General features: G+C 42.0%; 49 protein-coding genes and 3 pseudogenes (1 of these 52 running past the window's edge). 12 read left to right on the forward strand and 40 right to left on the reverse strand.

Features of this window, described 5'->3' with window-relative positions; all coding sequences use genetic code 11:
• Window positions 1-247: 247 nt before the first annotated feature.
• The 4 genes from AB4Z30_RS02155 to AB4Z30_RS02170 form a co-directional block, all read right to left on the reverse strand.
• A complete protein-coding gene (locus tag AB4Z30_RS02155; RefSeq protein WP_441922863.1) occupies window positions 248-1,336 on the reverse strand; it encodes a UDP-N-acetylmuramoyl-tripeptide--D-alanyl-D-alanine ligase in 1,089 nt (362 codons plus the stop codon).
• 606 nt (window positions 1,337-1,942) lie between these two features.
• The gene (locus AB4Z30_RS02160; protein WP_441922865.1) at window positions 1,943-2,902 is read right to left on the reverse strand and encodes an L-threonine 3-dehydrogenase; all 960 of its coding nucleotides are present in this window, start codon (window positions 2,900-2,902) and stop codon (window positions 1,943-1,945) included.
• Between the two features lie 37 nt (window positions 2,903-2,939).
• Window positions 2,940-4,130 (reverse strand): glycine C-acetyltransferase, encoded by a 1,191-nt coding sequence (locus tag AB4Z30_RS02165; protein ID WP_441922867.1) that lies wholly within the window; start codon window positions 4,128-4,130, stop codon window positions 2,940-2,942.
• Between the two features lie 284 nt (window positions 4,131-4,414).
• The gene (locus AB4Z30_RS02170) at window positions 4,415-4,741 is read right to left on the reverse strand and encodes a hypothetical protein (RefSeq protein ID WP_441922869.1); all 327 of its coding nucleotides are present in this window, start codon (window positions 4,739-4,741) and stop codon (window positions 4,415-4,417) included.
• 383 nt (window positions 4,742-5,124) lie between these two features.
• On the opposite strand from AB4Z30_RS02170, the gene AB4Z30_RS02175 reads away from it, so the two are divergent.
• On the forward strand, window positions 5,125-5,910 hold the full coding sequence (locus tag AB4Z30_RS02175; RefSeq protein ID WP_441922871.1) for a leucine-rich repeat domain-containing protein: 786 nt from the start codon (window positions 5,125-5,127) through the stop codon (window positions 5,908-5,910).
• 169 nt (window positions 5,911-6,079) lie between these two features.
• Here the strand turns inward: AB4Z30_RS02175 and AB4Z30_RS02180 are convergent, their stop codons facing one another.
• On the reverse strand, window positions 6,080-7,051 hold the full coding sequence (locus AB4Z30_RS02180) for an aldo/keto reductase family protein (protein WP_441922873.1): 972 nt from the start codon (window positions 7,049-7,051) through the stop codon (window positions 6,080-6,082).
• Window positions 7,052-7,184: 133 nt separating this feature from the next.
• Here AB4Z30_RS02180 and AB4Z30_RS02185 point away from each other — a divergent pair, with 133 nt between their 5' ends.
• Both AB4Z30_RS02185 and AB4Z30_RS02190 read left to right on the forward strand, forming a co-directional pair.
• Window positions 7,185-7,562 (forward strand): MerR family transcriptional regulator, encoded by a 378-nt coding sequence (locus AB4Z30_RS02185; RefSeq protein WP_441922875.1) that lies wholly within the window; start codon window positions 7,185-7,187, stop codon window positions 7,560-7,562.
• Window positions 7,563-7,666: 104 nt separating this feature from the next.
• Window positions 7,667-8,239 carry a flavin reductase family protein gene (locus tag AB4Z30_RS02190; RefSeq protein ID WP_441922877.1) on the forward strand — a complete coding sequence of 191 codons (573 nt, stop codon included), beginning with the start codon at window positions 7,667-7,669 and terminating at the stop codon, window positions 8,237-8,239.
• Window positions 8,240-8,400: 161 nt separating this feature from the next.
• On the opposite strand, the gene AB4Z30_RS02195 is transcribed toward AB4Z30_RS02190, so the two are convergent.
• Window positions 8,401-8,646, reverse strand: coding sequence for a CPCC family cysteine-rich protein (locus AB4Z30_RS02195; RefSeq protein ID WP_441922879.1), 246 nt, complete (start codon window positions 8,644-8,646; stop codon window positions 8,401-8,403).
• 335 nt (window positions 8,647-8,981) lie between these two features.
• Between AB4Z30_RS02195 and AB4Z30_RS02200 the strand changes: the two genes are divergently transcribed.
• Window positions 8,982-10,748, forward strand: coding sequence for a methyl-accepting chemotaxis protein (locus tag AB4Z30_RS02200; protein WP_441922881.1), 1,767 nt, complete (start codon window positions 8,982-8,984; stop codon window positions 10,746-10,748).
• 294 nt (window positions 10,749-11,042) lie between these two features.
• Here AB4Z30_RS02200 and AB4Z30_RS02205 read toward each other — a convergent pair whose 3' ends face one another.
• Genes AB4Z30_RS02205 through AB4Z30_RS02215 form a run of 3 tightly spaced genes read right to left on the reverse strand, consistent with a single transcriptional unit; the run spans window position 11,043 to window position 13,111 of the window.
• A complete protein-coding gene (locus AB4Z30_RS02205; RefSeq protein ID WP_441922883.1) occupies window positions 11,043-11,402 on the reverse strand; it encodes a HesB/IscA family protein in 360 nt (119 codons plus the stop codon).
• Window positions 11,399-11,740, reverse strand: a complete 342-nt coding sequence (locus tag AB4Z30_RS02210) for a winged helix-turn-helix transcriptional regulator (RefSeq protein WP_441922885.1) — start codon at window positions 11,738-11,740, stop codon at window positions 11,399-11,401. The genes AB4Z30_RS02205 and AB4Z30_RS02210 overlap by 4 nt, the downstream gene beginning before the upstream one ends.
• 12 nt (window positions 11,741-11,752) lie before the next feature.
• Window positions 11,753-13,111, reverse strand: coding sequence for an MFS transporter (locus AB4Z30_RS02215; protein WP_441922887.1), 1,359 nt, complete (start codon window positions 13,109-13,111; stop codon window positions 11,753-11,755).
• A 164-nt stretch (window positions 13,112-13,275) separates the two neighbouring features.
• Between AB4Z30_RS02215 and AB4Z30_RS02220 the strand changes: the two genes are divergently transcribed.
• Window positions 13,276-13,935 (forward strand): helix-turn-helix transcriptional regulator, encoded by a 660-nt coding sequence (locus AB4Z30_RS02220; protein WP_441922889.1) that lies wholly within the window; start codon window positions 13,276-13,278, stop codon window positions 13,933-13,935.
• Between the two features lie 66 nt (window positions 13,936-14,001).
• Here AB4Z30_RS02220 and AB4Z30_RS02225 read toward each other — a convergent pair whose 3' ends face one another.
• From AB4Z30_RS02225 to AB4Z30_RS02245, 5 genes are all read right to left on the reverse strand, one after another.
• Window positions 14,002-14,943: an alpha/beta fold hydrolase gene (locus AB4Z30_RS02225; protein WP_441922891.1), complete on the reverse strand. Its 942-nt coding sequence runs from the start codon at window positions 14,941-14,943 to the stop codon at window positions 14,002-14,004.
• 57 nt (window positions 14,944-15,000) lie between these two features.
• Window positions 15,001-17,100 (reverse strand): serine hydrolase domain-containing protein, encoded by a 2,100-nt coding sequence (locus AB4Z30_RS02230; RefSeq protein ID WP_441922893.1) that lies wholly within the window; start codon window positions 17,098-17,100, stop codon window positions 15,001-15,003.
• A gap of 218 nt (window positions 17,101-17,318) precedes the next feature.
• Complete coding sequence (locus AB4Z30_RS02235) at window positions 17,319-18,680, reverse strand: sensor histidine kinase (protein ID WP_441922895.1); 1,362 nt, start codon at window positions 18,678-18,680, stop codon at window positions 17,319-17,321.
• A complete protein-coding gene (locus tag AB4Z30_RS02240) occupies window positions 18,677-19,351 on the reverse strand; it encodes a response regulator transcription factor (RefSeq protein WP_441922897.1) in 675 nt (224 codons plus the stop codon). The genes AB4Z30_RS02235 and AB4Z30_RS02240 overlap by 4 nt, the downstream gene beginning before the upstream one ends.
• A gap of 614 nt (window positions 19,352-19,965) precedes the next feature.
• A complete protein-coding gene (locus tag AB4Z30_RS02245) occupies window positions 19,966-20,133 on the reverse strand; it encodes a hypothetical protein (RefSeq protein WP_441922899.1) in 168 nt (55 codons plus the stop codon).
• A gap of 358 nt (window positions 20,134-20,491) precedes the next feature.
• Between AB4Z30_RS02245 and AB4Z30_RS02250 the strand changes: the two genes are divergently transcribed.
• The gene (locus tag AB4Z30_RS02250) at window positions 20,492-22,033 is read left to right on the forward strand and encodes a glycine betaine uptake BCCT transporter (protein ID WP_441922901.1); all 1,542 of its coding nucleotides are present in this window, start codon (window positions 20,492-20,494) and stop codon (window positions 22,031-22,033) included.
• 172 nt (window positions 22,034-22,205) lie between these two features.
• Here AB4Z30_RS02250 and AB4Z30_RS02255 read toward each other — a convergent pair.
• The 3 genes and pseudogenes from AB4Z30_RS02255 to AB4Z30_RS02265 all read right to left on the reverse strand — a co-directional run.
• Window positions 22,206-22,436 (reverse strand): annotated as a pseudogene (locus tag AB4Z30_RS02255) (hypothetical protein); the annotation flags it as partial.
• A 253-nt stretch (window positions 22,437-22,689) separates the two neighbouring features.
• A complete protein-coding gene (locus tag AB4Z30_RS02260; protein WP_441922902.1) occupies window positions 22,690-22,851 on the reverse strand; it encodes a hypothetical protein in 162 nt (53 codons plus the stop codon).
• A 194-nt stretch (window positions 22,852-23,045) separates the two neighbouring features.
• Complete coding sequence (locus AB4Z30_RS02265; protein WP_441922904.1) at window positions 23,046-25,754, reverse strand: glycosyl hydrolase family 95 catalytic domain-containing protein; 2,709 nt, start codon at window positions 25,752-25,754, stop codon at window positions 23,046-23,048.
• A 136-nt stretch (window positions 25,755-25,890) separates the two neighbouring features.
• Here AB4Z30_RS02265 and AB4Z30_RS02270 point away from each other — a divergent pair, with 136 nt between their 5' ends.
• Window positions 25,891-26,793, forward strand: a complete 903-nt coding sequence (locus AB4Z30_RS02270) for an AraC family transcriptional regulator (RefSeq protein ID WP_441922906.1) — start codon at window positions 25,891-25,893, stop codon at window positions 26,791-26,793.
• Window positions 26,794-26,828: 35 nt separating this feature from the next.
• Here AB4Z30_RS02270 and AB4Z30_RS02275 read toward each other — a convergent pair whose 3' ends face one another.
• Window positions 26,829-27,392, reverse strand: a complete 564-nt coding sequence (locus AB4Z30_RS02275) for a GNAT family N-acetyltransferase (protein WP_441922908.1) — start codon at window positions 27,390-27,392, stop codon at window positions 26,829-26,831.
• A 94-nt stretch (window positions 27,393-27,486) separates the two neighbouring features.
• Window positions 27,487-28,995: an MFS transporter gene (locus AB4Z30_RS02280; protein WP_441922910.1), complete on the reverse strand. Its 1,509-nt coding sequence runs from the start codon at window positions 28,993-28,995 to the stop codon at window positions 27,487-27,489.
• Between the two features lie 132 nt (window positions 28,996-29,127).
• Here AB4Z30_RS02280 and AB4Z30_RS02285 point away from each other — a divergent pair, with 132 nt between their 5' ends.
• Window positions 29,128-29,949 carry a MerR family transcriptional regulator gene (locus AB4Z30_RS02285; protein WP_441922912.1) on the forward strand — a complete coding sequence of 274 codons (822 nt, stop codon included), beginning with the start codon at window positions 29,128-29,130 and terminating at the stop codon, window positions 29,947-29,949.
• A gap of 123 nt (window positions 29,950-30,072) precedes the next feature.
• On the opposite strand, the gene AB4Z30_RS02290 is transcribed toward AB4Z30_RS02285, so the two are convergent.
• The 5 genes from AB4Z30_RS02290 to AB4Z30_RS02310 all read right to left on the reverse strand — a co-directional run bounded on the left by AB4Z30_RS02290 (window position 30,073) and on the right by AB4Z30_RS02310 (window position 35,394).
• Window positions 30,073-31,707 (reverse strand): hypothetical protein, encoded by a 1,635-nt coding sequence (locus AB4Z30_RS02290; RefSeq protein ID WP_441922914.1) that lies wholly within the window; start codon window positions 31,705-31,707, stop codon window positions 30,073-30,075.
• Window positions 31,691-32,437, reverse strand: coding sequence for an ABC transporter ATP-binding protein (locus tag AB4Z30_RS02295; protein ID WP_441922917.1), 747 nt, complete (start codon window positions 32,435-32,437; stop codon window positions 31,691-31,693). Before AB4Z30_RS02295 ends, AB4Z30_RS02290 begins: the two co-directional genes overlap by 17 nt.
• Before the next feature lie 349 nt (window positions 32,438-32,786).
• Window positions 32,787-33,578, reverse strand: coding sequence for an SDR family NAD(P)-dependent oxidoreductase (locus tag AB4Z30_RS02300; RefSeq protein WP_441922919.1), 792 nt, complete (start codon window positions 33,576-33,578; stop codon window positions 32,787-32,789).
• Window positions 33,579-33,632: 54 nt separating this feature from the next.
• Window positions 33,633-34,673 (reverse strand): helix-turn-helix domain-containing protein, encoded by a 1,041-nt coding sequence (locus AB4Z30_RS02305; RefSeq protein WP_441922921.1) that lies wholly within the window; start codon window positions 34,671-34,673, stop codon window positions 33,633-33,635.
• 268 nt (window positions 34,674-34,941) lie between these two features.
• Window positions 34,942-35,394 (reverse strand): nucleoside hydrolase, encoded by a 453-nt coding sequence (locus AB4Z30_RS02310; RefSeq protein ID WP_441922922.1) that lies wholly within the window; start codon window positions 35,392-35,394, stop codon window positions 34,942-34,944.
• 249 nt (window positions 35,395-35,643) lie between these two features.
• Between AB4Z30_RS02310 and AB4Z30_RS02315 the strand changes: the two genes are divergently transcribed.
• Both AB4Z30_RS02315 and AB4Z30_RS02320 read left to right on the forward strand, forming a co-directional pair.
• On the forward strand, window positions 35,644-37,374 hold the full coding sequence (locus AB4Z30_RS02315; protein ID WP_441922923.1) for a sensor histidine kinase: 1,731 nt from the start codon (window positions 35,644-35,646) through the stop codon (window positions 37,372-37,374).
• Window positions 37,352-38,995: a response regulator transcription factor gene (locus AB4Z30_RS02320; protein WP_441922924.1), complete on the forward strand. Its 1,644-nt coding sequence runs from the start codon at window positions 37,352-37,354 to the stop codon at window positions 38,993-38,995. The genes AB4Z30_RS02315 and AB4Z30_RS02320 overlap by 23 nt, the downstream gene beginning before the upstream one ends.
• Window positions 38,996-39,101: 106 nt before the next feature.
• On the opposite strand, the gene AB4Z30_RS02325 is transcribed toward AB4Z30_RS02320, so the two are convergent.
• From AB4Z30_RS02325 to AB4Z30_RS02365, 9 genes are all read right to left on the reverse strand, one after another.
• Window positions 39,102-40,787: an extracellular solute-binding protein gene (locus tag AB4Z30_RS02325; protein WP_441922925.1), complete on the reverse strand. Its 1,686-nt coding sequence runs from the start codon at window positions 40,785-40,787 to the stop codon at window positions 39,102-39,104.
• A gap of 48 nt (window positions 40,788-40,835) precedes the next feature.
• Entirely contained in the window at window positions 40,836-41,714 is an 879-nt protein-coding gene (locus tag AB4Z30_RS02330) for a carbohydrate ABC transporter permease (RefSeq protein WP_311279963.1), read from the reverse strand.
• Window positions 41,715-41,731: 17 nt separating this feature from the next.
• Entirely contained in the window at window positions 41,732-42,589 is an 858-nt protein-coding gene (locus tag AB4Z30_RS02335) for an ABC transporter permease (protein ID WP_244159223.1), read from the reverse strand.
• Between the two features lie 678 nt (window positions 42,590-43,267).
• A complete protein-coding gene (locus tag AB4Z30_RS02340) occupies window positions 43,268-44,230 on the reverse strand; it encodes a threonine ammonia-lyase (RefSeq protein WP_441922926.1) in 963 nt (320 codons plus the stop codon).
• 12 nt (window positions 44,231-44,242) lie between these two features.
• On the reverse strand, window positions 44,243-45,247 hold the full coding sequence (locus AB4Z30_RS02345; protein WP_441922928.1) for an ornithine cyclodeaminase family protein: 1,005 nt from the start codon (window positions 45,245-45,247) through the stop codon (window positions 44,243-44,245).
• Window positions 45,248-45,613: 366 nt separating this feature from the next.
• Entirely contained in the window at window positions 45,614-46,507 is an 894-nt protein-coding gene (locus AB4Z30_RS02350) for an alpha/beta fold hydrolase (protein WP_441922930.1), read from the reverse strand.
• 14 nt (window positions 46,508-46,521) lie between these two features.
• Window positions 46,522-47,127, reverse strand: a complete 606-nt coding sequence (locus tag AB4Z30_RS02355; protein ID WP_441922932.1) for a DUF2239 family protein — start codon at window positions 47,125-47,127, stop codon at window positions 46,522-46,524.
• Window positions 47,128-47,298: 171 nt separating this feature from the next.
• The gene (locus AB4Z30_RS02360; RefSeq protein ID WP_441922934.1) at window positions 47,299-47,427 is read right to left on the reverse strand and encodes a DUF6254 family protein; all 129 of its coding nucleotides are present in this window, start codon (window positions 47,425-47,427) and stop codon (window positions 47,299-47,301) included.
• 151 nt (window positions 47,428-47,578) lie between these two features.
• Complete coding sequence (locus tag AB4Z30_RS02365; protein ID WP_441922936.1) at window positions 47,579-48,514, reverse strand: ketopantoate reductase family protein; 936 nt, start codon at window positions 48,512-48,514, stop codon at window positions 47,579-47,581.
• Window positions 48,515-48,677: 163 nt separating this feature from the next.
• On the opposite strand from AB4Z30_RS02365, the gene AB4Z30_RS02370 reads away from it, so the two are divergent.
• Entirely contained in the window at window positions 48,678-49,229 is a 552-nt protein-coding gene (locus AB4Z30_RS02370) for a TetR/AcrR family transcriptional regulator (RefSeq protein ID WP_441922938.1), read from the forward strand.
• Window positions 49,230-49,468: 239 nt separating this feature from the next.
• On the opposite strand, the gene AB4Z30_RS02375 is transcribed toward AB4Z30_RS02370, so the two are convergent.
• The 7 genes and pseudogenes from AB4Z30_RS02375 to AB4Z30_RS02405 form a co-directional block, all read right to left on the reverse strand.
• Window positions 49,469-50,434: a D-2-hydroxyacid dehydrogenase family protein gene (locus tag AB4Z30_RS02375; RefSeq protein ID WP_441922940.1), complete on the reverse strand. Its 966-nt coding sequence runs from the start codon at window positions 50,432-50,434 to the stop codon at window positions 49,469-49,471.
• Window positions 50,435-51,009: 575 nt separating this feature from the next.
• Window positions 51,010-52,410: an erythromycin esterase family protein gene (locus AB4Z30_RS02380; protein WP_441922942.1), complete on the reverse strand. Its 1,401-nt coding sequence runs from the start codon at window positions 52,408-52,410 to the stop codon at window positions 51,010-51,012.
• Between the two features lie 281 nt (window positions 52,411-52,691).
• On the reverse strand, window positions 52,692-53,189 hold the full coding sequence (locus AB4Z30_RS02385; RefSeq protein WP_441922944.1) for an SMI1/KNR4 family protein: 498 nt from the start codon (window positions 53,187-53,189) through the stop codon (window positions 52,692-52,694).
• A 341-nt stretch (window positions 53,190-53,530) separates the two neighbouring features.
• Window positions 53,531-55,133: pseudogene (locus AB4Z30_RS02390) on the reverse strand (xylulokinase).
• Window positions 55,134-55,391: 258 nt separating this feature from the next.
• Window positions 55,392-55,502: pseudogene (locus AB4Z30_RS02395) on the reverse strand (DUF4180 domain-containing protein); the annotation flags it as partial.
• Window positions 55,503-55,922: a GNAT family N-acetyltransferase gene (locus AB4Z30_RS02400; protein ID WP_441922946.1), complete on the reverse strand. Its 420-nt coding sequence runs from the start codon at window positions 55,920-55,922 to the stop codon at window positions 55,503-55,505.
• A gap of 40 nt (window positions 55,923-55,962) precedes the next feature.
• Window positions 55,963-56,544, reverse strand: coding sequence for a TetR/AcrR family transcriptional regulator (locus tag AB4Z30_RS02405; RefSeq protein ID WP_441922948.1), 582 nt, complete (start codon window positions 56,542-56,544; stop codon window positions 55,963-55,965).
• Window positions 56,545-56,746: 202 nt separating this feature from the next.
• Between AB4Z30_RS02405 and lpdA the strand changes: the two genes are divergently transcribed.
• A protein-coding gene (gene lpdA / locus AB4Z30_RS02410) for a dihydrolipoyl dehydrogenase (RefSeq protein ID WP_441922950.1) crosses the window boundary here: on the forward strand, window positions 56,747-57,671 show its 5' portion. It continues 482 nt past the right edge of the window; 925 of the gene's 1,407 nt are visible here — the first part of the coding sequence; the start codon lies at window positions 56,747-56,749; its stop codon lies off the right edge, out of view.

Here is a 57,671-nt window from a genome sequence, read left to right on the forward strand (position 1 = left end):
CTTTATTGCCTGTTTCCAGCGCTTCTTTGATGACCTGCAGTTTAAATTCTTTTGAATGCTTATTTCGTCTCAACTTCCTCATCCCCTTGTCACTAGTAGTGTACCGCATACACTCTCTTAGTGTCCAAGTTCTCTAGGGGGCTAAATAGGAAGGAGGTTCCTGTCCAATCCAATAAATTAAAAATGCCGCTAAAAAAGCCGCTAAAATAGCGACCTCAAAGGAATAAAATTGTGTACTCAACTAATTCTAATTCATTAAGGAAGGGATGATTAAATCAATCTGCATCCCTCTAGATGCTTTTAACAAAATCACATCATTTTTCTTGATTTTTTGTTTTAGTGTATTCGCCAACACTATTTTATCATTAAAGGTCATTACATCCCCTAATGGATATTTTCTTTTTGCTTCTGAAGCAATATGGTTACTGAGATTACCATAAGTATAGATAGTTTTAATTTTATCAGGATCAAGATTTCTTCCAACTACTCGATGAAACTCTATTTCATCATCACCCAGTTCAAGCATATCACCAATGACCAGATGTTTCTCATTATAACCCGTCAGTTCCTGAAAAGTCGCAATTGCTACATTTACGGAATCCGGGCTCGCATTCCAAGCATCATTAATGATTGTATATCCCAAGGGTGAAATAATTTTCTCAAATCTCATATTAGGCAAATTGAGCTGAGCAAATCCCTCATTTATTTCTAAAAAATTTAAACCCAACCTTAGAGCAACAGCAATTGTAGCCAGAGCATTATTAATATTATGCACACCAGGAAGTGGAAGATGGTACATTTGGTTTGCAACAGAGAATTGTGAACTATCGGAACTTGATATTGTATTTTCTGCGATCACATCATTATATTCTCCTTGCCCAAAACTAATTGTTTCTATTGAGATATTTCTTTTGATATTATTTAGCTTGTTATTTAATAACGGCTCGTCACCTTGGAAAACAAAGCACCCACCATTCTTTAGACCACTAGTAATTTCTAATTTTGCTGCTGCTATCTGTTCTCTAGAGCCTAAGTTAGATAGATGTGAAACTCCTATCATTGTAATCACGGCGATGTCCGGATGAGTAACTCTGGAGAGTTGCTCAATTTGACCTCTTTTACTCATCCCCATCTCGATTACTGCAACTTCAGCATCTTTGTCTATCCCTAAAATCGTTAACGGGACACCGATTTGACTGTTTAAATTACCTTCTGTTTTATGAACTCGAAATTTTGTCTGTAAGACAGAATGTAGCATCTCTTTTGTAGTTGTTTTACCGTTGCTTCCCGTAACACCAATAACTTTGATTTGTAACTCTCGTCTGTATTCTGTCATGAATTATGAGTTCCTCAAAGTTTAACGATAATCCTTCACCTGCTGACATTCGTTCAATAACTTTGAGTTTATGATTAATCATCACCGCACCTCCCATTGAAATGATTTTAAGATGAGAGTATAATCCAACCTGTTTTTTATAATGTCATGTATGAGAAGAAATCAAAAGATCCAACACTAAGGCTTTTTCTTTAAAGGGTGGTTCTCACACCAATTAAATAGATAATATGTACAAGTTCTAGTTATTTCCTTAAAGGGTAGTGCGGAACTGATGTTTCGATCTGTTATTATACTGACCGCTTATGTTACATCTTTTCATCGTGTAGTTTATACACCAATATTATTATGTATTACGGTACTTAATCCGTTTATAAGTGGTAAGCTAAATGATTTAACATCCATCTAATCGGCAATTGAATTTATATTCATGTCAATTCCGGCAATCAATACAAGCCCTTGGCTCAATACAAGGACTTGTATTGATAAAAAAGTCGATAAAATAACGACTTCTTTTTTGTAATTTCAACTACCATATTAGAGACTTGTTACCTCTGATACAGCTTCTTTGTATTTCTAATCGCTTTGCACAGCGAATTCAACATAACTTTAAGCTTTGCGGAGCATTTGTCTCTTGCTTAGCTGCGATAGCATATCCTTAGTCATAGCCTTCAAGTCATATTGGACATGAAATCCCCATTCTGTTTTCGCTGCCGTCGCATCAATGGAATGCGGCCAGCTATCGGCAATTGCCTGTCTCTTCGGATCGACATCATAATCGAGGATAAAGCCGGGAATCTTTTCCCGAATTGCTGCAGCGATCGCCTCCGGATCGACGCTCATTGCGGTGACATTAAATGAGTTTCGGTGTATCAACCGAGATGAATCCGCTTCCATTAAATCAATGATAGCATTCAGGGCATCAGGCATATACATCATGTCCATGTTAGAGTTTTTGGCGATATAAGATGTATACCGACCGGTCGTCACAGCTGCATAGTAAATTTCCACCGCGTAATCCGTCGTTCCTCCGCCGGGAGGCGTCATATAAGATATCAAACCCGGGAATCGCAGTCCCCTAGTATCCAGACCGTATTTGTAAAAATAATAATCACACAGCAGTTCGCCGGACACCTTGTTCACGCCGTACATCGTATTGGGCCTTTGGATCGTATCCTGCGGGGTATTGTCTCTCGGAGTCGAAGGGCCAAAAGATCCAATCGAGCTTGGAGTGAAAAATTGGCAACTGAGCTCTCTGGATATTTCAAGTGCATTCATCAATCCGCCCATATTTAAATTCCAGGCAAGCAGGGGTTTCTCCTCTGCGGTAGCTGACAGCAGCGCAGCCAAATGAATGACGGTATCCACTTCGTAACGCTTAGCGATTTCAAACATCGCTTTAGCATTTGTTACGTCGAGCAACTCGAATGGTCCGGATCGGGTAATTTCGTGGGATGATGACTTGAGATCCGTAGCAACGACGTGATCCTGACCATAAACTTCACGTAATTTAATAACTAACTCAGAGCCGATTTGGCCCAGTGCTCCGGTCACCAATATCTTTTTCATAAGACATTCCTCCCGAAATAGTCTCCCGCGAATGTAGCTAAATCAGCTTCATTTCCGTGCCAACTTTCTCATAAACGGAGATCACCTGTTCGAGCATCTCCTTAGTATGGGCTGCTGTCGGCATGTTGCGTATTCTTCCAGTTCCTTTTGGAACTGTCGGAAACACGATGGCCTTAGCGTACACGCCTTCTTCATAGAGTCGTTTGCTGAACTCTTGGGCGGTTAATTCATCACCAATGATACAAGGGGTGATCGGTGTTTCACTTTGACCTACATTATATCCAAGCCTGCTCAAACCATTTTTCAAATCATTGCCGTTCTCCCACAGCTTTTCAATCAGATCATTGTCATTCATCAAAATGTCGACAGAAGCACTACAAGCAGCGATTACAGCGGGAGGTAGCGATGTCGAGAACAGAAACGGACGACTTCTTAGCTTCAACCATTCGATCAGTTGTTTTTTACCCGCCACATAACCGCCGACAACCCCGATTGCCTTGGAAAGAGTGCCAATTTGAAAGTCGATACGGTCGGACAATCCAAAATGCTTCACGGTTCCCGCACCTGCCCCGAGAACACCCGAACCGTGGGCATCATCCACATAAGTAATCAGATCGAATTCTTCTGCTATTTTCACAATTTCGGGCAGCTTTGCTATATCACCATCCATGGAGAAAACCCCGTCGGTGATAACCATAATTTTATGGTACTGACCTGATTCCTTGGCCTCTTTCGCCTGCTGTCTTAAATCATTCATGTCCGAATGTTTAAAGCGGATCACCTTGGCTCTCGACAAGCGGCAGCCATCAATAATTGAAGCGTGGTTCAGCTCATCTGATAAAATCGCATCATGCTGGTCCATTACCGCGGATATCGCAGCCATATTGCAGTTAAATCCGGATTGATACACGATAACGGCTTCCGTTTTTTTGAAACGGGCGAGTTTTTCTTCAAGCTCAATATGAAGATCCATCGTACCATTAATGGTTCTTACAGCCCCTGCGCCTGCCCCGTATGTCTGCGCTGCCTTAACTGAAGCATCAATCAGTCGGTCATCTGTTGCCAGTCCCAAATAGTTATTGGAAGACAGATTGATTAGAGACTTTCCGTCGATACGAATAACAGGACCATTTGCACCCTGCAGCGTATCGATGACATTATATAGACCTTTAGTCTTTAGATCTTCGATGTTAGAACTTAAAAATTGGTCCAATGTTTGACTTGACATTCCATTCCCTCCTCGATATACGTATGTCCTCGTGTGGAAGACATGTTTTTATCCTTGGGAAACCTTGTTATAAAAGGATCTATACTGATTTCAATGTAACATCTTTTTCAATTTTTGTACACATGTGGAGGACATGATGACAAAAAAATCCGCAAATAAACAAAGCGATTGCTTCCCTCATTTATGGAAGTAATCGCTAATAAATGTTTGATTTGGCTAAGTTATGATTTTTACTTCCATTTTTAAGCGTCGAGTAATGAGTTATATTCTACTTCCATGTAGCTTTACTGTAACTTCCAACGAGCCAAACTTTTGCACAGAGCATTATAGGCACGTACCGCAATTTCAGCGTCATCTGCAAGAATGGTGATTGAATCATCGAAATGCGAGACTATGATTCGCAGAATGAATTCTCCATCTCCTTCAATCCAGTAATAGATTTGATAAATCATCTGTTCATCACTATTGTGCTCTAGTACTATTTCAGCATCTGTAAATTCAGTAGAAAGAGCTTCAGGGAGAAAAGGTAAATAAGTGGGTGATCCCAGGGACTTTCTGTACCCGTAGATGATCAATGTGTTTTCTAATTCTCCAACAATTCTAAATACCATCTTTAAACTCCCATTCAGATTAAATACTGCTAATTATTTAAATTTACACTTTTTTCAGAAAAGCGAAAGGGAATCTTAAATGTTCTGAATGGCCATTTCAATTCCTTCCGCTTCTAAGACAGCTATCACTTTATCCAACGTAAGATTGTTTTCATTCTCCGTTTGATTATAAAAACAACCAATTAGAATGAAGCACATGGCTAGCAGTGTAAATATCATTTTTTCATAACAATCCGCCCTTTTCTCCAGCTAAGGACGTTCCGAAATGGAGGAAGGTTGCTAAGATAAGGAATTATGCTCCAGATCATGGTATATTCTTTATTATTAAATCATATAAGGAGAGCACCATGAATTATACATAGTTGAAATCACGAGATCAAAGAATGAATTTAGATACTAATTTTAAGGAGTGTATTATGCCTAATCCATTCGTAAAAAGTTTAATCGTATTTTGTTTGATGCTTTTAATATTACCGACATCTACAATTTTGGCAGCTTCAGTCGTTAAAGATCCCGTTTTAACACAGATCATTCGAACAGAGTTAAAGCTATCGGGTAAAAAAGAACTGAAAGCAGCAGATTTGAAAAAATTAAAATCCTTGTATTCATGGGATGCAAAAAGAAAAATCTCAAGTTTGCAAGGACTTGAGTATGCAGTTAACATAGCGGAACTAGTTCTACCCGGTCATAAAATCAAAAATATACAACCTCTCTCCAAGCTGACAAAAATAAACCTATTGGCTTTAGATGGGAATCAAATTACAGATATATCTCCAATTTCAGGATTGCACAATTTGGAAAGTTTATTGATTAATGATAACCAAATAAGAGATCTAGGATCCCTGAAAAGTTTACGAAATCTTACAAGTTTGCTTGCCAGCGGTAATCAAGTATCAGACTTAAGACCACTCCAGAAGATGAATCTTGAATGGCTTAGTATGGACAATAATCGCATTAAGGATCTGACACCACTAAAAAAACATCCAACTTTACAACATCTTTATCTGCAAGACAATCTCATTGAGGATATTGCTGTGCTTGAAACGATTCCTCATTTAACCGAGGTATATTTGGGCAATAACCCGCTAAATGAACATTCGAAGCAGATCGTTAAAGATTTGGAGAAGAACGGAGTCATTGTGAGCCTGGAGATTGATGAAGTGGATTAGTCAGTACAACTTAAGTTCAGAAAATTTTAGTGAGTAATTAGACCGTCTTCTCTTCAAATAGGACAAAAAAGGCCGTTTAGTTTAACGGCCTTTTTTGTGCATTGCAGTATATATAAGTCACACGAGCGCTTCTCCACCTGTTAGTCTATATCCCCATACTTTTTCGTTATTATCGCAGAGGCGCAAAATGGCTGATGGAAGATAGAATTTTTTCTGTTTCCGATATAATATCAGGTGTAAGCTCAAGCTCTACCGCTTTGAGATTCTCTTCAATCTGTGCTGGCCTGCTGGAGCCAATGATGGCAGAGCTTACTGCGGATTGACGAAGAATCCAAGCTAATGCAAATTGAGATAAGGTTGCCCCGAGTTCGTTAGCAATCTCCGACAGCTGCACAGTACATTGGAGCACGTCCTCACGTAAATAACTGTTGATGACACCATTCGTTTGATTGTTCGCAGCCCGCGTGCCTTCTGGAATTTGCTGCCCCGGTTTGTATTTGCCCGTGAGCACGCCCTGTGCCAGTGGAGAGAACACGATGAGACCCAGCCCTTCCTGCTCGCACTGCTCAATTAGCCCTTCTCTCTCAATGTAGCGCTCGAACATATTGTAGATTGGCTGATTGGAAATTAACGGACGCAAATTCAGACGTTTGCTGATTCCCGAAGCTTCCGCAATCTGTGCGGCCGTCCATTCACTGACACCTGCATACAATATTTTGCCTTGTGCTTGCAGATCATCTAGTGCTCGAAGTGTTTCGTCAACAGGAGTTTCGGAATCAAAACGATGACATTGATATAAGTCAATGTAATCTGTACCTAAACGTTTCAAGCTCGCCTCACACTGCTCGACGATGTGTTTACGTGACAAGCCGCGATCATTCGGTCCCGATCCTTGCGGGAAAAACAGCTTTGTAGCAAGGACATAACTACTGCGTGAATATTGCTTCAATGTGCGTCCCATAACCTCTTCGGCACCCGGATACGAATTCGATGTATCGAAAAAATTAATACCAACTTCGTACGCTTTATGGATACATGCACGCGCTGCTTCTTCTGAAGTTGCCGATCCATAGGTCAGCCAGCTTCCCAACCCGATCTCACTAACCTTTAACCCACTTCTACCTAGTCTTCTATATTTCAACTGAAATCACTCCTTAAGAGAATAATTGGACAAGAGCCTTTTCATGTAAACGCTCTATTGTACTATCTTAGGATAGTAGTTAAACTTAGGTTTAAGTCAAGACATTCAACCCTTTTTTGAAAGGAAGATTTGTTTGGAATTTACGATTAAACAAGTTGCAGAGCGGACTCAATTGCCTGCATCGACTTTGCGTTTTTATGATCGGACAGGTCTGATGCCTTTGTTAAAAAAGACAGAATACGGTACTCGTAAATATTCGGAGATGGATATATGTTGGCTGGAATTAGTTCGATGCCTGAGAGACAGCGGCATGCCTCTTGAGGATATAAAAGCGTTTATGCTGCTCTGTTTGGAAGGTTCCAGCACTAGTGAACAACGGAAAGAAATGTTGCAGCAGCATCGGCAAAATATTTTAAAGCAAATGGAGATGTTGAACTGCAGTCTCGGTACCATTGATTATAAGTTAGAGCACTATAATGAGATTGGCATCTTTCATATTGACACCCAATAATATATTCGTTGTTTATGCGACTGGTGGCGTTTTCAAGTTTTGCTCTGCTATTCTTCTTACAACCCCCAACCCTGTTGAAAATATTGTTAAGAGGAGTGATTTTCATGCGACAACCGATCCAAGACGAATCATGGTATTCATATCCCGGAATGGTGGCAATAGTGACTGCGCGTCATGAGGGGCGACAAAATATTATGGCTTCAGGATGGCACACGTATATCGGCTCCTCCCCAGGAATATATGGTATATCTCTTCGTAAAGAGACCTATACCTATACATTAATTGAGCAAAGCGGAGTATTCGGTGTACACTTTTTGCCTGCACATTGTTCAGAAATAATTCAAGCCGTTGGAACATACAGTGGGAGAGATTTGGACAAATTCAAGGAATTCAATATTGAGTATGAAGAAGGACTTCAAGTCGATATACCTGTTCTCACGAATGCCTACTTTGCATATGAATGCCGAACGTTGAGCATTACAAGCTTTGGCGACCATGAGTGGATCGCAGGAGAAATTGTTCAGCGGTATAGAGATGATCAATGTTTTTTAGAGAATGGACTCCCCGACTTTTCAAAGCTTGAGATCCCATTATATGCAGGCCGATCAACCTACAAAATACTAACTCACGAAAGTCCGGAAAAGAACCATCCACTGTATCTTAATAGATCGGAGTAAATCTGATTCGTTTGAATTGAATTAAATAGAAGGAGTCCCCTTTTGGGGATTCCTTTCGTCATTCTGGGTTTTTGCGAGTTTTTCCCGATGCTGAGCTCTCCATAAACATGGTCGTTAGGCGTCAGTACTTTAACGGTACTCCAAACAAAAGTTCATATTTTTTAATCAGCTTTATTGTAGATCTCATATCGATTAGAACTTACGAAATCAGCTTCTCCTTCTGAGCATGCTCCGTACTTTTGGTAATTACTTCTGCCTTCAGATAATGTCATGTGATTAGGTCCACTGTACCTGCTTGGATCGTTGTTACCATCATCCTCCCAGAAACAAACTGGACAAATATCATATTCTCCTCTCTGTTCCAAGGTTTCATAATTACAACAAGGACAAGCTAATAATTGCTCCACGAGGCCTTCAACCTCTATATCGCTCCCAGGAATTCAATAACATTGCTTCACGCTCATCTCTAGTTAGTTTAGTAATTTCATTTTCAATGATGAACTTTATTGCTTCCTGCCTCAACACTATACCACCCCGATCCATATTAACTCCAAATTTTTGTACTTATCCTGATAGGGAGAAACGCTTGATTCTATTATGCAGTATTCATTCTCCTAGAAACATGAGCGGATGCAACTAAATTATGAATCAGTCTACAGTTCCCTCTTCATTTTTACGATAAAGAGTATGGAGCTATACATATAGCCATATTGCTTTATTTACTTCCGAGGGGGAACAGAACGTGAAACACACGCGCAACAAAAGAATGGATTTAAGATTAAAGCTATATTCGATCATCCTTGTCCCATTACTGGCTATGGGCGGCCTGATTCTGTGGGCTACGAACTACTCCAGTGAAAATTCATCCTTGATGACAATGCAGCATAACAACCAGAAGCTTGCAGTGAACATCGCTTCTGAGATGGGTAAGGAATCAGCATTAATCAACTCGTTATATAGTTCAGGTTTGGAGGAAAGCTCTGAATACAAAACACTTAGAGAACAGCTTGTTAAGGCTCGCATTCAATCGGGGGCCCTATATGTTTATATGTATAATAAGACACCGAACGGATGGGTCTACACCGTGGATGGCGCGGATTGGGACGATCCGGAATACAGTCCTTACGGGACTGCGTTTGAGCTGAACTCTCAAACTCTAGAACGTTTGGCAAGCGGTGAAGTTGTAACTACCGGCCTTGTCGAAGATCCTGTCTGGGGATTGCTTATGTCCTCTTTTACACCAATTCAAGATTCGCAAGGAACGATTATTGGTTATTTGGGTATGGACCAGTCTGCAGCAGAAGTTGAAGGCGTTTCTGCATTAACGTTGAATAATACGTATGGTAAAGTTATCCCGATTTTTGCAGTAGTTTTAATTTTATCGTTCATCATCATGTTGCTTGTCGTAAGAGGGATCCTACGTCAAGTATCTGACATTAAGTCAAGCCTGGAACAGGTCTCTTCCGGGAATCTCCGAGTTGTATCAACTCAGATGACAAACGATCAACTCGGGGACATCAGTAACCTAATTAATACTATGGTTGTTCAACTAACGAACATTATGAAGGGAATACAACAAGGCTCCGCTACTCTGCAACAGTCTTCTAAAAATATTGCCAAAACATCTCTTACCAATCAGCGTCAGTCTGAAGAGCTTTCCAGAGCCATCGAGGAAATTGCCATAGGCTCCATGAAACAAGCTGAAGAGACAGAACACTCCGTCCAGCATTCTGAAAATTTGGGCAGTATTATGAATGAAGTAGGTTCTTATGTGGAACAGTTCACCCGTACTTCCGATCAGTTATCTGCATTGCAAATACAAGTGACACGCCAACATGAGGTTCTACTAGAAAAGGGTCGTGAGAACGCCAAACTTGTTGAGGATCAACAGGCTATTTCCAAGTCGCTGACGACACGTTCGGAACTTGCATCTTCTATCAGTGGACAGATTCACAACATATTAAAACAAACTCAAATTTTATCTTTGAATGCTTCGATCGAAGCAGCCCGTGTTGGTGAAGCGGGTAAAGGTTTTGGAGTTGTTGCTAATGAGATGGGACATCTCGCTCAAGAATCCGAACGTTCGATTCAGGAGATTGATGAGATACTGAGTTCATTTGTTCAAGAAATTCATCATATGGGAACGCATCTGGATTCAAATATGTTGGCTGCCAGGGAGCAGGAAGAACAGATCGCTGAATGTCTTGAAAGCTTCAAACAGGTAAGCCTGTTATCCTCTGAAGTGCATGAACTTGCTCAACGTCTGGAAAATCGGACAATCCATATGCAATCCATTCGCCCAGAGGTGGAGCAACATTTGAGTTACATTGCTTCCGCAACCGAGGAAACATCAGCCATGTCCGAAGAAGTCTCCGCCAGTGCTGAAGAGCAACAGCGTTCGGCCAATGAACTATCAGACATTTCCGGAGAGCTAACCCTCCTTGCTGACAACCTCAAATCGTATTCAGATCAATTTCAGATTGCATTTCAAAAATCAGACTCTCATTAAAATAAAAACCCTGTAGCCTGTTTTAACAGACTATAGGGTTTTCTCTCGTGCGAGATAAGAGATAGCGWTCGTTTCCATGAATCCATTCGGCATTATCTTTCGAGCGTTTCGATTCATCAAAAATCTACCTTCCACTTTCGGTACAAAATACGGATTAGGCGAGGTTGAACTTGCTCCAATCATCTGTTTTCTCGACACAGAAATGAGATCCGCCAATGAATTGAACCCATGCTTGATCGATCGCTTGATCAGATACTACAAATGAAATCATTGCTCTGCACTCCTTGCTTCAGTTCAATCACATTTTTTTACTTCGCCACGATAATTGGCCATTCTGAAACTGGCTCCGCATCCACACGAAACTTTGGCATTTGGATTATTCATGGTGAATCCGCCTAACATTCCGCTTTCTTCATAGTCAATCTCAAGACCATCGATATATGGAATACTATTTGCGTGAACCAATATCCTGAATTGCTTTTTATTTAACACAACGTCTCCTTCTGCCTGCTGATCATCCACGACAAGGGTATAAGATAAACCACTGCATCCCCCTTCATCAACGCCTACTCTAAGGAAGACATTTTGGATATCCGCACTTGATAAAATTTCGACAATTCTGTCCGATGCTGCATCACTGACCTCGATGATCATCTTGATTCCTCCCAGGTGGTATCATTTTGAAAATTTTCTATCCAGTCCATTAGACAGGGGATGAATGTAGCAAGAGCAGCTCCTTTTGGCGTAAGTTCATACATAATTTGTGCAGGGTGTGTCCGTATTGTTTTTTTGACCAAATGATCATGTTGAAGACCCTTCAGACGTCTTGCGAGGATCATTTCGGAAATAGAAGGAATGCTTTCGAAAATTTCGCCGAATCTCTTCGGGCCTTGAGACAGAACACATAAAATATGGATCGTCCATTTCGTTCCGATGATGCGATAAGCCGTAAATAGTTTATTCGAATCTTCAGTGAACAATGGTCTGTACACCCACTTTCTTATTCATCCGCGTGGTGAGATCCGAGTACTGGCAATGATACTCATGACGATCAACAAGAGATGAAAACCCATGGCTACAATTAAGCCGGATTGAAGTGACATTCCGCCAGCCTGACACACGACAAGGATGGAACCACCGATGCCGATCACTACGCCAGGTGTAAAAGAATCTGCAAATTGCAGATTTGCCGAGGTTTGGCCCACGCCTTCCTCCCCCGTTTGGGAAAATGCGACAACACCGCTAATCGGATGCGCCAATCCGATACCGACTCCTGCGATGATCTGACCAATAACTGCAATGGTTACGGTCACAACAGGTACCCAAAATACGACGGCAATCCCTGTCGCAAGCAGTAATACCCCAATAAAAATTCTCATATGACGTCCACGGCCCTGATCTGCCGCATCCCACCGTCCTTGCAGATACGCAATGATACACCAACTTAATGCAGCACTTGCTACAATTAATCCGGCCTGTGAAGGTGTAATTCCTTTCACGTCGATTAGAGCCAATACCAAGAAATTCTGTGTGCTTGTATAGGCTGCGAAGAACAACCCACGTGTTGCCAAAATTGCTGGCATTCCTCTGCGCAACGTAAGTGTTCCCTTCGGTAGCAATTTACGGAGAGGAAATACCATTAATACGAAACCCATTGTGACTAAAACAAATCCCATAATGCTCGGAAGCCTACTTAGACCAACCAGGAAAATTCCTGTACCCATCGTTAAGAGTAACGCCATCCAAGTGGATGAAGATCCGCTATCCCCTCCCGTATTCTGCACTTTTAATTTTCTGAAAGCAGGTAAACTAAGAAATGCTGAAACAACCAGTACAGGTAGGATCCCCCAGAAAACAAACCGCCAGGACCACTGATCTGCGATAAGACCTGCTACATATGGACCGAGCATGGACGGAAGAACATAGGCTGTACCAAAGGCTCCAAGTATTTTGGCACGTAACTCATCCGGGTAACTTAAAGATATTGCCGTATACACACAAGTCATCATAGCTCCGGCACCCAAACCCTGCAGAGCCCGTGATCCTATCATGATATACATATCGCCTGCTGTTGCGGCAGCAATTAGCCCTACGATAAACAACAGAAGTGCAAAAGTGAACGGTGCTGCCGGTCCTCTTTTGTCAATGATTCGACCGATGACCAGTGTTCCGATAATCTGCGCAAGCAGATACGTACTGAAGATCCACCCGAACAGGCTAAGACCGTTTAAGTCTCCAGCAATCGAAGGAGCTATGGTGGTTACGGATAGACCTTCGAATCCAACGGCCATCACTGACAAGATGATTCCTATGGAAAGTGCAAAATAACGTGGGCTGAAAATACCTTGATGATTAGACGACATGAAATGTGACCTCCAAGAAAATTGGTATGTATACTCGTATCCGGATACTTAGTAAACATTTTTGTTTATAATGTTAAGCTACAGTTCCACTTTGACTTTGTCAACATTTTTGTTTAAAATGTAGGGAGTGAGGTAAATTCAATTGGTTCAAAAGGAGTTGCACTGTGAGCCGAAATCAAGTCAAAAAAGATGTCTCCACCAGTACTCGAAGAGCGATCATTGATCTGTTAAAGGAGCGAGGTGGCATGGATGTTGTGGCACTCTCCTCTCAATTTTCGTTGTCTGGAATGGCTATTCGTCAACATCTGAATGCGCTGAAAGAAGAAGGATTAGTTACGAATGTGGAAGAGGCCCGTCCCATGGGTCGACCCACCAAGCTATGGATATTAACTCCCGCGGCTAATCGTTTTTTCCCAAGCGGATATTCGGATTTATCCGTCAGTCTCATTCATTCGATGAAAGAAGCTTTTGGTAATGAAGGGCTGGACAAGCTGCTGGATGTTCGAAATAAAAATATGCAAGAAAAATATCTTCATCATCTTGGGGATACATCAAATGTTAGAGAGAGATTGGAGAAACTGGCCGAAATTCGAACAAATGAAGGTTATATGGCCGAGGTTAAGTCGCAGGATGATGGCAGCCTCCTACTCATTGAGAAGCATTGCCCGATCTGTGAGGCGGCGGCAGTATGTACCGGGTTATGCAAGAATGAATTACATTTATTTAAAACGGTTCTGGGTAATAATGTTCATATTGAACGGGGAGAGTACCTTTTAGCAGGAGGAACAAAATGCGTATACACGGTCAGGCAAAATAAACCATGAAGAAAAGAGCAACCTCAATAGAGATTGCTCTTTTGTTTACTTCACATCGGTACTAGTTGATATCTTTTATTTTATTTCATTCATAAACTTCCTGAAGTTTTCGACCATTTCTTTGGATCGGGTATGGTGTAAATAATGTCCGCCTTCGAATGTCATTACTTTTCCATGCACTGAATTTTTAACTTGCTCTTCATGCAGGGGTATCCAGTTTTTCGTTTCGGTATCATTCGCTTGTAAGAAGAAAATTACAGGAAGTTCTTTGGGGAAGGTCAACTTCTCCGTTGCTTTGAAATTAGGAGCGAAGTTTTCTCCTTCATTCAGGTTGTTCGGATTAAACGTATTTTTGAGTGAAAGTATTCTAATCTGTTCTCTGGTTTCATCATCAACTTCTGGTGCAATCAGCTGATCAGGGGCCAGTTTCATTAACAATCGGTAGAATCCTGATTTTTTAAGCAATTTATACGTTTTAGTTGGAAATGGAGCATCGTTACCTCCCTGCGTTGGAACGCTGCTATCAATCCCCACAAAGGCACTTACTTCATTTGGATATTTGTTCACATAGTCGAGTCCGTAAATTCCTGAAATGGAGTGACCCATAAGCGTGTAACGATGAATATTAAGCTGCTGTAACGCTTCATGAATCTCACTAACCATATTTTCCGTGGTACGCTCTTTTTCAGTTACGTCACTTAATCCATAACCGAAAGGCTCAATGACGACGACTTTGTAAAAAGGTGATAGCTCCTCGATGAGCGGTTTGAAATCAAGTGCTGGAGCTGGGGTTCCATATCCGGGAAGTAATACGACGGTTTCTTCCCCTTTTCCTTGAATGAACACATTCATGTTTTTCCCGTCAACCGCTACCAACTGACCATAGGGTTTTATCTTCGCTTCCTCCGATTTGTTGCTAAATATATTAACAATAAAAACAGTGGCGATAAATAATGTGATTAAGATAACTATGGCTCCGACTATTTTGAGCAAAATGCTTAATATTTTTTTCATCATGATGATTGTCTCCTGCTCAGTTTAATTGTTGTAGAAATGTTTAAAACTCCATTCATCTTACTTTTTAAGTGAAATTTCAAATTTGGCGTCAGCCTCACCAGCAAAAACAATACGGCCGTTTTCGGGTAACACCACTGTATTCTTACCGCTGACCACGCTGTGATTAATACAAATTCCGTTCTGATCATAGACAGCAAAGGCTCCATTTGCAGGCAACTTCACTGTCATGACTTTTCCTTTCGCAGTAGCAGGTACCGAAAACCATTTGGCATGTCCATCTGCTTGAATGGTTGTTGCGGATCGTTTACCCGAATAGATGGGTTTCACCATTTCCTCACTGGCGAATACATAACCTGAAAATGTAAGATACTCTCCTCCGTTCTTTTTGGAGAAATGAATGTCCATCGGTTCTCGGCCAGCAGTACCCGGAATCTGCAATTGATTGGCTGCTTCGCCTGCTCCAATAATTTTATTATTGGACATATACCCTGGATTCTCTTTATTCATATGAATAGGCAGGATCGATGTAGAATTAAGATAGAACATTGATGTGTATTTCGCATTCACCAGATAATATTTTTTACCATCACGCTTTGCCCATGCAGCGTTAATCTCCTTGGGTAATGTATTGGCTTTGAGCTTCTCCGCATTATATTCTGAGAAAGCCACCTGTCCGAGTCCTGGAACGGAGAGATAAGATCGAGACCACAGGTAGGTATTCCCATTTTTCTCCACAACGAATTTCAACTTTTCTGTACCATCATTACTCACAAAAGTACCATCTGATGTATAAGTGTATTCTTGAACCGGATTACTTGGAGCCGTGAGAGAGGAGACTGTCATTTGTCCAGCCTTATTTATTTTGATCTTCGTAACTGAATTATTGCCACCATATCTCCCTGCAAATTTGGAGATTTCTTTAGGCATATCAGCCTTCACAGGTACACCAAATGATTTTTCCGGTTTCCGTTCTTTAATAATGCCCTTTTCTTCAAGTGCGCTAAGTAATAACTCACTCGCAATGAATTGATTAGTTATGCTTGCTCCGCCTGAAGAGATCACGGCTGCAGCCATGTTGTATTCCGGAAGTACGACGAGTGAAGAATGATAAGATAACGTATCTCCACCTTTCGTAACAGCCTTGATGCCGTATTCACTGAATGGGAACAAGTCCACACTATCCCAGCCTAATCCGTAAGACATAGAAGAATCACTATCCTCTGGCCACATGCCTCTTCTGTATTCTTTTTGCTCCATGGCTTCTACCGACTTGTTGGAAAGAATGTCTTTGACCTCTCCTGTGAAGATTTGCGAAAATTTCACCAGATCCTTAGCGGTGGAATATAAGCCTCCTGAAGCAATGATATTATAATTCTCTTGTGGAAGCTGCCCCTTATACACAGGAGAGTAGATTCCCGCCATTTCTCCCGTATTAACTATATCCTGTGGTGTTTTGGTATGATTCATTTTCAGAGGCTCTGTAAAATTTTTGTGTATAAATGCCGTAAAGCTCATATCAGTGACTCTCTCAACCAGAATTTCAGCTAATGTAAATCCATCGTTAGAGTACACCGAATACGCACCTGGCTCTGCCATCAGATTCTGGGTCGCCAATTGATCCAAAAAGGTATCATGTGCATAGGTATCATTGTCCCCATACAATATAGCACTACCGACAGAGGTTCCGAAAAGCCCGGCCGAATGATTCAGCAACATACGGGGTGTAATCTGTTTGTATCGGTTATCTTTCATTGTAAAATCTGGCATATAGTTCACAACAGGCACATCCAAATCGATTTTGCCTTCGTCAACCAGCTTCATTACAGCGGCTGTAAGCATCATTTTACTGGTTGAACCAATGCCATAGATCGTGTTCGCAGTAAGAGGTACCTTGTCGTTTAGATCGTTCTTCCCCGTTTGACCGGACACCGTAATCTCTCCACCATCAATGAGCGCATATTGCAGACTCGTCGTACCGTACGTTTCAGTCAGTAATTTGGCTTTTTCGATTACGGTTTTCTTTGTTGTCTCATACGTAAGGTTAATGCTGTTATTCATCGCAGCCGGTGCGGCCATTGCAGACATTGGGGCAAGTATCGTCAGCATGAGAGTCACAGCAGCTATAGTATTTCTTTTTCTTGCTGTCCTCACACTCATCTTTGTTACCTCTCCTGGTTTCACTGTTGCATCCACTCCTGTCTTCATTATTATGCTAGGCAACCTTATCGGGAGCGCTAAAGACAGTATAACTAACCAAGATGTCCCCCTAATTACTAGAGTATGAACGGAGGATGAACAGGCCAAAAAAGTTTGAATTATCACGTGAAATAAGGTTTATACATGGTTGCAAGGCCTGGAAAAGGCATGAAGTCCAATTAATCTGCTCCTGTTGTGATAGGCAAGATGACGATGAAGGTTGTTCCTTGTCCGTATTCGCTCTCAACCGAAATGTCTCCTTGATGAAGTGAGACAATCTGTTTTACAATAGCCAGTCCCATACCGCTGCCTTCATATATCTGGCTATGTGAACGATCTGCTTTAAAGAACCGGTCAAATATACGCTTTTGGTCTTCCGGGAGGATACCAATTCCCGAATCAGTTATACGGACAGTCACGTTTTTTATATTTTGTTTGATCTTAACTTCTATTCGGGCACCATCTTTGGAAAATTTGATGGCATTGCCGAGGATGTTGAACCACACCTGATTTAATTGTTCGTGATCGGCAGTGATTTTGGTGGGTAGCAAATCTAGATCGAACTGAATGTTGCGGGCTGACCATTGGGGTTGAATAGCGACGATTACTCGTCGGATCTGTTCATCCAGGCTGAACGTGGACAGTCGCATTTGCAATGACTGAGATTCGAGCAAGCTCAGCTTCAGCAGACTATCACTTATTTTTGACATTCGTGCAGTTTCAGTGATGATAATGTCCAGATAAGAGCTTCGTTCGTCATCTGGAATATCTTCCTGCTTGAGCGCTATGGCAAAACCGGAAATAGAAGTAAGTGGAGATTGAACTTCATGGGACACGTTTGCTACGAATTCCCTGCGCATCTGCTCAAGCTGCTGTAAGTCGTGCATCATCTCTTCGAAGCTGCGAGCCAAAGCACCGATCTCACCCTTTTCTGTGATATTAAGTTTGACGTTGAAATCTCCAGCAGCTATAAGCCGGGTTGCTTCTGTCAACTTTTTGATCGGTCTTACCAGAAAAATAGCCGCAATTAGCATCAATAGGCTCCCTGCTACAAACGAACAAATCAAAAAGGTCACAATAAACTTGATGAGAAATGAGGTGGAAGAGGAAGTGAGGGGCTCTACAAACATGGCTTTGCTTCCTATTGGGGTTTTTATCGGCAATCCCAGGAAGATCGTATCGATTCCATTAATTTGTATCCTTCCTCCATCCAGCACTTTCCTCACTTGTTCCGTAGTCACCAGAAAAGGAAGTTGTCCATTAAGTTCTCCATAGGTTTGAAACTGATCCGTCGCTTCATAGACTCGAATGTGGTAGGAGTTGAGCTGTTTCATTTCACTTATAAGCATTTCTGCTTCGCGTAACGGCAATGTCTCGTAGATCCGTACGATATCTTGACCAAAGTCAAGCAAGTTGCTTTGCAGGTTTTCATTTAATTTATCTTGAAATATCCAGGTTGTAGCAAGAAAAGAAAGAACTGTGCCCCCGATCACGGACACCAGAAAGGTCAGGACTACACGTGTATATAGAGAGCCGGTCACTCCTGCACCTCTAGCCGGTAGCCCAGTCCCCGAACCGTGTCAATACGAAAATCAGAGATGTCGGCGAAACGTTCGCGTAGACGTTTAATATGCACGTCTATTGTTCGATCATCGCCAGTATAATTAATTCCCCATACTTGATCGATTAATTGTTCCCGCGTATAGACTTGTCCCGGTAAGCCAGCTAGTTTATACAATAATTCGAACTCCTTAAGCGGCAAGGTGAACGACTCTGTACCCCTCACGACCTTATAAGACTGTCGGTTTAGAATAACGTTTCCTAACTGGATCGTCTGTGTTACACCTATACGGTATCGTTTCAACAGTGCCTTAACGCGAGCCATTAACTCAAGCGGGTCGAATGGTTTCGTCATATAGTCATCTGTCCCGAGCTGAAAAGCTTGTACTTTCTCCCAAGTTTCGCTTCTTGCCGTCAGCATTAGTAACGGAAGATCCGGATTGGCTCTTCGAAGTTCCTCGCATAATGTCCAACCGTCCATAACGGGCATCATAATATCAAGAATGACCAAATCGACTGGCGTGGAGGTATAGATATCAAGGGCTTCCTTTCCGTTTGCGGCGTTGATCGTTGTAAATCCGTTGTTACGTAAAAATAAACCAACGAGTTTGCGAATGTTCGCATCGTCGTCAGCAACCAATATCGTAGTCATCGTTGGCACTCTCCTAATAAGAATCATTCTATGGTTGAGCAAGGGTAAGAGTTCTAAATTATGCTACCTGATTAGCTGAGATCATGCAATATTCTTAGAGCCAAGCAGTGCTTCTATTGTAACCATGGACTGGATTCAAGGTTAAACTTCGGCAGCTGAAAGAAACCTTCGTCACATTGACGAAGGTTTCTTTTTACTTAGAAAGTAGATGCTTTCTTGTTTTATCGCAGTGGCGCAAAATGGCTGATGGAAGATAGAATTTTTTCTGTTTCCGATATAATATCAGGTGTAAGTTCAAGTTCTACCGATTTGAGATTTTCTTCAATCTGTGCGGTCTGCTGGAGTCAATAATGGCCAATCTTACGCATTTAGTTCCTCCTCAAAATGTCCGGTAGATCTCATATCAGGCTTTCTGATCCATAACCAGATTGGATATTCACCTTTATAATCATGCAATCTCGCTTTCATTTGTTCCATCATTCATATGTACTTTTCTGGAAACATTAGATATTCAGAACTTCCCTCCAAGTAACCTGTTTCTTGAGCTTGTTTCCAAACTTCCAATGTCTGTAAGCTCCAGTAAATCATTTTCTTGGGTACCTCACCTCCGTATTTTATATTTCTCGCCAGTCTATCCCATACTCACTTTCTAACTCATTTTTGAATTTAAAGTATAAATCTTCAATTTCCTGATATACTTGCTCATTTCTGAACTCCAAATCATTGTATTTAGCCTCAAGTAAGAAAAACAATAGAGTCTTTTCCCTAAATTCCAAATTCATCTTACGTGTCCCCTTAAAATAATTGATGAAATTTTTGTGGATGTGTAAATGATTTATTGAAAAAATGAATGAAACTCGAATTCAACTTTGTAAAAACATAATATCGCTTTCTAGTAAAAGTGACAAACTTACTAAACTTACATTAAAATAATCCCTTTATTGTATAATACATCTTCTTTGTTTTTCTTCTCTACCTTCCCAATCTAGCATGCGTTTCTAAAGAATCAAACCGGCAGGTGTTTCATTACACGGCGGTTTGTTTTAATTTATCATCAGTTGGCTTTCCGAAATATTACAGCTTGGACTAGCGCATACTAAGAAACAATTGAATGAAGATTACATAACGGAGGTCTACTTCATGGTATTTATAATCACAATTATCATCGTCGCACTATTTGCAATATGGGGAGCTGTTGCTCCTGAACAGCTAGCTGATGTGGCTAACGTGGCCTACAATTTCTCGATTCACAATTTTGGCTGGTTTTATTTGCTGGCGACACTGTTCTTCCTGATCTTCGCCTTCTATCTGGCGTTCAGTCGATTCGGCAATATCAGACTGGGGGATGACGATGATGAACCGGAATATTCTACGGTTTCCTGGCTATCCATGCTTTTTAGCGCGGGTATGGGGATTGGACTGGTCTTCTGGGGAGTTGCTGAACCGCTCTCCCACTATTTATCCGCACCGGAAGGAGCAGAAGCCGGAACCGCTCAGGCAGCAAGACTTTCCATGCGGTATTCTTTCTTTCACTGGGGATTGCATCCTTGGGCGATCTATACCGTTATCGGCTTAGCGCTTGCTTACTTCCAGTTCCGAAAAGGATATAAAGGATTGATTAGTTCCACCTTTATTCCTCTGATCGGAGAGCGTCTTGCGGCAGGCTGGCTTGGCAAGGCCATCGATATTTTGGCGGTCATCTCGACCATCTTTGGTGTAGCGACATCACTTGGACTGGGTGCACTGCAGATTGGTGGAGGACTGAATCACTTATTTGGTATCGCTAACTCCACGACGGTACAGGTGATCATTATTACAGTGGTAACCGTGCTTTATTTAATCTCCGCCACCTCCGGGCTGGATCGAGGGATAAAAATTCTAAGCAATACGAACCTCGTTATAGCTTTGCTATTGATGTTATTTGTATTGGTGACTGGACCGACTACGTTTATCTTTGACACATTTACAACAACCTTAGGTAATTATTTGCAAAATATTATTAACATGAGCTTGAGACTAACGCCGTTTTCAAGAGAAACCTGGATTGGAGCATGGACTTTATTTTACTGGGCATGGTGGATCGCGTGGGCTCCGTTTGTCGGTACGTTTATCGCAAGGGTATCCAAAGGAAGAACGGTAAAAGAGTTTGTAATTTACGTTATGCTCATTCCAAGCCTCTTCGGATTTGTCTGGTTCTCCGTCTTCGGTGGAACAGGTCTTCACATGGAATTGTTTAATGCCGCTCATCTGGCAGAAGCCGTCAAGGAAGATACGACAACGGCTCTATTCCTTATGTTGGAGCAGTTACCTTTAGGCACGATCGTAGCATTCATTGCGACAATCTTAATCATGATTTTCTTCATTACGTCAGCTGATTCGGCTACGTTTGTTCTTGGCATGTTAACCACCGATGGTAATTTGAACCCAAGTGCAAGGGTGAAATTAACTTGGGGTATCTTTCAATCAGCCATTGCGGTCGTACTCCTGATTAGTGGGGGATTGAATGGTCTTCAGACAGCCTCTATTGTGGCCGCACTGCCATTCGCAGTTGTACTTATTGGCATGTGTGTCTCCCTTCTCAAAGCTCTGCAAGCTGAGGATAGAGAGCGTCGTCAGAAGGAAAAACGACATCGGCAAAAGCTGAAACGACTATTGGAGGAACAAGATAATTTGGCAAAATGAAATCCCTGGGCAGATAATGTATATTTAAACTCTATAAAAAAGGCACCTGCTTTTTAGGTGCTTTTTTTTACTAAACATACATTTAACTTATCGTTCATATTCCTCTAAGTACTCACGAAGACGAATGTATTTATTTAAATATCTGTACTTCTACATTTTATCTCTTGGCATTTTAGTGTTGAATGTTACTCCATTCCCTTACATCACATTGTCCATAATCATTATCACCCACTGCAACCATCGTACCATCCGATTGCAGTCCAAGCGTATGGGCACACCCTGCTGAAACAGAAACAATATCGCGCCATTCGCTTACTTTACATTGTCCGAATTTATTATCACCCACTGCTGTTACGGTACCGTCTGATCGAAGACCAACGGTATGACGACGACCCGCCGCTATAGTAGAGTTTCTAAGTTGTTTCGTGTCAAACCATGCTTTTTCTCCTGAATTGTAGTCCATATTGCCCTCCACCAATTGGAAATCCTGCTTCTCCCTCCATATACTCAAATCATCTTTCGAACAATGATTTTCAAGCGGAATATTTGCACTAATGAAAAAACCTCAGATGATATAACTATTCTGAGGTTGATCCATTAATTATGCTATTAAAATTCTATCAGGTTGCAGTCTTTTGATTCTAGTGACTGTTGTGTCAGTTGTTTTCAATACCTTTGATAACTTCAACCTTTTTATCCCCTGCTGTTTTCGCTACCTCTGACGTGGTTGTGCCTTGGATCGCAACGATAACACCAGCAGCTAACATAGAAATGATTAAAGTTGCACTCAGGGCAGTAGAAATTTTCTTCTTGACCATAACGACACCTCCCATATTTTTTATGGAATTTTCTGTTAACCAAAAATAAGTTAGGACTCAGACGTCACTGAAGAATAACAATATTTCACTTTATTGTTGGTTAATTTCATCCGGTGATTGTATTATAACCTACTGATAATATTTGTAAAAGGTTTTACTGATGTTCCACTATAGCCATTTCACTTCTTCAATTTTCAAATCCTACTGAAAACAATCGAAGTCTCCTGGTTTTCTTGCAATGTTAAGTTCACATATTGCTCTTTGCCATTCATGTGTACTTGTGCCCCCACTCCATCAACCAGAGCGGTTGTCCATGGCAATCCCGAACTCAGTCGAATGGTGTTATCCTGAATAAGTGAAGACAAAACTACACTTACTATCCCGGTTGCTTGATCCCAAGACAAACGGTCTACTCTCACTTGTGTTCTTGCCATTAGCCCGTCGATGCTGCCGGATACCCAGTCTGAAGCAAGCGCAGGCAAGACTTCAATTTCACCCGTATTGGAATAGAGCAAAGCTTCCTGTACCGCGGCAACTACACCAAAAGCGGTGTCCGTACAATAACAATGATTTCTACGGTTAGTATCATGATCAGTCATCAAGGAATCATAATAACCTTCTGCGGTCATCATCGGCAGGAGTGAGTGAAGGACACCATCTGCATTTTTTAATCGTGCATGTACGAGTGCTTTATGCATCCAGCCATGCCCAGCTGTAGCGTCTGTTGTGTTGAACTTATCTCTGTTTGCCAGAGCTATAGCAGAAGCCACCGCGAGATTAGCATCACTGTGCGTTTCATAAGCAGGCCAGGCAGCATATAAGTGACTCAGATGCCGGTGATTATTGTTTTCAATATACTCGGCCATGGCCCACTCGCAGAGCGCACCATCTTCATCGTAACGATATGCTGGTAACTGTTCCATCAACTTGCTCCACTTATCTACCGCTTTCTCATATCCCGGGCGCTTTAAAGCCATCTCCGCTTGAATAACCATATGTAATCCATCTCGTGCTGCAGAAATATCCATCGTAGCGTTTGCGGTGATGGTGCTGTTATAACCAATTGGATGATTTTCAGGAGAGTACGTAGGAATAATCATATAACGCTCACCGGGAAGTAATGAGCTCTTGCCTGCTTCATAACGTGATTGTCCTGTAACATCTGTGAAATACTCAGGTGTACAGATCTGTTCCCAGAAGTTAGCCTGCTTGGTGAGTAGCGGTAGCAAAATATCTTGAAGCAGATTCAGCGTACCTCGTTCCTTCAAGCTAAAGAATGCTGCATCGGATAAGCCGTTGTCATGAACAGATAACAGGAATTGCAGACGATCGATATCCATCTCCTCCACAATAGGAATATCGCGATTGCCGAAACATTGCCAGTATTCAAAAATAGGAAGTAAACACCAGCTCGCACCTGCATTCCAGTATTCAAAAGGATAGTCGTTGTCATATTCGACATGTATAGCACAGTCTCCGTCTGAGTTAACACTTACCTGAATCGCATCATGCATGCCGTAGGCCATACGGGCATTGGCTTCGAAATCCGGGGCGTTTCTGAGGAAAAATGTAATATATCCAAGCTGAGCCTGTGTCAAATTTCCCGTGTTCATCGCTGCGACTTGCAGGTTCACGTTCGCATCAAGTGTGTAAATACCTCTCCATCCAGGATTCCATTCGCCTGTCCACATTCCGTATAAACGAGGAGCACTGCTCCCGCTGCAACAGATCATAGCATATCGCCCCTGGTTATAGACCTGTTCCATAAAAGCATGATTAATTCGGTTTGCGGATGCCTGCTGAAGTTCAATGAGTTTCAGATTATCCACATCTTTATGCTCTTCATCACCATGGAGAGCAAAACGTACAGCATTGAATTCACGGTAATGCCATTGGGCGTGTAATGAAAGTGCCTGTTCATAGTCAAATGCACATTGTGCATGACTATACTTCTGCACGACCGACTGAGTATGCTGTAACAACTCATCTATAAGGGAGTAGCTTGAACAGGCGGCAAAGTTCTCTATGCGCCCCATTTCATGAGTTCGTCCCGAAGTGGTGATGAGGTACACGGCATCGGCATCTTTAATCTGAATCGCAGGGTTTTGTTCCAGCCCTACATTCATCTCCTCATCTGTGTTTTCCAACACGATTCTTTCCTTCGAACCGTTAACAATGATAACTTGAGTAACACCTGCATAGCCTCCATAACACAGTTCACTGTCCACATAAGACGGATAATGAACCACTTGAGCAAGATAACTAGCTTCAGTATCCACCAGTTTTTTGTATCGAAGTGCATGAACTTCAGACATTCCGTTATAGGCTCCGTCCATATGTGAAATATCATCAATTTGCAAGACCATATTGATCCTTTGGCCAAGATCGGAATGCTCCAGCTTGGTGATGGAGACGTCATCTATTCTGGATGTGAATGAAGTGCGTACCCACAGGCCATCGTTATCACGATATCTTACGCCCGTTTCGGCAGTTACATAGTTCGTCCATCGTTCATAATCTGACACTTTTCCTCTGTTCACCATATTCAGACGGAGCTGATGACCTGGATGGTAACTGTAATAGAATGTTCTTACACGGGTATCACCATTGTCGTGTTTGATTTTCCATTGATCATTCTGTTCAAACACATTTTGTCTGGCTTCCTGCAATTGACTAGTCAGTTCTGGTGGTATCTCTCTGGGGTCAGAGGAAGGAAAATTGAACCACATATGCTGAAAAATAAAACTATCGGAATAAGGTGAACCTGACGTGATATAACCGTTTCTTCCATTTCCACTTACCATGCCATCTCTCCAGGCGTGTCCCGGATTTAAAGCGGGTATTTCTGTATAATTCAGAGCGTAATTGCCTTGATCATATAGATGAGCTTTCGTTTTTCCCAACTTCTTCTCCCCCTTTTGCCATTTCCCAATCCAGATTTCATAGATATAATTATAGGGATGAGTAATGGAGTTGTGTTATCACAAGAACCGACCAAGTTCCATACAAGATGTCGCATTATGACAGAGGAGAATAAACATGAATCTACCCATGATAGATATTGATGATATGGATATCAAGTTACAACTCGATGACCTTGTTCTTAACGTACTGTATGTAAAATTCGGTTATTTTCATCAAACGATGCCCAAGCACAGCCACAGTCATGGCAGCTATGAGCTTCATTATATTCCCCGTGGCAAGGGTCTTCTTATTGCCAACGGGTTGCATTATACCTTGACACCGGGCACCTTGTTTATGACCGGCCCTGAGGTTGAACATGAGCAAATCCCGGATCAAACGGACCCCATGGCCGAGTATTGTATTTTCTTCGAGATTGTATCGGGACCCCTCCACCTGAAACAAAATTCAAGGGATTTTTTAAAGAAGGGGCATCTCTCCAAGTGGCTGCTGGATACACCTTTCTGGATCGGCCCCGATCAGGAAAACATGATGACTTTATTTGAAATGCTTGCTCGGGAGGTATCTCTCAAGCATATTGGTTTTCATCAAATGACAACGAATATACTCGAAATGATCGTTGCTCGATCGATTAGACACTATCATCAAGGTCCTAATGTGTTAAATGCACCGGTTAAAACACTAAATGATAGCAGGCTTGTGACCATTGAGAACAGTTTCTTATATGATTATCAATCTATAACACTGAAACAGCTTGCGGACAAAATTGGATTAAGCACAAGACAGACAGAAAGAACCGTGCAGAAGCAATACGGAATGTCCTTCCAGGACAAAAAATGGCAAGCACGTATGGAGGCTGCAGCACAGCTTCTGCTGACGACCGATTTGCTGATTCGAGAAGTAGCTATCGCGGCAGGTTTTTCAACACCAGAACGATTCAGTCATTCCTTTAAAAAATATTATAATCAGTCTCCCTCGAAATATCGGAGTGAGCGTCATTTAGAAGGTATGAATGGATAAAGGTTACTGTTTCAATGAGCTACCATAATTGCGATCTAACTCTTCCGATAAGCAACCCTATGAAAAGCATTGATATAACGAAATAGTGCTTTACCATCATCAGGCACATGCTTGCTTCTACCCAGTGGCAACATCATTGCCTGATACGGTTCTGGCACCATGCTATATTGATGAACATAGGAGGTCAGAACGAATCCGTTACGTTGCCAGAACTGAATGCGTTCCAGATGAGCCTCCGTCGTCCCGGATTCCGCCTCGATAATCATGCCATTGATCCCATGTTCCCTTATTGCCCAAGTCTGAAGCTGCTTCAACATCCAAGTCCCTATGCCCGATCCACGCAACTTTTGTTCAACCGCGAGATAGTCGATGATCAGGATGCGTTCTGCACGCTTCCCACCGAGTCCAGAAACAGCCATAGTAACAACTTCCCCTTGATGCACGCCTATGTGCAAATAACCAATTCCACGATCCAGCATACTGCGTAGAATCGCTTTTGTCTTGGCACCGGTTGGAAAAGCCTCTCGATAGATCCTCTCCATCCGCGCCCACAAGCTTTCATCCCAGGTGTCTATCGTTGTAAACTCTAATTCCAGCATGTTATTCGCCTCCAGATGGTTATCAAAATTTCTGGCTCATGTTGTTGATCAACAGCGAGTTCTATTAATTATACTATTTTAAAACTAAGTCACCTTATCCCAAGTGCCGCAGTTCTTCTACTTTTTTCTTTGATCGTGTTCCAATCCATAACATGCTTATTGAAGCAACTACCAACAACACAATAATGGCTACAATAACAGCGAAAAAGGACTGATCAAACGCAAATCGTGCTGCCTGTTTCAATGTTTCCGACGCTGATCCAGGCAGCTCTTCTGCTACGATTAAAGCTTCATCCAAACTATCTTTCACCTTTACTGAAACATTCAATCCTGTTGGAATTTTCATAGTTAACGTGTACACAAGACCTGATAGGCTTCCGATTATAGCTATTCCTGTAGCTCCACCAACTTCATATCCCACACTTTCCATCGATGCAGCCATACCTGCCTTTTCATATGGGGCACTGCTCATTATAGAATGAGAAGCTACAGTCATCCCGCCACCTAAGCCTACTCCAAAAATCGCTAGTCCAAATACCTGCCCAGCAATGCCCGAATCAAATTGTACAAGATAGATTCCCAATCCTGCTGCTGTAATGAATAGAACAGCACTCTTGATATAAATAACATTGAAGCGATTCAAGAGCATTCCGGTCACTGGAGCTGCAATGACAGATGCAAAAGGGATCGTTAACGTATATACTCCGGCTAGTAGTGGGCTGAAACCTTCTATCAATTGAAGGCGTTGCGTCACAATATATTGGATTCCCGTCATACCAAATAAACCTACCAATGCCGTAATAAATCCTGTGGTAAACAGAGGTATCTTAAATAATGAAAGATCAATAAGCGGATCAGAACTTCTGTTTTGACGACGTATAAAGATAACAAGTGCCACAATGCCGACAGCAGCTCCAATAACTGCAAAAGTTACCGAACCTTCGCGGCGAGTAAACTCCTTGATCGCATAAATTAGAGTCACCAAGGCAATCATGATTTGGATTGAACTGGTTAAGTCAAACTTTTTACTTCTATCGCCTTCATGTTTTGGAACCAGCAATATGGTTAGTACAAATGCTAGTATTGCGATGGGTAAATTAATTAAGAATACAGATCCCCACGAGAAATACTCGAGAAGAAGTCCACCTACAATGGGTCCAAGTCCTGCACCTCCTGAGGCAACAGCACCCCAAATACCAATAGCCAAGCCTAACTCACGCGGATCTGTAAAAGTAACTCTGACGATTGCCATAGTAGCGGGCATCATAATTGATGCCCCAACAGCAAGAAGTACCCTTGCCGCGATCAAAACATAGGGGTTGGGAGCAAAAGCTGCAGTAAGTGAGGCTATTGAAAATATAATCAAACCTGTTAAGAAAACCCGTTTATAACCAAGGCGGTCTCCTAATGTTCCCATTGCGGGGAGCAGACCCGCCATAACAAGGGAGTAACCATTCAAAATCCATAATTTTTGTGAAGCAGTCGCACCTATTTCATGTGTTAACGTTGGCATAGCCGTGTAAAGAATCGTCATATCCATGACGATGAGTAACAGTGCACTGGATACAATGATTAAAATCATCCAGCGTTTGAATGTTGACATAAGTAATCTTCCTCCGTACGATTTATTTTAAACTTTTAACATATTGAACTATAATGTATAGGGTAACCCTATAGTCAATAAACAATCTCAGCGCAACCAATATATAGCTATAGAGGCACGGAGGAGAGAAAAATGTCGAAAATATCAAGCGAATATTTCACAACCAGTGAACTAGCTAAAACTTGCGGAGTGACTAAACATACCCTTTTTCATTACGATGATATTGGACTGTTAAAACCTGAATTTGTCAATTCTAAAGGCTACCGTTATTATTCCGTTCAACAATGTCTTGTCCTTGATTTGATTATTGTGCTCAAAAAAGCCGGTAGTTCACTAGAGGAAATAAAGGCGTTTCTTCAGAAGCAAAATACGCCTCTATTAATCAATATGTTAAAAGAAAAACAGGTGGAGTTGGAAAGAGAACAACGTAGAATTACTCAAATGCAAAATATTCTGACAAGTGCCATCAAGATGACTGAGGAAGCAACATTAGAATTACGAAACTCACCAAAAATTCTGGAATGCCTGGAGGAATATTTCATAACTACCAAACTGGATATAGGTGATGGTGATAAGGAGTTTGCCAAAAAATTAACCGAACATCGAGACTATTGTGAAACAAACTATATCGATCATGAATTTCCTATTTGGACGATTATAAGTAAAGACCGATTTGAATCCGGGGGCGATTATCCTGAATACATAGCTAACCAAATAAAGGCCTCCATTCCTGAAGAAAAGATGTTGATCAAACCTGCAGGTTTATATGCAGTTATAGATCACAAAGGCTCATACGATAGCATGCCACAAACGTATTCTGTCATTAAAAAGTTCGTTGCACGTAAAGGAATGAAAGTAAGCGGAGATGTATATGCATTGGAATTGCACACCTATTGGACAGAAAAGAATCCAGACGACTATAAAATACGAATATTTGTTCAGGTATCACATTAGTCTCTTCCTCACCTGAAAGCCAGATGAATGACAAAATCCCCCCTTCTTTTTAAAAGGGAGGATGGATATTAAACGTTTAGACTAAAGATATTTTACGAAGATAGCAAATCCATATGTTCACTCTCATTTTACTCTAAAATGGTGATGAGCATATTTGTCCACAAGAGGTAACGCACTAAACAGATAACCTACAGTCAACACAATTAGGGAAGCAGTTAAGGCCCAAAGTGAAGGCCCTATAAAAATCGCAACAACCATACCTAATGAGATAAGACTGTTTACGATTGTAAAAAGAGGATGATTCGTATCCAACTCGTCTGTATAGGGCTGGAGCACATAGTACAACAAAAGATGATGTACTGAGAAAAAAACAGCCAGCGTAATAATCAAAATCAATATGGCAAGGAGTGTATCTATATTCCGTCCCTCACTTAATATGAGCACAGACACACTTATTACAGCCGCAAAACACAAGCCTAATTTTAGATTTCTGTTTAGTAAATATTTAAACCTTAAAAGAAAATGCTGCTTCGCATGCTTGCGATAAAATGCATATCGCATAAGTGGCATATCGCAATGGAAAAATAACATTTTACAGATTTGACTACCCATGGTCAGATTAAGGATAGCCATTATGAGTAAAGGTGTAAATCTTCCAATATAGTCTAGAGAAATATGGTCTTTAAACATGAGCGCCAGGACAGACAGGATCAAGCCCACGATTATAATGGCTGTTAAACGTCTGCGGAAAGGAACCCGGAGAAGATTAGCGTGTCTCTTTAAAAAGAGTCCGTGCAATTGCTCGTATCCCGTTTTGTCTAAGGTGCTCTGGATGCTCTCTTCACTCTCATGATGATTAGAAGAGTACATACCGCTCAGGTTATTTCCTTTTGACTGGATCATTCGTTGTTGAAGATCAGCGATCATGATTTCTTTGTTTAACAATGGATCAGCATAGTTTGTTACTGCTCGCACTGCAGCCGTATAATTCGTATGTTTGAGCAAAACATACCCAGCGACAGTCCCTGACAACACAATGATTGTCACAAACCAACGTTGATCAAATATCGCAGCCCCAAATAAAGGAATACTCCATTGTGCTAAAGGAAGGTATGCAAGAGCTAATGCGATTAACATTGTTAGACTTGTAACCCATGTTTTTTGTATGAGAACAATGCCCCTCCGCTGAAATATTGTCAAATGTAAAAACTCACATATGACTCTCCAAAACGTCATGATTCCCACGACCAGCAATACATGGATAATTGAAAAGTTGAAAAATAAGGAAACCAGCGTAAAGGCCATCCCTTGATACAAGTAAAATGTGGTATATCTATGAAATAGGACTGCCCGCATAAATCGAGTTGGCGCTATTCGCATAAGTCTGATTGCAGTGTACTTCATCTTGTTTGTTTCCAGCACTTTTGTACTCGTTACCGCACCCATCACACCACTAATGCAAAAATACATATGAAGAATAAGCGCAAATCGCTCCGTAGCATGATCTTCTGTCCATAAAAGTATGGGCAACGCGAGCATTCCCCAGAAGTAAAGTATACTCTCCAACAAACCAGCACCAAACATTAAAACAACTGCGATTGCACCTAATGTGCGTTTCGTCCGGAAAGCAGCGTATGTTTGGTCACTTATCAAAGTTCCTACCACCGGTAATCTTTGCATCATATATATTAAACGGTTGACTAGCGTAATCACCTGCAACTGCCACATGCGAGAAATCGTATTAAAGATTCCCTGCATCGGCATTCTCCTTATGGGCAACCTGTTCGCTTCCATCGCGCAATAAATCAATAATTCGTTGTTCAAAGTCGGGTTGAGTAAGAATGTCAGGTGATATCCGAGTCAAACTCCCATGATTTAAAATAACTAACTCGTCACACAGGTCCGTTGCCAGTTGTAAGATATGGGTTGAAAAAATGAGGATATGATCCTTTTTTATATCACGTAGCAGCTGTTTCATCTCGCTTGCCACGATTACGTCGAAGGAAGTCAAAGGTTCGTCCAGTAGAATGACTGCGGGTTTCGTCAGTAAGAATAGCATCATTTGAACTTTATTTTTCATTCCGTGTGAATACTGTTTAATAAGCTTGTGGCGGTCTTCTAATGTCATGTGCATCATGTCGAATAAGCCATCGATGTCATTTCCTCGCCCTTCGATTACATCAGCGTTAACATCTATAAAAAATCGTACAAACTCATATCCCGTCAGAAATTCTGGTAATATGGGCATAGAATAAACATAACCTACATCATCGATTTCCAAGTGAAGCGATGTTAATCCGTTAACTAGTTCCATTGTGCCGCTATCCGCCTGAATCTCGCCGCCCACACAATTGAATAAGGTTGTTTTTCCAGCGCCATTTCGACCAAGCAGGCCATAGATTTTTCCCTTTTCGAACTGAAAATTTAAATCACTTAATACGTTTTTCTCACCAAAACTCTTCCTTAAATTCTTTAATACCAGTTTCATTGATTAACTCCTCGCTTTCAAAGCCATTTTTTTCGTTCATATACCAATTGATTAATTGTTTAGTTTTCATACCTATCAATCCCTTCAAGTTATTTTCATAAAAGGATAACCGCTAACATCCCTTTAGAAAGGTAGACTGTCTTCTTTGACCCATGTAGTTTAACTTGGAAAATTAGACAATCTTTCAACTGATATTCGATCTTAATACATATTATTCCTTGTTATATCTGAGAATAAAAGAAAACGGCCTATCGAAGGATAGTCCGCTAGGTATTTTTAGCATTGGTAAAGCAGCCTCATCTTTCTTATTAATTCTTATCCATGTAAACCACTTATGACTGGAACTTCACTAGTAAATGGTTGGAACCATTCCCCCATCCATACGGATCGGTGAACCTTTAAATGGCGTTGCGTAAGGGCTGCATACAAATGTTGCTAGTCTTCCGATCTCGTTTGGTCTGATGAAGCGCTGCAACTCGGATTGCGGAAGATTGTTCGCCATGAACGTTTTTTCTTTCTCATCAAAGCTCAGACTCTCATCCTGAATGACACTCTCGATGATCTGCTCTACATTCTCCGATAGGGTTGGTCCAGGCATGATGGTATTGACCGTTACTTCCGTGCCTTTTGTCAATTGACTTAAACTCTTCGATAAAGAAAGCAACATGGATTTGGTTACAGCATATTGCGGCATATGTCCAGGCATTACAGCTTCTTCACTCGCGATAAAGATGACTCTTCCGAAGCCATTGTCCAGCATGGTTGGCAAATAAAATTTGGTCAGTGCGTTTGCTGAAAGAACGTTCGTCTGAATATACTTTTCCCATACCGTGTCGTCTACATCATAATAGGACATAATTTCGTAAATCCCGGTGTTATTGATCAAAATATCAACCTGTGGGAACGTTTTGAACAAAGCTTCTCGTTCAGTAGGATTGACAATATCGGCAGCAGCATTTTGAGGAGAAGTGTTCGGATAGGCAGTTTTGATCTCACGTACGATTCGTTCTACCTCTTCAGCATATCGTCCATTGATAAGTACGTTGACCCCTTCTTTGGCTAACTCCACAGCAATCGCTTTACCGATTCCTTTTGTCGATCCTGTCACCAGCGCTGTTTTGTTTGTTAATCCCATATCCATAAACAATTTCTCCTTTTTCTTTCTAGTTGGCTTCTAGTTGATTGAAATAAGTGCTTATTTACCTGTAGAAGTATCTTCTAGTTTGGCGTATCTCTTCGCATGTATGCTTCGCCAATTGGCGGGAGTATCTCCTTCCCAAGCACGAAATGCACGGTAAAATGAATTCTGGTCTTCATATCCGATCAGGAATGCGACTTCCTTGATATCAAGCGATAAGTCTGCCAAGTACATCCGTGCTTGTTCATGTCTTGCCTGGCTGAGCAGATGTACGAAACTTGTTTTCTCATCCGTTAATCGGCGCTGTAAAGTGCGGTCACTCATGCCAAATTCCTTAGCGATAGTTTGTACTTCTGGACGTCCGGCGCTTAAGCTACGCTTCATGATCCATTTGACCATGTCCGACATGGAGCGATTTACTTGGTGTTCATGTAGCGTATGATCCAGTGCAGGGCTCAAAATCTCAAGTAACTCCTCATTATAGGTGAGAAAAGGAATATCCAGGTCTTGTCGATGTAACGTCAACCGATTTCTACTAGCATCTGTTCGGATCGAGCAACCAAAATAAGCTTCGAGAGCTTTTACATCTCCCATCGGCTCGGTAAATTCTACCGCACTTGCAGTCAGAGGCCGTCCTGTTCCCTTCCGTCCCAATTCAAGCAGGAATGCTAATGTGATGCCGACCAGTAATGGTGGAAAAGTGTGATCGATGACGATCCACTCCAGATCAATTGTGCATGTCTCACCCACCTCAACCGTCTTCAATCTTTCAGGAGGACAGAGTTGTTTATACCTGGCCATTCGATGCAATGCATCGCGATAATTACGTGCATGATATGTGGCTAGTATCGGCGGCGGATACTTCGTTACTTCATATACGGTTACAAGTTTAATGATCCCTTGGGCAATATCGCCTGCAAGGTCAGAATAGGCTTGCCAAATAGCATAATATTGAGCAGTATTTACTGTCGTTTCGGAAATAATAGTAAGCGGTAATCCGGCTTTGCGAGCTACATCATGTGAGGCAATCCCTAACTGACGCAGCCCTTCCCAGAAACCTTGCGGCATTTTGATACGGTTATAGGAATGGGATGACATTCATTTGCACCTCCTTCTGCTGACTGACACTCTCGAATGACCAATCTTCCTCGTCTTCGTTGACTTATGAATATGATGATACCCTCAACTTTCATATATGTAACTAGCACAGGGTGACAACAGATTAACGAATTACGCCATTTTCTAAGCCATGGTCAGGATACAGTCCTTTCTTCGAATATACTTCCGTGTATTGAAGCACTCTGGAAAACTGTCCCCAATAACATAAAAAGTCGCTAAATTAGCGACTAAAATTAAAAATATCACTTCAGCTCTGTAATGTACGTGATAAAATTTGATAAAAACGTTCCTTATCGACTTGTCGGGAAATCTCCACGTTTCCATTAGGGTCTGCAGTGAATGAGGTCCCTCCCATCAACGATTCCTCCTGGGTTTCCACCCGAACAAAACCTTTCTCGAATTGACAAACTTCAGGATAAAATATACTAACGGCAGCGAGGGGATCATGCAGAGTCAACTTGTTCGAGCTTTCCAGCCACGAATTGCCAAAATCCAATACAGCTCTCATTAACTCCGAATTGGCAAGAAAAAGTCCCCCTGCTCTGGCCGCTTCTATAGTCAATTGATCCGTAATTTCCAGTGTTATGGCCCGGTGAGCCGCTATGTTAGAAGCAAAAACAATTTGGGATGCGAGCGGATCCGCCCAAATCGCGTCATCAATATCCCCGCCAATATCGGTATCAAGCAGTACTTTTTCCATGTATTAATCCTCCTGTATTTGAAATTAGCTACACAAGAGAACATTGCAAATCCCCATACTGCACCTCCAACATTTGATATAGCTCAGTTTATCATAGATGATTAATCAGACATCAAAATTTTGCACTTGGCTGAAGGAGTAAGTGACTCTAAGCGACTCCCTTATCCCCATGTTCCCTCCCTTAATATAGCAATATATTGTAGAATAAAGGATATTCATTATGCTTCTTTGCTACACAGGGGKAATAATATGTTGAAGGAAAAGTTTTCAAAAGAAAACGCCTCTATTTTTCAGAAGCTGGCGCTTGGGCTGATTTTGATGTTTGTACTAATCATCCTGATTTTTTGGTGGATCTATCGATTAAACGTGGATGAAATCCAGCGCGAGCTGCAGAAGAACAAACTGGGTGAAGTACGTTTCATGTCCTCCCAGCTGTCCAATCAATTCGAGCAGGTATTAATGAATGCGCTGACATTATCGGAGGATCAGTCGGTTAGAGGCTATACGTATGCCCTTACTTACGGGAATGACTTTGCTAAATACAAGGCCAAACTGGAGCTGATGGAGAAGCTGGCTCTTAACAGTGCATCAACTGCATGGAACAATACGATCATTTTGTATTATCCGGATGAGAAGGCTACTGTATCTTCGGATCGTGAATTTTCATTTCAGCCGTTCGTCATGTCTAAAGATCCGCTGGATAAATGGACGTTACATATGACCGAGGATGGTACCGGGTATTATTCGCATCTTACCAAAGGACATCGAGGCCCGATGTACATTGAGATCCGAATATCACTCGAAGTGCTGCAGAAAATGATGTCCGAATATACTTCCGGGACACCCATGCTATATGATTCTCGTTTTAAGACAGCGATCCGGGGAGCAAGCTCTTCAAAACTTGCCGAAGCGGATGCACAGGTTATTCCACAGCTCACGGATGATAGCGGTTTCTTCGAGATTTCATTTCAGGATCAGAATTATTTCATCAGTTATATGAAAGCAAGTATTCTCGATCTGTACTTTATTGATTATCATCTCACCAATCAGCTACAGCAGTCTATCTCACGTAACAATACGTTGTTTGTGTTGGCTCTGGTGGCGATGCTTCTGCTCTCTCTGTTGTACACTCTGGCGTTGCGGAATCAGATCCAACAACCGATTATTCGTTTGCGTAAAGCGATTGATCGTTTTGACCGGGGAGATTTCTCCAGCCGTGTGGATGAAACACAGATTCTCGAATTTAGAATATTAGGTCGATCATTTAACAGAATGGCTGAGAATACCCAGACGTTAATCGAGCAGGTGCTACTTGGAGAGCTTTCGGTCAAAGAGGCCAGGTTGAAGCAGTATCAGGCCCAGATCAATCCACATTTTCTATATAACTGCCTTAATTACATTCAGAGCAAGTCCAGTGTAAAGGACTATGAATCGGTAACCGCCATGACCTTGGAACTGGCCGCCTATTGCCGTTATATTCACCGCATTGAAGATATGGATACAACGCTTGGTGAAGAGCTCCGTTTTGTGAATCATTACATGTCCATTATACATATGCGAAAAAAAAGTATTACCTGTGAGATTCATGTGCCAAAACAGCTTCTATCTATTCGTATTCCTCGCATGATCCTGCAACCGCTCGTTGAAAATGGTGTCAAACACGGGATAGAACCTTCCATGGGTCCTGGGAAAATTACAATTCGTGCAGAGCAGGATCAGGAGTTCATACGTATCACAGTTGCAGACAATGGCGTAGGTATGCCGTCAGAACGGCTTGCACTCATCAGCGAGCATATGGATGAATTAACACGTCCAGAAGAACAGATTGGAACAGGAGTCCGAAATGTAAATCAGCGAATCAAGCTTACATATGGCAAACGATCGGGCTTGTCCATACAATCCAGCCTATATGAAGGTACCACGTACATCATTACTATACATAAGGAGGATATTGCAGATGCATCAGATTCTGTTAGTTGACGATGAATCCTATGTGATCGACGATCTTGAGATCTCATTCCCATGGGATCAATACCGTATTGAGCGTATTCACAAAGCATACTCCGGCATGCAGGCATTATCCATTCTGGAGGAACAAACGGTAGACATTGTGATCACTGATATTTCAATGCCTGTCATGAACGGACTTGAACTGATACGGCAGATCAAGGCGGTAAAACCCAACCTTCCCTGCATTTTGCTTACCGGTTATGCCGAGTTTGAGTATGCCAAAGAAGCGACGAAATATGGTGTTGTCGAGTATTTATTGAAACCGCTGGATGTCGAAAAGCTGGCATCCTGTCTCGAAAAAACAGTGCTGTCCATTGAAGAACAGATTCGCAGGGCTTTGTCCTATGAACAAGCCATGAACTCATTTCGTGAGCACCTGCCTTCGCTGAAGGACAGGTTGCTGAATCAACTGATTGAAGGTAATCGTTATTCAGAAGATGTTTTGAACGATAAGTTGGGCCATTATCAGTTACCCTTCAGTGCGGAAGATAATGTGCAGCTCGTCCTGATTCGGCTGGAAGAACATTTTACGAAGCATACAACAAACAGCCTGCAGTTGTTTGAATACGCTGTGACCAACATTGCATGTGAGTTGTTCAATACGGCTTTTTATACCTGGCATTGTAGGGATCATTACGATTATCTGGTCTTTTTATTAAAGTCTGCTGGACCTGCTGACAACAACGAATTGCATACTTCAACAGAGACGAATCACAGTGAGCAACCCATGAAGCAAAATCAAGATCTAACCCATCTTTCCCTGCAGTTGCATCACAATGTTAATGAATACCTGAAAGGTGGTATTTCGGTTATTCTTAGCCATGGAGGCAGACTCCAGCAAGATATTCGTGACATGTACGAGCAAGCCCTATCGGCTCTCAAAAAGCAGGTAGGTAACGGCACGGGATACTTCCTTTCCCTCGAGGAAAGTTATCGCCCCGTATCCATTCGTTCTTTGCATATATTATATGAACCTCCAACCTTCAATCATTTACTTGAAACGGCACAATGGGAAGTATTCAAAGAACGTCTACACCGAATTAAGATCGGATATAGTGCGCTACCTGAACAAACCGAAGAACATCTGGATGAGATTCAGATTGTATTGTTATCCGCCTTTCATTACATTGCCCACAAAAACCAAGCGCTGTTGTCCGATCTGGTAGGAAATGAATGGGTTCCTCGTGTGCCCTTTCGTTCAGTCTCCCAACTTACGGATTGGGCGGATAACATGCTTGATCGGCTGCGTATTAAGCTGGAAGAACAGTCTTTTGATGAGCAACATGACGTCATTCATCAGATCAAGACGTTTGTTTCTGCTAATCTACATTCCCTCAGTCTTCAATCGATTGCGGATCATGTATCCTTGCATCCGGTATACGTCTCCAAGCTGTTTAAACAACTTCAAGGCATCAGCTTAAGTGAGTATATTCTTGGTGTTAAAATGGATCTTGCCCACTACCTGCTTAACCATTCGCAGGATAAGGTATATGAGATTTCGGAAAAACTGGGGTATGCCAACTCCCAGTATTTCATCAAGGTGTTTCGTGATAAATTCGGAATGACACCGCAAGATTACCGGGAACAATAGAGCAGCGTATCGTGAAGAAAGTTCACGTAAAACAAAGTGAGAAAAAACCGCGCTTCACGTACACAGGTCAATGAAATCCCTTGTACATGAAGTGCGGTTCGTTTTTTTATTTTATCGTGTCATACCATGCATTAACTTCTTCCGTGATCTCTTTACCTCCAGAAGTCATGTACTGCTCCGCAAAAGTATCAAATTCATCAATCGGCGCTTGGCCATAAATGATTTTGTTCAATACTTCTTTTTCCAGCTTGGTCAGCATATCGCCTCTGGCAACCTGTGTTTTCGTTGGAACACCCGTAAACATCTGAGGCATTACGATATCTTTTTGATCAATAACAATTTTGGCTGCCTTAATCTGTTCAGGGATTCGGTCGGCCAGGTTTTTCTCATACTGAGTGGTCGGCTCCTTGCCATTCGCAAGATCGGCTAACGTATTCATCATCAGGTTAGGAATGATCGCTCCATCAAAGGTGAGTGTATAACGGATCGCATCAATCCAGCCGCCCGGAATTTTGTCGCTTTGCTGCTCTTTATACACCTCACCGTCAGGGCCGATATCATAATCATAGCCTTTGGCAAACCCGTGTACAAATGTTGTACTGTCCGGATTAGCCCAGTTATCAAACAGATAGTTCTGGTATACAAAGAATGCGTCTTTGTGTTCCATATCTTTGTTAATCAGAACAGCACCCGTACTGATTGGTGTTCCGTGACGTCCCATTTTACCATCAGGACCAGCAGGAAGTGGATAAGCTTTATATTCAGCACCTGGCACATTTTGCTGCAGATCCGGGATTGGCCAGCCTGTCATCCAATAAGGACCAACGATAATACCAGACTTGCCGGCAGTGAATGCTTCAGCGGCTTTGGGCTCATCGTACAGTCCTGCTTCTTTATCAATGTAGCCTTTCTGCATCCAGTCTTTCATCTTCTCCAGTGCCGGTTTCATCTCGGGTTGGATAGAGCCGTATGCAAGCGAACCGTCTGCTGCTTTATTCCACTGATTCGGCATCGCTCCAAACATGCCAAAGATCCAGCCGGATTCTGCCATCCATGTGTTCAAATTGTTTTTGAACCCTACAGAGAGAGCAACAGTATCCTTCTTCCCGTTTCCATCCGGGTCTTGGTTGACGAAGGCATCCATTACCGTTTCTAATTCATTTAATGTTGTTGGGGCCTTCAGATTCAACTTCTTAAGCCAGTCTTCACGAATATACATCACAGGATCATTGTTGTAAGCGTTCTCCAGAATAGGGATTGCCATTCGTTTACCATCACGGATGTAGGGATTCCACACATTCGGATCTTCCGCCATCGCTTTTTTATACGTATCCGAAGCATATTTATCGAACAGTTCTCCTGCATCCACGAATTGACCCGATTCAATTAAATCACTGATCAATGTTTGACTACCGCGGAAAGAGATAATATCCGGCATTTTCTGACCTGATGTGAGCATCAGACGAAGTTTGGTCTGGTAAGCATTATTTTGTTCACTGACCGTCCATAAGTATTTAATGTCGATCCCCAGTGTATCGTGAGCCCACTTCGTATGAACGTTATTTTCAATGTTTTCCCCATTTTTGAATTTCAAGCTGCTGGTGATTGGGAATACCGTCGAAATGGTAACCGGTTCAACATACTTGCCATTTTCAAATGGAGCGGAATAAAATTCATTACCGTCGTTAGGATTTTTCTGTGATGTAGAATCATTGCTACACGCTGCGAGTACGCCAGATAACATTGTGGCAGCCATCAAAATGCGAAGCGGCTTTTTCCATGTATTTAACATGTTGTCTCCCCCATATCATATAAAATTTTAGTTATACCAGCGTTTGTCTTACTCCTTAACAGCACCAAGTACAATCCCTTTAACGAAAAAGCGCTGCAGCAAAGGGTACACAACCAAAATAGGTGCCATGCCAATGAAAATCTGAGCGGCCTTGATCGTCCGTTGTGAGATATTCTCGAGGTCTTCGGGACGCACGGAAACTTTGCTAAAGTCTTGCTGAACGATGATCGTCTGCAGGAAGGTGGCGAGTGGATACTTTTCGTGATCCGTCAGGAAAATCAAACCGTCGAACCAGGCGTTCCAGTGCCCCACCATGGAGAATAGGGATAGTGTGGCGATGGCTGGCATCGACACAGGTAAAAAGACGGAAATCAATGTCCGAAAGTAACCGGCACCATCGATGAAGGCAGCCTCTTCAAGCTCTTTAGGCACATTGCGGAAGAAATTTAACAACAGGATCATATTCCAGACAGAAACTGCTCCGGGAAGAATAAGTACCCACATCGTATTGAGCAAATTAAGCTTCTGAATCAGAATGTAGAATGGAATTAAACCTCCACTGAACAGCATCGTAAATACAAAGTACCACGTATAGATATTACGACGTTTGAAGCTTCGGTTTTCCCGAGATAGCGGATACGCTGCCAGAATGACAACAATCATACTGAGAAGTGTACCCAGCACGGTTCGCTGTACAGCAACCCATAGGGAACGGATAAAGTTTTCATTCGCCAACGTTTTCTCATAAGCATCAAAAGTAAATTCAACCGGAAAGAGTCCAACCAGATTCGCATTGGCAGCTGCTTTACCGCTGAAGGAGACCGCGAGAATATGGATCAACGGGATGATGCAGAGTAACGATAATAAAATTAAGAATGTATAGTTAAACACGGTGAAAACTTTGTAAGGTTTTGTTTTATGATACATGCCGTGAGGTCTCCTTTCTAGAAAATACGGTAATTCGCAAATTTATAAGCTGCCCGGTATGCGAGCACAATCAGCACGAATCCGACAACCGATTTGAAGAGTCCAACTGCAGCCGAGAATCCAAACTTTCCATCGATGAGACCTACGCGATACACAAAGGTATCAATGATGTCACCCTTATCGTAAACGAGCGGATTATATAGATTGAAAATCTGGTCGAATCCTCCGTTCAAAATATTTCCAAGGGACAACGTTCCCACAACAATCATGATCGGAATTAGAGCAGGAATCGTAATGGACCAGGTTTGCTGCCAACGGCTCGCTCCATCCACTTCAGCAGCCTCGTATAGTGCCGGATTAATGCCTGCCAGCGAGGCGAGAAAGATAATCGCACCGAATCCGAATTCTTTCCAGATATCACTTGTGACCACGACGATTCTAAACCAGGTACCTTCTCCGAGGAAAAAGATTGGTTCCAGACCAAACACGGCCCCAAGAAACTGATTGATCATACCTTTTGTTGCCAGCATGTCCAGCAGTATTCCGCCAAGAATAACCCATGACAAAAAGTGCGGCAGGTAAACGAACGTTTGTATGCTCTTTTTGAAGGTTTCCTTCCGGACTTCATTCAGCAGCAGGGCAAAAACCAGCGGGGCAATCAGACCTCCAATCAGTTTCATTCCCGCAATAATTAAAGTGTTCCAGATCACCTGTACATTCTCCGGCATGCTGAACAGAAATTGGAAATGTTCTAAGCCGATCCAGGAAGACTTAGCAAACCCGAGCCAGGGTTTGTAATCCTGAAAAGCAATGACCAGTCCGCCCATCGGTATGTAAGCAAATATGAACGTCAAGATAACCGCTGGCAGTAACATAAGATCCAGTGCCAGTGTTCGCTTAAAGCCTTTTTTGCATTTCGTGTGCCGGGGACTCGGACGAATCACATCGGCTTGCGTGGGTGTAGTGGCTTTTGCATTACTCATTCGTGTGCTCCCCTTCTTTCTCTATGTTCTGCAGAGATAGGCTTCAGACTCTGTTGTATCTCCGTATATTCAGTATAGATTCAGCGCTTCGAAGTCAACATGATAAAACGATAACTTCGATAACAAATTATTAATATGACGTGTTGTTTGAACGAAAAAAACCTCATACCTATGGATGTTCTCCACAAGTATGAGGGTCCTGAAACATCAAGAGCAGACCACTCTATAGAAGGCATTTTTAAATGTTTTATCACATTTAAAAGGTCATTATGAGACCTATCCTCAATTTGAGATTAACATAAGCAACTTACTTCCAGCCCATAGTAAATAACCAACTTGGGTGATAATATACATTGATCGTTCAACACCGGTTAATGGCCTTTGTATTTTAATTTTTCTCAAGTGTAGGAAATAAACAAAGGAAGCAACAAGTAAAAAAATCACTCCCAAATCATTAAGTGTGCTTAACATGAGTATCTCCCCTTCCCTCTCCTTCTGGTTACATTAGCGTTTCCAAGGAAATTATCAACTTCAATCACCCTCATTTTACATTATATACAATTTTAAGGGTTAGTATTTGGATAAAATATTAAGGAGTACATCTCCATCGATGTTGCCACCGCTTAACACAAGTGCGATATTTTGCCCTCCAATTCGTTCTCTGTGTTCCATAATTGCCGCAACCACAGTAGCGCTTCCTGCTTCAATAATATATTTTTCTTCTTTGGCCAGAAAACTTACGGCTTGGCCAATCGAATGCTCCGACACCGCAATAAAATCATCAACATAATCTTTAGCCATCTCGTAACTCAGTTTTCCAACCCCACCAAGCAGTGCGTCGCAGAGGGATTCTTCGCTAGGATATTGTTCATATAAGGTATGATCTTCGTAAGATCTGATCATGGCCGGGCAGGCTTCGGTTTGCACTCCAATAATTCGGATGGACGGCTTGATCGATTTGGCAGCTACCGCAATCCCTGTAATCAGGCCCCCACCGCCTACTGGAACGACGATCGTATCAATATCCTGGTTTTGTTCTAAAATTTCAATGCCTATAGTCCCTTGTCCACCATATATTTCCGGATCATCGTAGTACGGATCAATATAAGTTAAATGATGTTCATGAATGTACTTCATGCCGAGGGTATGAGCCTCGTCAAAATCTTTACCTAATTTCATCACTTCTGCCCCAAAATAGTTCATTTTATCAATCTTGCTTTGCGCTGTCGTTTCTGGAACGATTACCTTGACGTGATTAATTCCGAGAATGGAAGCTGCGTAGCTCACAGCACTACCGTGGTTACCTGAAGAGATGGCAGCAACGCCTCTATTCGTTTCTTCCTCAGATAGTGTCATCATTTTGTTTAAAGCCCCTCGGATTTTAAAACTCTTTGCTCGTTGAAACGACTCCAGTTTGAAAAAGTATCTTCTATTCAGATCGCCTAAATAGAACGATTCTTCAAGTGGTGTTTGCTTCAGATGTTTCTTGATGCGGTCATATGCTTGTAACACATGTTCATAGCTAAAAGTCATTTTCATTCTCCCCTAGATGTCAATTTTAACGCCAAGATTTTTTTCCTCTGCAGTCTGTAACGCCATTTTTGCTGCATATATATCCAAAATCGCCATACCTGTCGCATCTAATATAGTGATTTGTTCTTTTGAGGTTCTTCCCTCTATTTTCCCTAAAATCAAATCACCGATCTCACCGCATATATGGCTTTCTGTAATCTTTCCTTCTTTCAGTGGTATTTCAACCTCACCCACTTGCATACAGTGTTCTTTATCATCTACATATAAGCGTGCTAGTGACATCAGGTTGGAATCAATTTCCTGTTTCCCCGCCATATCTGCACCTATGCTAGAAAGGTGTGTGCCTTCTCTGACCCATTCTCTCTTAATAATTGGTGTTCTCGATGAAGTTACGGTGATAATAATATCACTGATTTTTACAGCTTCTTCTAGTGATTCCGCTGCATTAAAGATAATATTCTCTATGTTAATACCAAATTCAAATTGAAGTCTGTGAGGTAAGGCGTGTACAAAAGAGTTCAGCTTCTCTTGGTCCCTCGCGGCAACACAAACCGTATTTAAGTTCGGAAGCACAGACAAGGCACAAGCAATTTGGAAGATCGCCTGATTGCCAGAACCTACGACAAGGAGAGTTTCAGAATCCTGCCTTGCTAGATATTTTGCTCCGATCGCTCCCGAAGCGCCTGTACGTATGCCAGTAATAAAGGATGCCTCGGTTATTCCTAAGGGTCTACCTGTTTCGGCATCAAATACGTTTATGAGCCCTGTTAAGGTAGGGAGATGCTTCGCTTCATTCTCGGCAAACCATGTGATCGTTTTATGGCCAAATACCTTTTCATGTTTCAGGTAACCTGATTTGATGTCCATGTCTGCCTTGCCTGGAACAAAATCGTAGAAGATTGTAGGCCAAGTCTCCGTGTTATCTTCGCTCCTAGCCTTGTATACTGTTTCTACTAGGTGTATCACCTGCGGTACATTCAATCCTTGTCTGACTTCGTTATCACTTAAAAATCGCACCTGGTCCTCCTCCTTCTTAATCAAAAAAAGCACTGAATCTCATCCCTCCTACATTACGTAGGCCCTAGTGGGGAGTGAGATTCAATGCTTTTTATCGTTTTTACCCGGGGATAAAAACAAGCATGATATAAAATTTGTAGCTTTATTTTAGCTGAATTTTGTTGAGAATACAACGAGAATTCAGCTAGGCAACTGTGAGATAAAGGAATGCGGGTTTTGATCAGTGAGGGAAAGGTGTTGAAGTACAAGGGCAACATCTGTTTGGCTTGAAATCATTTCTCGCAGGTGTTTCGTTTTTATTGGTTTACATAACTTTAACTATGGTGATTATCTATCATATATTTTGGTTGAAGTCGAACGTATATATTATCTTTTACGCCGGGCTGTCCGTTCGATTGCATCAACAACTGTTTCGAACAATTGCTGCGGAAGATCATGGCCCATACCTTCAAGTAACATCAATTCTGCATCATTGATAGCTTCCGCCGTGTCTCTACCGCAAGCGGGAACAAACATCGGATCATCCACTCCATGAATGACTAAGGCTGGAACCTTAACTTTTGCCAGTCGCGCCCGTCGATCACCTGAAACCGCAATTGCAGCAATCTGTCGCCCAACACTCCCCGGATCATAAGCTCGCTGTATTTCTTCTCGAATGAGCGAATGAAACTCGTCTTCCTCAAATGGGTGACCTGTACCGGCAATACGCTTGGCAAAAGCTACGCTGTGAGCCAAATATCCCTCTTCATCCTCCATCGGATTTGGTGCTGGTCGAGTCATTAGCGCCATGACTTCCGGAGATGTTGGTGGAAGCTCAGGATTGCCTGTAGTTGACATCATGGAAGTAAGCGAAAGGACACGCTCCGGATATTGGCTGGCCACAAGCTGGGCAATCATACCACCCATCGAACGACCAACAACATGTGCTTTTTTGATCCCTAAGGCGTCCAACAACCCAATCGTATCGTCAGCCATTGTATCAAGGGTATATGGAAGCTCAGGAAGTTTTCCCGACAGGAGTGTTTGGGCAAGTGATTCGAAATCTAATGTTGCATGATTGGTATAATGGGTTGATAACCCTGTATCTCGATTATCAAAACGAATCACTCGAAATCCGCGTGCGGCTAACATCTCACAGAATGTAACCGTCCAACGAATCATTTGTGTTCCGAGCCCTGCAATTAATAGAATGGTTTCATTCTTGTCGCTGCCATAACTGTCATAGGCAATATCAATATCGTTTACTCTTAACATATTCATTATGATGTTTTCCTCTATTCCTGCGTGAATGAATTACTGGCTAAAGACTTAATATAGTCTCTGATATCGGGTGTCCAATCATCGATTGATTCGTAAAAACGATTTTCATTCGTGGCATAAAGTGCTCTCAAAGCTTCTTCGTATTGGGGCAAATCCCCCGCCATTGCTGTCATGAAATGATACGTTACTTCCTGTGCCGCACGAACTTTATTTCCGTTCTCCCCTGAACGGCGAGCCTCATCAATCAGTTTTCTCAGGGTTACCGAAGCGCCTCCTGGTTGAGCTTTAAGCCAGTCCCATTGTCTGGGCAGCAAAGTAACTTCACCGGATACTACCCCTAGTTTGGGGCGGCCGGCTCTGCGAACGGGTTGTTCCTTTTCTTTCGTATCCTTTATTCGTCCCGGTTCACTGTTAAGGCGGTCTAATATTTCCTCTAGGCTTCCTCGAAAATCAATATCTATCGGTTTCCCAGTAGAATCGTCAAATACAAGCAATTCAACAAGTTTACTCTCTTCCAAGTTTTCTTTTATGAATTTAACAACGTGTTGTAATGTACCTTTGACGAAATGTGTTCTGCCTAAAAAGGCAGTGCAGTTTATTTGGGTAAGCGAATCCTGCATGTTAACCCTCCTTTAATGATCTTTCTTTAAGAATTATACCCGGGTAAAAATATAAAGTCAATATTACCCGGGTATAAATATTTTGTCTGAAATTGCTTATAAAAAAATACTGTTAAAACTCCAATATAAATGTAAAATGACTGCCGGCAAATATCGCCGACAGTCATGCTCTTACTCCGTAGTATTCTTCCCTTCATATTCGCTTGATATTTCTTTGAGCGATCTGATTTTACCATGAGGGTGCTGTTCTTGCTTACGTGACTTCCAAGCAGCTTCCTGCCTTTTTTTCTGGCGAGCCATATAAGATCTCCTCCTCAGGAAATGAGAATGGTACTACTTCTCTAGGATGTCATTAACAAGTTGCTTTCATTCATACCAAGCTGTTAATGAGCTGTGTTTCCCCCGTTACGCTCAAAAACATTTCCTGTCCTATACGAAGAGCCGTCACTTGCTACATTAAATAGGATTGATTTAGCCATTCTGCCTCCAATGCGTCCCAGTTTGGCGTAGGTACATCCGATCTTGACCTCCATTCAGCAAAGGTCTCATTTAAGGCGGCGAGCTCCGTTGACGTTCCATCAATCCACCTGCTGACCGGAAGCATGAAGAACAGCTTTAGTGCCCAGCGAACGAAGTTTGGATAGTGGGTAATCCAGGATGCCTGCCTCGCAGGAGTTAACGGATACCCGAGTGAATCTAGTACTCGAAAACCCTCTCCCATAGCCGCAACGAACTGACGCATTCGTTTGTCATCACGAACAACCTTTTTCATCTGAAATTGATGGTATAGAATGACCATATTCATAGGCACGACCAGCACCATATGGTTTTTCAGCCATGCATCGATTTGATCTTGATCATTGAGCTTGTACTTGGTTCGTGAAAAGGCCTGTTCTAGCAAGGTGCGAAACGGAATTTGCCCCTCCAGACTCCCGATGACCATCTCTCCATGGCCGCCACGAATACAAATGACTCGCCCGTCCATACGTGTACCGGCGGTAGTTTGGAATCCAAAAACGACCTGTTTGGGAGATTTTCCATTTTTACTTAAATAGTCCTTCATGGCATAGGTATCCATATTGTTGCCAACCAGCACAATATGGCGGCTATAGTTGTTGGCTAGGATCGGGAGCACAGCCTCAAAGTCCGAATATTTCATCATGACAAAGATCAAGTCATACACATCCTCAGACGCGAGCCCACGAATTACCCGAACTTGATCCACAGTTGTTTTGCGCTGAAGGTAATGGCGAATGATCAGCCCTTCTGTTTCCAGTTCTTCCGCTCGTTTTCCTCTCGCCAACACGGTTACGTCATGCCCTCCCTGGACTAGAACATGTGCCAGGTAGCTTCCCTGTACGCCTGCACCGTATATAAGTATATTCAATATGTTTCCCTCCCTATATAATTAACAGTTGTTGAATATCTAACATCTGTACATTACAATCAAGGTATCATTGAAACCGATACAGGAGCAATGGCTAATTCCATTCGCTTTTGTTGAGAAATGAACAACGAACACGGGATCTGTTCAGGAAAGCGGGGAAACTATGGATCGACGTATTGTACGATCAAGGCAAATGATAATGCAAGCGTTCATCGAGATGCTGGGTGAGCAAGAATTTGAGCGAGTCACCATTCAAGGTATTGCGGATCGGGCGAATGTCAATCGCGGAACCGTTTATTTGCATTTTACTGACAAATATGACCTGCTCGAACAGAGCGTGGACACATATCTAGTGATGCTTGTTAACAGCTGTTTATCGGAAGAGGGGCCTGGAGTAGAAGTATCGCATGACTTATTAATTCGCGCATTTGCGTATCTGAAAGAGCATGCATCAATCTATCGCGTGCTTATCAATAGCAAAGGCACTCCAACGTTTAGAGACCGTATGACACAGATGATTAAAGGCAATATCACCGTAATAGTGAACGAGATGAAATTGGAAAAAGACATCCATAGAGATGTACTTGTACAATTTTTATCTATTTCCATTACGGGATTAATTGAATGGTGGGTAGCTGAATCCATGCCCTATACTCCTGAGGAGATGGTTGAACAGATGAACAACATCCTCAAAGCAAAGCTAGAGTTATGGTGAATTCCTAGCTGATTGCTACTCAGATCATCTTTTAAAGAGGAATTTCACCCTCGCTGAACTTCCTCTCGTATGAGCTAACGATACTCGTCCTTCTGTAAAGGATAAGTTATTAAACAATGCATCTCCCTATTTACGTAGTAACAGTTTGATACAACAACAAATAACAGCAGTCTGCAGCAGACTGCTGTTTGAAAATTGATAACTCATATAATGAACGATATTATATGAAATGACTTCGACTACTCAGCTCTAATTTCTCGAATGAGATTTCCTTCAAGGAACGCCTGGATATTCTCCAAGGAATGCTGGTAATAAGTCTGGTAATTATTTTGAGAAACGTACCCCATGTGCGGAGTAGCAAGCAGATTAGGAGTGGAGCGCAAGGGATGTATATCAGGTAATGGTTCAACATCGAATACATCTATGCCGGCACCCGCAATCCAGTTATTGTGAAGTGCTTTAATCAGCATATCCTGGTTGACAATAGAGGCGCGTGAGGTATTGATGAGATAGGCTGTTTTCTTCATTAACTTTAGTTCATTCTCACCGATCAAATGACGAGTCCGTTCGCTAAGAATGAGGTGGATTGAAACAATATCACTCTTAGCCATGATCTCTTCTTTCGTAGAAGCGAACTGTGCACCAGCAGCCTCTGCTCGTTCTTGGGATAGATTTTGACTCCATGCCATCACATTCATGCCAAAGGCATTCCCGATTTGGGCCATTTTTGTTCCAATCTTTCCTAATCCAAGCAGACCTAGTGTTCTACCGCTCAGATCAGAACAGACGGTGCTTTGCCAAGGACCGCTTCTCTGAATCGATTGACTTTCTGGGATCAGATTTTTGGTCAAAGCCAAAATTAAAGCCCATGTTAATTCGGTTGGAGGCTCTGAACTGCTTGCTGTGCCGCATACCTTGATGCCCTGTTTCTCAGCATACTTTATATCAATAGAGGCATTCCGCATTCCAGTCGTAATTAGTAGTTTTAGTTTAGGTAACTGCGAGAGCAGAGAAGCTTTAAACGGGGTTCGTTCCCTCATGAGGACTATGATTTCATAATCCTTTAACTCATGAGCAGCTGCGGCTTCGCTTTCGAAATGTTTATTAAAGGATACGACGTCTACCTGATCTGATATCTGTGCCCAATTTGCCATTTGTAGTGCGATATTTTGATAGTCGTCCATTATTGCACATTGAAGTTTCAAGTTGTTTTCCTCCATTCATGAGTCGAGTTACTATGAAATGCGTAATGAAGACAGCATGGCAAGACGTGTTTCTATGTAATTTTCTTAATTAAAAAATATACTTCTAATAATTAATCATTATACAGTAATCGGTTTCCACTTGTTGGAAAAGTTTATTGGATTTGCAGTTGATATTTGCAGAACAAATAGACAAAGGATAACTAAGTAATGCAATATCATCTCCATAAAACAGTGACATATATAGAGTATCGATTGATGCTTGAAGGCAACGTTTCAGAACGGGTATTACATTACCTTATAAGGATAATGCCTGGCTGGAAGAACAGCTGAGCAATAGAGGGATGCACCGTAAAGATATCTTTCACGCATCTATAGATGAGAATCTGGAATTGTATAATTCTCAATCCACAATGAATAACATCCCTCCAATCGAGCACTTAACCAAATGATCTCAATTTGAATGCCAGCTCATTCGTTATTTTACCTTTCGTATGCTCTTCCTCTACCCAACTCAATAAGGTAGCATGATATCAATAACCAGTTCTGTTCTTCCCAATTGTTTAATGGACCGGTGTTCATTTACCCAGCTTAGTCAAGCGCGTGGAAGGATGAATGTTACGAATCAGCAAAATGCCATCATACTGATCCCGAGGAATCATTTTCTCATCCAACACGCCCCAAGCCTTGGCTATACGAGGTGTAAACATCCATTCCGTCGCTGGGCTTAATGCTTGGTCTCTCAGATCTATAAATCGTGCAACACCCATCTCTGTTCCTAGAATATCTTCCAGGCTACCCTTATCGTGAGATTGAACCTGTTCCTCTTCGCCATTATTTTTGGATGAGCTTCCTTCGTAGGCATATAGCCCGATCACATAGTTAGCCTGCTTCAGTGAGTAAGGTAACAATTCCCCCAACGTTGGATAAGGATTTTCGTCAAAATCATATCCGTTGTGCTCTGTAATCATCGTGGAGTTACTTTTACGTATGTGATAGTTATGTGCCCATATGATTATTTTTTCGTTGGGATATATCGTTTCAGCAAGCCAAGTCAAGTTGTCCGCCATCACGCGGTCTCGTCCATAACTGGCCAGTTGTAACTGTTTTTCAGGATCAATTCCAGCGAACAGTTTTACGAAGTGTGGATTATAATGATCCAGCATATCCAAGCGATTTTGTAATACACGTTCAATTAAAGGAACCAGGTTGGAATGTTCCATCTGAGCCAGATTTAATGGATCTCTCTTGTCTCGGACGAATTGTTGAAGAGCTTGATACTTTTCTTTGATCTTCTTTTTCTGTTTAGTAAATTCATCGATTTGATTAGTCATGCTGAGCTTCAGATACCATCGTTCTGTTTGGGCAAAGGCTTTAGCTTTACTTGAATCGACCTTAGCAAACCAATTCTCAATGAAGGTAGTAAAAGTTTCTGATGTACCTTGTGCGTCAACTCCAGTCAAAATCAGAGGGTGATCGGTTTTACTTTGCTGTGCGATGTATTCAAAAAGCGGTAAATTTTCTTCTACTTGCCAAACACCATAGATAGAATTTTTCATCAATTGTTCTGGCGTCATATGACGTACCTGTGAGTATGCAGTAGCCGTATCCGAAAGATTAGACTCGAATGCGAGCACGTTATACCCTAATTCCTCATGAAGAAATTTGACCAGTCTCACTTTCATCGAATTGTACTCGGATGCACCGTGCGAAGCTTCGCCCAAGCTAACCATTCGTTTGTCTGCCAAAAGAGACTTGAGAAATGATAAATCGTTGTATGCATCCTCATTTTGTGGTTTGACTGATGTTATTGTTTGGGCACTTGCACGCACATTTTCATTCCAGATTTGATCAGAAGACGTAAGGCTCTCTTGTACTACAGTAGTTCCGGCCATATAGGCCGACTCGTCCACAGACAATATACTGAAACTGCTAAGCATTGCTGTAGATAATAAAACCTTCTTGTACCATGAATTCATTAGGCTGACACTCCTCTCTTAATGAAGTTCAGCTTAACATTCTCCGTTTAAAACCAGTCCACGTGATGTTTAAAATTAGTTTAAGAATGGTAACGTTGGTTTATCCTGCAATTTATGGACAAAGTGAAAAAAAGGATTAGTCAGCTCACTGTCCATATAGATGAAGAATCGAATATGTTCTTACAAGTCCTTAGCGTCGAAAGTAAAAAGCAGCCGCTCTGAAGGACTACCTCCCATGATTACAAATGGTATAAACTCTGGGTTAGTTCCATTAGCGCTGCTTATCCAAGTTTAATTGAATCAGACATAATAAGTTGTAAAAAATCATGCAAGTTGTCTGCCAATTTGTTGACCTCTTCAAATTCAGGTTCTTCTCCTCGTACAATGGAACCGATTTCATTCTTGATATCAATGGCATAAAAAGAATATCCATCACGAACAGACATCATAATCGGCAGATACTTATCCCACCATGTCATGATTTCTGATCGCCATCCCTCATCGTCCACTGCTGCCTCCAGGCTGATTAATTCAAATTCATTCCAGTGAAAGTCCGAATCAGAGCTGTTATTGTAGTCAGCTTCGCACAGGAACCAGGTCTGCTCGCTAGATGTCATGCATTGTTTAACCACATACAAAAACGCTGTATATTCCGGGGGCATATTCGTGTATCTTGTGATGAACTGATGATCCAGATTGAGGCCAGGTTCAGATTTAAGAGTTATAATCCAACCATTTGACTCAGCCCAAGTCATAAATTCCAGAATAGTTTTATTCATATCGTACATTGTCCCTCCCTCACAAGATTTTCCTCCCGAACGATTGTGTATAGCGTAGCCCATCAGAAAAATAATAGCTACAGTCAACCTTCATCCTTAAAATGAAAATGTTCGTGATGGATTGAATCCATTCCTGCCAGCTTACCCGTTTTTTTGTGGTAAAACGCAAAGTTATGATTTAGCGGCAATCGTAGCAATTGATAATTATGATCTCGGGGTAGAGAATGGATTTCTTTTACGGCCTCCTCCCTCGTGCCGTACATGCCAATGGGAAAAAAGTTAGGAAAGTGTGCAGAGACATCTGCTGCGAATATTCCCCAAACGAAATTAGTCAATGGATTTCATCTCTTTTCTGTAAAATGATCAACCGCTGCTTGCTCAATGGCCATTCCTTTCGTGTACCGTTCCATAAATCGGTTGAACCCGTTCACATCAGAAATGTCTGGATCAATCCTCAGGGCTTCCACGTCATTAAATACTTTCAGATTGAGGTAATCTGTTAAAATTTCGTTTTTCTCCTTACAAACCATGTAGGAAGCCAATACGGCTATCCCCCATGCACCGCCCTCACCAGCAGTCGGCATGACAGATACGGGAGCATTAAGTGCAGCTGCACAGATTTTCTGACCAACCAAGGGTGTCTGTAATAGTCCGCCATGTGCCAAGATCTGGTCAACCTTTATTTTCTCCCTCTGTGTTAAAATGTCCATTCCGAGCCTTAATGTGCCAAACGCACTGAACAGATGTGTCCTCATAAAATTAGCGAGTGTAAAGCGGCTCTCTGGAGAACGAACAAATAACGGACGCCCTTGAGTCATACCGGTAATTTTCTCTCCCGAATGATAACCATAACTTAGCAAACCGCCGCCATCCGGGTCTGCTTCGAGCGCTTTATTAAACAGAACATGGAACAAGTGACTGACGTCAGCTTTATATCCCAATGCTTCATAAAACTCATGAAACAATCTCATCCATGCATTGATATCACTAGTACAATTGTTGGCAAGAACCATACCAACAGGACTTCCATCCGGTGTAGTCACAATATCAATCTCGGGATACACCCCTATATCTTTGTCCAGAACAATCATAGCAAATATGGATGTTCCTGCGGATACACTGCCGCTGCATGTTTGGATACTGTTCGTAGCCACCATGCCTGTTCCGGCATCCCCTTCCGGAGGGCAGAACGGAATGCCGGCTTTTAGATCGCCAGACGGGTCGATAAGACGTGCACCAGCTTCATGAAGAAAACCTGCATGTTCACCAGCTGCATATACAGAAGGTAAAATATCTTTAAGTTTCCATGGGTAATCTTTATGTTTAATTAATTCGTTAAACTGCTCAATCATCTCTTCATTGTATCCTCTTGTCACCCTATTGATCGGGAACATGCCCGAAGCATCCCCCACACCGAGCGCTTTATTGCCTGTTAGAAGAAAGTGCATGTAACCTGACAACGTTGTTATATATTTAATGCTCCTTACATGTTCTTCATCGTTTAAGATGGCTTGGTACAGATGCGCAATACTCCAGCGCTCCGGAATTTTATATTGGAATTCACTGGTTAAAAATGCTGCTGCAGTAGTTGTTGTGATATTACGCCAAGTACGAAATGGAACTAACAGTTCTCCCATGCTGTCCAAAACAAGATAACCCTGCATCATGCCGGATAGTCCGATGGAGCCTATGCTGCTAAGCGTTACTCCATAATTTCATAACCTGTTGTTTCAGTACAGCATATACTTCTTGCAACCCCTGAACCATCTTATGGGAGTCATAGGTCCAGTATGGATTGTTCCATTGATTTTCCCATTCGTAGCTGCTGGAAGCAATGATTTCAAAACGGTTATTGATCAGAACAGCCTTGATCCGTGTTGATCCAAATTCAATGCCAAGCGAGGTATTTCCGCTGAGGATCGCTCGTTTAAGATGCTGATTCATTATGAGCTCTGCACCTCCTTTTACTTGAACTTGGTGTGATAATAACATGTTTACGGCACTTTGTATATTGGATAAACTAAGTTTTGGCCATGAGAAGTAATAAAGACATATCCCAAATCTTCATCTGCCTAAGATGGATGTAAAACAACACTTTTGGCATATGAAGATAATAAGACATGTCTCATGGAAATATGATTCTTTTTTATTTATGGCACGCCCATGTTTTATATTAGCTACGCTGTGGACGATCTGCTCACTTTATGATTTGAAGTTGCTTAATTTCTCAATAGCCTGATCCACGTCTTGAACGAAAAATATATCATTACCATTATTGCTCTCGTAGATAAAGTCTTTCAGACTTTTGCTTGCCTATTCATATACAAGCACCCAGTATCTTGCCCCTGGATCACCTTCTTCAACAACAGTCTTCCAGCCCTGCTTTTTATAGAACGAAAGTGCCTTATGGTTATCTGAAACACATTTTAACGTGACAGGTGTCCCCAATCTAGCTATCGATTGCTGAAGTAACTGTTTACCTGCGCCTTTCCCGGCCGCCTTTGGGTGTACAAACAAATTATGAACAAAACGATCTGGTACATATAGTGACGCAAATCCAAGGATTTGATCACCTGATTCAGCCACAAGAATCTCTTCTTCCGATGTATCCCGGTCAAAATCTTCGAGAGCCATCTCACCGGCATTAGCCCAGTGAAAGCTTTCTTGCCGGGAATGCATATAAATTTCTCTCAATTGTGCATAATCTGAAATTCTCGCTTCTCTAATGATCATTCGATCAATCCCCCACCTGTCTGTTTCATCAATTTAGTTATCATTTGGAGCTGACGTTTACCATTTGTTTAGCCTGTGTACGACCTGCTTGTAACAGATCATCACTGAGCTTTGAATCACTGACTGCACGTGCCAAAGCAACAGTTCCTACCATACTGCTCACTAGAGCATAACCAGCAGAAGTATCGATTCCAGCCAACTCTGTAATAAACGTAATAAAACGCTGTAACTCTCGTGTATAAGCCTGCCGTATCTCCTCCGATAGCTGAGAAATCTCACCTGACAGTGCAGGTAGGATACAACCGACTTCCGTTTGATCTCGATGCAAGGAGCCTAAGTAAAAATCAATGACAGCTTCAATTGGAGACTGATCTTCATTTTTGTTTTTATCAGCAACTTTTTGCAGCATTTCGATGGTGTCACTAATAGCAAAATGACAGGTCTCCATCACAAGCTGATCTTTGTTCTCAAAATGGGAGTAAAATCCCCCGTGTGTCAGTCCAGCACCTTTCATAATATGTGGAAGACCTATATTCCGCACACCATGGGTTCGAAATGCTTTAGCCGCGCTAGTAATAATATGGTTTCGGACTTTGAGTTTGTGCCCTTTCGGATAAGGCATCCTGCTTCCTCTCCTTTTTTGTCTATGACTGCATCTAATGGATCGCTTTTAAAATATTATATTTATCATATTATTTAATGTCAATTCATAGATCAGCATCTTCAGCAGAGGAAGAGTGATTATAAATGGAGTATTGACTCCTTTAAAATATGATGACTATAATATATTACGATCATAATATTTTATTTTGGAGGTACGCATTATGAATGCATTCGAAGCTGTAGATACCCTGGTCATTGGATCAGGGCCAGGAGGTTACGTGGCCGCATTACGATCCTCTCAACTCGGGATGAAAACTGCCATAGTAGAGCGTCAGCAGATCGGAGGTGTATGTACGCATGTAGGCTGTATTCCTTCCAAAGCGCTAATTGGTGAAGCGGAGCGTTTTACCTTACGCAGGCATTGGGGTGCTGTTGACAAAAGTATTTCCTTTCAGGAGGCTCAGACTTTCAAACAAGCCGTGGTGGATAAGCAGTCTGGAGGAGTTCGGTTTTTGCTCAAAACGACGGGTGTTACTGTTCTGGCAGGTGAAGCAAGCTTGATAGATGCACATACCGCCGTGATTCATCATGCTGAAGATGGTGAGCGTCAAATAGTCTTTAAGCATCTCATCTTGGCAACCGGCTCCCGTCCCATTGAAATAAGCGCTCTTCCCTTCGGCGGCCGGATCCTCTCATCCACCGAAGCGCTATCACTGCCCGAAATTCCTGATAGTCTTGTTGTGGTTGGAGGCGGTTATATTGGCGTGGAGCTCGGTCAGATGTTTGCGAGATTTGGAACCAAAGTTACGATGCTTGAGGGGGGTGAACAGATTTTGCCCGGATTCGAGGCAGAGCTTGTTGAACCTGTTATTCGTCAACTGAAAAAGGACGGCATAACCATCTTAACCGGGGCTAAGGTTACAGGAGCAGACCAGTATACGAGTCACATCGATCTCCACTATACACGTCTAAATGAACGCGACGTAGTTCAAGCGGAATATGCGTTAATTACGGTGGGCAGAAAACCGAACACAGATGGAACCTTAGGTCTCGAAAATATAGGTCTCTCCCCTACTCCACAAGGCTTGATCGAGACTGACGCGCAGTGCAGAACATCCATCCCGCATATTTATGCTATTGGAGATA

Source organism: Paenibacillus sp. 2TAF8 (assembly GCF_052114825.1).
Lineage (GTDB): Bacteria > Bacillota > Bacilli > Paenibacillales > Paenibacillaceae > Paenibacillus.

Excerpts from the sequence above, each read along its gene's own strand:
- AB4Z30_RS02155 (WP_441922863.1), bottom strand. The coding sequence starts at position 1,336 with ATGACAGAATACAGACGAGAGTTACAAATCAAAGTTATTGGTGTTACG.
- AB4Z30_RS02160 (WP_441922865.1), bottom strand. The coding sequence starts at position 2,902 with ATGAAAAAGATATTGGTGACCGGAGCACTGGGCCAAATCGGCTCTGAG.
- AB4Z30_RS02165 (WP_441922867.1), bottom strand. The coding sequence starts at position 4,130 with ATGTCAAGTCAAACATTGGACCAATTTTTAAGTTCTAACATCGAAGAT.
- AB4Z30_RS02170 (WP_441922869.1), bottom strand. The coding sequence starts at position 4,741 with ATGGTATTTAGAATTGTTGGAGAATTAGAAAACACATTGATCATCTAC.
- AB4Z30_RS02175 (WP_441922871.1), top strand. The coding sequence starts at position 5,125 with ATGAATTTAGATACTAATTTTAAGGAGTGTATTATGCCTAATCCATTC.
- AB4Z30_RS02190 (WP_441922877.1), top strand. The coding sequence starts at position 7,667 with ATGCGACAACCGATCCAAGACGAATCATGGTATTCATATCCCGGAATG.
- AB4Z30_RS02205 (WP_441922883.1), bottom strand. The coding sequence starts at position 11,402 with ATGATCATCGAGGTCAGTGATGCAGCATCGGACAGAATTGTCGAAATT.
- AB4Z30_RS02215 (WP_441922887.1), bottom strand. The coding sequence starts at position 13,111 with ATGTCGTCTAATCATCAAGGTATTTTCAGCCCACGTTATTTTGCACTT.
- AB4Z30_RS02225 (WP_441922891.1), bottom strand. The coding sequence starts at position 14,943 with ATGATGAAAAAAATATTAAGCATTTTGCTCAAAATAGTCGGAGCCATA.
- AB4Z30_RS02230 (WP_441922893.1), bottom strand. The coding sequence starts at position 17,100 with ATGAGTGTGAGGACAGCAAGAAAAAGAAATACTATAGCTGCTGTGACT.
- AB4Z30_RS02240 (WP_441922897.1), bottom strand. The coding sequence starts at position 19,351 with ATGACTACGATATTGGTTGCTGACGACGATGCGAACATTCGCAAACTC.
- AB4Z30_RS02245 (WP_441922899.1), bottom strand. The coding sequence starts at position 20,133 with ATGAATTTGGAATTTAGGGAAAAGACTCTATTGTTTTTCTTACTTGAG.
- AB4Z30_RS02250 (WP_441922901.1), top strand. The coding sequence starts at position 20,492 with ATGGTATTTATAATCACAATTATCATCGTCGCACTATTTGCAATATGG.
- AB4Z30_RS02260 (WP_441922902.1), bottom strand. The coding sequence starts at position 22,851 with ATGGTCAAGAAGAAAATTTCTACTGCCCTGAGTGCAACTTTAATCATT.
- AB4Z30_RS02270 (WP_441922906.1), top strand. The coding sequence starts at position 25,891 with ATGAATCTACCCATGATAGATATTGATGATATGGATATCAAGTTACAA.
- AB4Z30_RS02275 (WP_441922908.1), bottom strand. The coding sequence starts at position 27,392 with ATGCTGGAATTAGAGTTTACAACGATAGACACCTGGGATGAAAGCTTG.
- AB4Z30_RS02280 (WP_441922910.1), bottom strand. The coding sequence starts at position 28,995 with ATGTCAACATTCAAACGCTGGATGATTTTAATCATTGTATCCAGTGCA.
- AB4Z30_RS02285 (WP_441922912.1), top strand. The coding sequence starts at position 29,128 with ATGTCGAAAATATCAAGCGAATATTTCACAACCAGTGAACTAGCTAAA.
- AB4Z30_RS02290 (WP_441922914.1), bottom strand. The coding sequence starts at position 31,707 with ATGCAGGGAATCTTTAATACGATTTCTCGCATGTGGCAGTTGCAGGTG.
- AB4Z30_RS02295 (WP_441922917.1), bottom strand. The coding sequence starts at position 32,437 with ATGAAACTGGTATTAAAGAATTTAAGGAAGAGTTTTGGTGAGAAAAAC.
- AB4Z30_RS02300 (WP_441922919.1), bottom strand. The coding sequence starts at position 33,578 with ATGGATATGGGATTAACAAACAAAACAGCGCTGGTGACAGGATCGACA.
- AB4Z30_RS02305 (WP_441922921.1), bottom strand. The coding sequence starts at position 34,673 with ATGTCATCCCATTCCTATAACCGTATCAAAATGCCGCAAGGTTTCTGG.
- AB4Z30_RS02310 (WP_441922922.1), bottom strand. The coding sequence starts at position 35,394 with ATGGAAAAAGTACTGCTTGATACCGATATTGGCGGGGATATTGATGAC.
- AB4Z30_RS02315 (WP_441922923.1), top strand. The coding sequence starts at position 35,644 with ATGTTGAAGGAAAAGTTTTCAAAAGAAAACGCCTCTATTTTTCAGAAG.
- AB4Z30_RS02320 (WP_441922924.1), top strand. The coding sequence starts at position 37,352 with ATGCATCAGATTCTGTTAGTTGACGATGAATCCTATGTGATCGACGAT.
- AB4Z30_RS02325 (WP_441922925.1), bottom strand. The coding sequence starts at position 40,787 with ATGTTAAATACATGGAAAAAGCCGCTTCGCATTTTGATGGCTGCCACA.
- AB4Z30_RS02330 (WP_311279963.1), bottom strand. The coding sequence starts at position 41,714 with ATGTATCATAAAACAAAACCTTACAAAGTTTTCACCGTGTTTAACTAT.
- AB4Z30_RS02335 (WP_244159223.1), bottom strand. The coding sequence starts at position 42,589 with ATGTTACTGCCAGCGGTTATCTTGACGTTCATATTTGCTTACATACCG.
- AB4Z30_RS02340 (WP_441922926.1), bottom strand. The coding sequence starts at position 44,230 with ATGACTTTTAGCTATGAACATGTGTTACAAGCATATGACCGCATCAAG.
- AB4Z30_RS02350 (WP_441922930.1), bottom strand. The coding sequence starts at position 46,507 with ATGAATATGTTAAGAGTAAACGATATTGATATTGCCTATGACAGTTAT.
- AB4Z30_RS02355 (WP_441922932.1), bottom strand. The coding sequence starts at position 47,127 with ATGCAGGATTCGCTTACCCAAATAAACTGCACTGCCTTTTTAGGCAGA.
- AB4Z30_RS02360 (WP_441922934.1), bottom strand. The coding sequence starts at position 47,427 with ATGGCTCGCCAGAAAAAAAGGCAGGAAGCTGCTTGGAAGTCACGTAAG.
- AB4Z30_RS02370 (WP_441922938.1), top strand. The coding sequence starts at position 48,678 with ATGGATCGACGTATTGTACGATCAAGGCAAATGATAATGCAAGCGTTC.
- AB4Z30_RS02380 (WP_441922942.1), bottom strand. The coding sequence starts at position 52,410 with ATGAATTCATGGTACAAGAAGGTTTTATTATCTACAGCAATGCTTAGC.
- AB4Z30_RS02385 (WP_441922944.1), bottom strand. The coding sequence starts at position 53,189 with ATGAATAAAACTATTCTGGAATTTATGACTTGGGCTGAGTCAAATGGT.
- AB4Z30_RS02400 (WP_441922946.1), bottom strand. The coding sequence starts at position 55,922 with ATGATCATTAGAGAAGCGAGAATTTCAGATTATGCACAATTGAGAGAA.
- AB4Z30_RS02405 (WP_441922948.1), bottom strand. The coding sequence starts at position 56,544 with ATGCCTTATCCGAAAGGGCACAAACTCAAAGTCCGAAACCATATTATT.